This is a genomic window from Caldimonas hydrothermalis, from assembly GCF_056746695.1.
The window spans coordinates 445787-501602 of the sequence record NZ_JBWQXA010000001.1; the positions used below are offsets into that span (position 1 = coordinate 445787).

General features: G+C 69.2%; 53 protein-coding genes (2 of these 53 cut by a window edge). 17 read left to right on the forward strand and 36 right to left on the reverse strand.

What is annotated here, in order from left to right:
* The 5 genes from AC1ECW_RS02200 to AC1ECW_RS02220 all read right to left on the reverse strand — a co-directional run.
* Positions 1–208 carry the start of a GH1 family beta-glucosidase gene (locus tag AC1ECW_RS02200; RefSeq protein WP_481201086.1) on the reverse strand. It extends 1103 nt beyond the left edge of the window, so only the first 208 of its 1311 coding nucleotides appear in the window; it begins with the start codon at positions 206–208; the stop codon falls past the left edge of the window.
* Positions 209–245: 37 nt separating this feature from the next.
* Positions 246–1091 carry a carbohydrate ABC transporter permease gene (locus AC1ECW_RS02205; protein ID WP_409708856.1) on the reverse strand — a complete coding sequence of 282 codons (846 nt, stop codon included), beginning with the start codon at positions 1089–1091 and terminating at the stop codon, positions 246–248.
* Positions 1092–1103: 12 nt separating this feature from the next.
* Complete coding sequence (locus tag AC1ECW_RS02210) at positions 1104–2099, reverse strand: carbohydrate ABC transporter permease (RefSeq protein ID WP_409708853.1); 996 nt, start codon at positions 2097–2099, stop codon at positions 1104–1106.
* A gap of 40 nt (positions 2100–2139) precedes the next feature.
* Complete coding sequence (locus tag AC1ECW_RS02215) at positions 2140–3387, reverse strand: ABC transporter substrate-binding protein (protein WP_409708850.1); 1248 nt, start codon at positions 3385–3387, stop codon at positions 2140–2142.
* Between the two features lie 233 nt (positions 3388–3620).
* A complete protein-coding gene (locus AC1ECW_RS02220; RefSeq protein ID WP_481201087.1) occupies positions 3621–4721 on the reverse strand; it encodes a glycoside hydrolase family 5 protein in 1101 nt (366 codons plus the stop codon).
* Positions 4722–4840: 119 nt separating this feature from the next.
* Here AC1ECW_RS02220 and AC1ECW_RS02225 point away from each other — a divergent pair, with 119 nt between their 5' ends.
* Both AC1ECW_RS02225 and pcp read left to right on the forward strand, forming a co-directional pair.
* The gene (locus AC1ECW_RS02225) at positions 4841–5857 is read left to right on the forward strand and encodes a LacI family DNA-binding transcriptional regulator (RefSeq protein ID WP_409708701.1); all 1017 of its coding nucleotides are present in this window, start codon (positions 4841–4843) and stop codon (positions 5855–5857) included.
* 17 nt (positions 5858–5874) lie between these two features.
* Positions 5875–6528 carry a pyroglutamyl-peptidase I gene (gene pcp / locus AC1ECW_RS02230; RefSeq protein ID WP_409708704.1) on the forward strand — a complete coding sequence of 218 codons (654 nt, stop codon included), beginning with the start codon at positions 5875–5877 and terminating at the stop codon, positions 6526–6528.
* A 538-nt stretch (positions 6529–7066) separates the two neighbouring features.
* Here pcp and AC1ECW_RS02235 read toward each other — a convergent pair.
* Together AC1ECW_RS02235 and AC1ECW_RS02240 are read right to left on the reverse strand one after the other, a co-directional pair.
* Complete coding sequence (locus tag AC1ECW_RS02235; protein WP_409708707.1) at positions 7067–7354, reverse strand: hypothetical protein; 288 nt, start codon at positions 7352–7354, stop codon at positions 7067–7069.
* Between the two features lie 83 nt (positions 7355–7437).
* On the reverse strand, positions 7438–8040 hold the full coding sequence (locus tag AC1ECW_RS02240) for a peptidoglycan recognition protein family protein (protein WP_409708710.1): 603 nt from the start codon (positions 8038–8040) through the stop codon (positions 7438–7440).
* Between the two features lie 188 nt (positions 8041–8228).
* On the opposite strand from AC1ECW_RS02240, the gene AC1ECW_RS02245 reads away from it, so the two are divergent.
* The gene (locus AC1ECW_RS02245) at positions 8229–9359 is read left to right on the forward strand and encodes a patatin-like phospholipase family protein (RefSeq protein ID WP_409708713.1); all 1131 of its coding nucleotides are present in this window, start codon (positions 8229–8231) and stop codon (positions 9357–9359) included.
* Positions 9360–9365: 6 nt separating this feature from the next.
* On the opposite strand, the gene gatB is transcribed toward AC1ECW_RS02245, so the two are convergent.
* The 3 genes from gatB to gatC are packed head-to-tail and all read right to left on the reverse strand — an operon-like array spanning position 9366 to position 12619.
* Entirely contained in the window at positions 9366–10823 is a 1458-nt protein-coding gene (gene gatB / locus AC1ECW_RS02250; RefSeq protein ID WP_409708716.1) for an Asp-tRNA(Asn)/Glu-tRNA(Gln) amidotransferase subunit GatB, read from the reverse strand.
* 1 nt (position 10824) lies between these two features.
* The gene (gene gatA, locus AC1ECW_RS02255; protein ID WP_481201088.1) at positions 10825–12312 is read right to left on the reverse strand and encodes an Asp-tRNA(Asn)/Glu-tRNA(Gln) amidotransferase subunit GatA; all 1488 of its coding nucleotides are present in this window, start codon (positions 12310–12312) and stop codon (positions 10825–10827) included.
* Positions 12313–12319: 7 nt separating this feature from the next.
* On the reverse strand, positions 12320–12619 hold the full coding sequence (gatC, locus tag AC1ECW_RS02260) for an Asp-tRNA(Asn)/Glu-tRNA(Gln) amidotransferase subunit GatC (RefSeq protein ID WP_409707632.1): 300 nt from the start codon (positions 12617–12619) through the stop codon (positions 12320–12322).
* 244 nt (positions 12620–12863) lie between these two features.
* Here gatC and AC1ECW_RS02265 point away from each other — a divergent pair, with 244 nt between their 5' ends.
* The 5 genes from AC1ECW_RS02265 to rodA all read left to right on the forward strand — a co-directional run bounded on the left by AC1ECW_RS02265 (position 12864) and on the right by rodA (position 18643).
* Positions 12864–13907, forward strand: coding sequence for a rod shape-determining protein (locus AC1ECW_RS02265; protein ID WP_019561076.1), 1044 nt, complete (start codon positions 12864–12866; stop codon positions 13905–13907).
* Positions 13908–13970: 63 nt separating this feature from the next.
* Positions 13971–14888: a rod shape-determining protein MreC gene (gene mreC / locus AC1ECW_RS02270; RefSeq protein WP_481201089.1), complete on the forward strand. Its 918-nt coding sequence runs from the start codon at positions 13971–13973 to the stop codon at positions 14886–14888.
* A 16-nt stretch (positions 14889–14904) separates the two neighbouring features.
* Entirely contained in the window at positions 14905–15423 is a 519-nt protein-coding gene (gene mreD, locus AC1ECW_RS02275) for a rod shape-determining protein MreD (RefSeq protein ID WP_409707626.1), read from the forward strand.
* Positions 15424–15428: 5 nt separating this feature from the next.
* Positions 15429–17489: a penicillin-binding protein 2 gene (gene mrdA, locus AC1ECW_RS02280; RefSeq protein ID WP_481201090.1), complete on the forward strand. Its 2061-nt coding sequence runs from the start codon at positions 15429–15431 to the stop codon at positions 17487–17489.
* Positions 17486–18643 carry a rod shape-determining protein RodA gene (gene rodA / locus AC1ECW_RS02285; protein WP_409707620.1) on the forward strand — a complete coding sequence of 386 codons (1158 nt, stop codon included), beginning with the start codon at positions 17486–17488 and terminating at the stop codon, positions 18641–18643. The genes mrdA and rodA overlap by 4 nt, the downstream gene beginning before the upstream one ends.
* On the opposite strand, the gene AC1ECW_RS02290 is transcribed toward rodA, so the two are convergent.
* From AC1ECW_RS02290 to AC1ECW_RS02355, 14 genes are all read right to left on the reverse strand, one after another.
* Positions 18630–19676 (reverse strand): asparaginase, encoded by a 1047-nt coding sequence (locus AC1ECW_RS02290; RefSeq protein WP_481201091.1) that lies wholly within the window; start codon positions 19674–19676, stop codon positions 18630–18632. The two genes, rodA and AC1ECW_RS02290, sit on opposite strands and share 14 nt — an antisense overlap.
* Before the next feature lie 2 nt (positions 19677–19678).
* Positions 19679–20344: a glutathione S-transferase family protein gene (locus tag AC1ECW_RS02295; protein WP_409707614.1), complete on the reverse strand. Its 666-nt coding sequence runs from the start codon at positions 20342–20344 to the stop codon at positions 19679–19681.
* A gap of 94 nt (positions 20345–20438) precedes the next feature.
* On the reverse strand, positions 20439–21494 hold the full coding sequence (locus tag AC1ECW_RS02300; RefSeq protein ID WP_481201092.1) for a DUF1513 domain-containing protein: 1056 nt from the start codon (positions 21492–21494) through the stop codon (positions 20439–20441).
* A complete protein-coding gene (locus AC1ECW_RS02305) occupies positions 21484–22521 on the reverse strand; it encodes an imelysin family protein (RefSeq protein ID WP_481201093.1) in 1038 nt (345 codons plus the stop codon). Before AC1ECW_RS02305 ends, AC1ECW_RS02300 begins: the two co-directional genes overlap by 11 nt.
* On the reverse strand, positions 22518–23945 hold the full coding sequence (locus AC1ECW_RS02310) for a di-heme oxidoreductase family protein (RefSeq protein WP_481201094.1): 1428 nt from the start codon (positions 23943–23945) through the stop codon (positions 22518–22520). Before AC1ECW_RS02310 ends, AC1ECW_RS02305 begins: the two co-directional genes overlap by 4 nt.
* A complete protein-coding gene (locus tag AC1ECW_RS02315; protein WP_481201095.1) occupies positions 23942–25120 on the reverse strand; it encodes an imelysin family protein in 1179 nt (392 codons plus the stop codon). Before AC1ECW_RS02315 ends, AC1ECW_RS02310 begins: the two co-directional genes overlap by 4 nt.
* Positions 25121–25197: 77 nt before the next feature.
* Positions 25198–26373 (reverse strand): thiolase family protein, encoded by a 1176-nt coding sequence (locus AC1ECW_RS02320; protein WP_409710103.1) that lies wholly within the window; start codon positions 26371–26373, stop codon positions 25198–25200.
* A gap of 164 nt (positions 26374–26537) precedes the next feature.
* On the reverse strand, positions 26538–27311 hold the full coding sequence (locus AC1ECW_RS02325) for a ferredoxin--NADP reductase (protein WP_409708844.1): 774 nt from the start codon (positions 27309–27311) through the stop codon (positions 26538–26540).
* A 212-nt stretch (positions 27312–27523) separates the two neighbouring features.
* Positions 27524–29677 carry a TonB-dependent siderophore receptor gene (locus AC1ECW_RS02330; RefSeq protein ID WP_409708841.1) on the reverse strand — a complete coding sequence of 718 codons (2154 nt, stop codon included), beginning with the start codon at positions 29675–29677 and terminating at the stop codon, positions 27524–27526.
* Between the two features lie 35 nt (positions 29678–29712).
* A complete protein-coding gene (locus tag AC1ECW_RS02335; RefSeq protein WP_409708838.1) occupies positions 29713–30963 on the reverse strand; it encodes a PepSY-associated TM helix domain-containing protein in 1251 nt (416 codons plus the stop codon).
* A 40-nt stretch (positions 30964–31003) separates the two neighbouring features.
* Positions 31004–33118, reverse strand: coding sequence for a TonB-dependent siderophore receptor (locus AC1ECW_RS02340; RefSeq protein WP_481201096.1), 2115 nt, complete (start codon positions 33116–33118; stop codon positions 31004–31006).
* A gap of 114 nt (positions 33119–33232) precedes the next feature.
* On the reverse strand, positions 33233–33655 hold the full coding sequence (locus tag AC1ECW_RS02345; protein ID WP_409710763.1) for an ExbD/TolR family protein: 423 nt from the start codon (positions 33653–33655) through the stop codon (positions 33233–33235).
* Positions 33656–33673: 18 nt separating this feature from the next.
* Entirely contained in the window at positions 33674–34417 is a 744-nt protein-coding gene (locus AC1ECW_RS02350; RefSeq protein ID WP_409710760.1) for a MotA/TolQ/ExbB proton channel family protein, read from the reverse strand.
* A 2-nt stretch (positions 34418–34419) separates the two neighbouring features.
* Positions 34420–35085, reverse strand: a complete 666-nt coding sequence (locus AC1ECW_RS02355; protein WP_481201097.1) for an energy transducer TonB — start codon at positions 35083–35085, stop codon at positions 34420–34422.
* Positions 35086–35352: 267 nt separating this feature from the next.
* Here AC1ECW_RS02355 and AC1ECW_RS02360 point away from each other — a divergent pair, with 267 nt between their 5' ends.
* A complete protein-coding gene (locus tag AC1ECW_RS02360) occupies positions 35353–36423 on the forward strand; it encodes an AbrB family transcriptional regulator (RefSeq protein ID WP_409709088.1) in 1071 nt (356 codons plus the stop codon).
* Positions 36424–36429: 6 nt separating this feature from the next.
* Here the strand turns inward: AC1ECW_RS02360 and AC1ECW_RS02365 are convergent, their stop codons facing one another.
* Both AC1ECW_RS02365 and AC1ECW_RS02370 read right to left on the reverse strand, forming a co-directional pair.
* A complete protein-coding gene (locus tag AC1ECW_RS02365; RefSeq protein WP_409709082.1) occupies positions 36430–37008 on the reverse strand; it encodes an MOSC domain-containing protein in 579 nt (192 codons plus the stop codon).
* 9 nt (positions 37009–37017) lie between these two features.
* On the reverse strand, positions 37018–37896 hold the full coding sequence (locus AC1ECW_RS02370; RefSeq protein ID WP_481201098.1) for an ABC transporter substrate-binding protein: 879 nt from the start codon (positions 37894–37896) through the stop codon (positions 37018–37020).
* Positions 37897–38325: 429 nt separating this feature from the next.
* On the opposite strand from AC1ECW_RS02370, the gene AC1ECW_RS02375 reads away from it, so the two are divergent.
* On the forward strand, positions 38326–40188 hold the full coding sequence (locus tag AC1ECW_RS02375; protein ID WP_481201099.1) for a phosphoenolpyruvate carboxykinase (GTP): 1863 nt from the start codon (positions 38326–38328) through the stop codon (positions 40186–40188).
* Between the two features lie 85 nt (positions 40189–40273).
* Here the strand turns inward: AC1ECW_RS02375 and AC1ECW_RS02380 are convergent, their stop codons facing one another.
* Entirely contained in the window at positions 40274–40543 is a 270-nt protein-coding gene (locus tag AC1ECW_RS02380; protein ID WP_409709073.1) for a hypothetical protein, read from the reverse strand.
* Positions 40544–40669: 126 nt separating this feature from the next.
* Here AC1ECW_RS02380 and AC1ECW_RS02385 point away from each other — a divergent pair, with 126 nt between their 5' ends.
* A complete protein-coding gene (locus AC1ECW_RS02385) occupies positions 40670–41626 on the forward strand; it encodes a LysR family transcriptional regulator (RefSeq protein WP_481201100.1) in 957 nt (318 codons plus the stop codon).
* On the opposite strand, the gene AC1ECW_RS02390 is transcribed toward AC1ECW_RS02385, so the two are convergent.
* Complete coding sequence (locus tag AC1ECW_RS02390) at positions 41627–42943, reverse strand: D-amino acid dehydrogenase (RefSeq protein WP_409710147.1); 1317 nt, start codon at positions 42941–42943, stop codon at positions 41627–41629.
* Positions 42944–42979: 36 nt separating this feature from the next.
* Entirely contained in the window at positions 42980–43657 is a 678-nt protein-coding gene (locus AC1ECW_RS02395; RefSeq protein WP_409710144.1) for a LysE/ArgO family amino acid transporter, read from the reverse strand.
* Positions 43658–43730: 73 nt separating this feature from the next.
* Here AC1ECW_RS02395 and AC1ECW_RS02400 point away from each other — a divergent pair, with 73 nt between their 5' ends.
* The 3 genes from AC1ECW_RS02400 to AC1ECW_RS02410 all read left to right on the forward strand — a co-directional run bounded on the left by AC1ECW_RS02400 (position 43731) and on the right by AC1ECW_RS02410 (position 46660).
* Positions 43731–44651: a LysR family transcriptional regulator ArgP gene (locus AC1ECW_RS02400; protein WP_481201101.1), complete on the forward strand. Its 921-nt coding sequence runs from the start codon at positions 43731–43733 to the stop codon at positions 44649–44651.
* Between the two features lie 40 nt (positions 44652–44691).
* Positions 44692–46290, forward strand: coding sequence for an alkaline phosphatase D family protein (locus tag AC1ECW_RS02405; protein ID WP_409705090.1), 1599 nt, complete (start codon positions 44692–44694; stop codon positions 46288–46290).
* Between the two features lie 163 nt (positions 46291–46453).
* Positions 46454–46660 carry a hypothetical protein gene (locus AC1ECW_RS02410; protein WP_409705087.1) on the forward strand — a complete coding sequence of 69 codons (207 nt, stop codon included), beginning with the start codon at positions 46454–46456 and terminating at the stop codon, positions 46658–46660.
* 73 nt (positions 46661–46733) lie between these two features.
* Here the strand turns inward: AC1ECW_RS02410 and AC1ECW_RS02415 are convergent, their stop codons facing one another.
* Positions 46734–47189 (reverse strand): fasciclin domain-containing protein, encoded by a 456-nt coding sequence (locus AC1ECW_RS02415; RefSeq protein ID WP_409705084.1) that lies wholly within the window; start codon positions 47187–47189, stop codon positions 46734–46736.
* 34 nt (positions 47190–47223) lie between these two features.
* Complete coding sequence (locus tag AC1ECW_RS02420) at positions 47224–48204, reverse strand: fasciclin domain-containing protein (protein ID WP_409705081.1); 981 nt, start codon at positions 48202–48204, stop codon at positions 47224–47226.
* A gap of 193 nt (positions 48205–48397) precedes the next feature.
* On the opposite strand from AC1ECW_RS02420, the gene AC1ECW_RS02425 reads away from it, so the two are divergent.
* Entirely contained in the window at positions 48398–49030 is a 633-nt protein-coding gene (locus tag AC1ECW_RS02425; protein ID WP_409705078.1) for a TetR/AcrR family transcriptional regulator, read from the forward strand.
* Positions 49031–49050: 20 nt separating this feature from the next.
* Here AC1ECW_RS02425 and AC1ECW_RS02430 read toward each other — a convergent pair whose 3' ends face one another.
* Entirely contained in the window at positions 49051–49473 is a 423-nt protein-coding gene (locus AC1ECW_RS02430) for a universal stress protein (RefSeq protein ID WP_409705075.1), read from the reverse strand.
* 337 nt (positions 49474–49810) lie between these two features.
* Entirely contained in the window at positions 49811–50737 is a 927-nt protein-coding gene (locus AC1ECW_RS02435) for a LysR family transcriptional regulator (RefSeq protein ID WP_409705096.1), read from the reverse strand.
* A gap of 125 nt (positions 50738–50862) precedes the next feature.
* Here AC1ECW_RS02435 and AC1ECW_RS02440 point away from each other — a divergent pair, with 125 nt between their 5' ends.
* Entirely contained in the window at positions 50863–52380 is a 1518-nt protein-coding gene (locus AC1ECW_RS02440) for a CoA-acylating methylmalonate-semialdehyde dehydrogenase (RefSeq protein ID WP_481201102.1), read from the forward strand.
* On the opposite strand, the gene AC1ECW_RS02445 is transcribed toward AC1ECW_RS02440, so the two are convergent.
* Positions 52377–53348 carry a LysR family transcriptional regulator gene (locus AC1ECW_RS02445; protein WP_481201103.1) on the reverse strand — a complete coding sequence of 324 codons (972 nt, stop codon included), beginning with the start codon at positions 53346–53348 and terminating at the stop codon, positions 52377–52379. The genes AC1ECW_RS02440 and AC1ECW_RS02445 overlap by 4 nt on opposite strands.
* 123 nt (positions 53349–53471) lie before the next feature.
* Here AC1ECW_RS02445 and AC1ECW_RS02450 point away from each other — a divergent pair, with 123 nt between their 5' ends.
* Positions 53472–54914 (forward strand): NADP-dependent isocitrate dehydrogenase, encoded by a 1443-nt coding sequence (locus AC1ECW_RS02450; protein WP_481201104.1) that lies wholly within the window; start codon positions 53472–53474, stop codon positions 54912–54914.
* Positions 54915–54935: 21 nt separating this feature from the next.
* On the opposite strand, the gene AC1ECW_RS02455 is transcribed toward AC1ECW_RS02450, so the two are convergent.
* Positions 54936–55325 carry a nuclear transport factor 2 family protein gene (locus AC1ECW_RS02455; protein ID WP_409705064.1) on the reverse strand — a complete coding sequence of 130 codons (390 nt, stop codon included), beginning with the start codon at positions 55323–55325 and terminating at the stop codon, positions 54936–54938.
* A 157-nt stretch (positions 55326–55482) separates the two neighbouring features.
* Positions 55483–55816 carry the end of a PhoX family protein gene (locus tag AC1ECW_RS02460; RefSeq protein WP_481201105.1) on the reverse strand. The gene runs 1550 nt beyond the window's last position, so only the last 334 of its 1884 coding nucleotides appear in the window; the start codon falls outside the window, past its right edge; the stop codon is at positions 55483–55485.

Below are 55816 nucleotides of genomic sequence, written 5' to 3' on the forward strand. Positions count from 1 at the left end.
CGGCCATCAGGTCCACGTCGATCTCGTAGCGGTGGTAGTGATCGCAGGCCACGTCGCCGGTGTGGCCCTGGAAGGTGGTGCCCGCCTGATGGGAGAAGTGGTCCCAGATGGAGGGGCCACGCCCGTCCTCGCGGACGGCGCCTTCGATCTGGTAGGCGCTGGTGGCAGCCCCCCAGACGAAACCGGGTGGAAAAGACAGTGAGGTCACGAATGAGTCCTTGTGGGTCTGGAAACGACAGCGGCGCTCAGGATTTCACGGCACCGGCCGTGAGGCCGTCGATGAGCCGCCGCGAGGCCACCATGAAGAGCGCCAGCAACGGCAGCACCGCAATGGCCGAGCCGGCCGAGATGGCCCCCCAGGGGATCTGGCCCGTGCCCTGCAGCGAGCGCAGGGCCAGCGGGATGGTGTACATCTCCATGTCGCGGATCACGATCAGCGGCCCGATGAAGTTGTTCCACGAGCCGATGAAGGTGATGAGGCCGAGCGTGCCCAGCGCGGGCCCGATGAGCGGCAGCACGATGCGCCAGTAGATCGCGAACTCGCCGCAGCCATCGATGCGCGCGGCGTCGATCAGCTCGCGCGGGATGGCCGACTCGATGTACTGGCGCATCAGGAAGATGCCCAGGGCCCCGCAGGCGCCGGGGATGTAGAGCGCGCGCGGCTGATCCATCCAGCCCAGCCAGCTCATGATCAGCGCCGTGGGGATCATGCCCACGAAGGCCGGCAGCAGCATCGTGGCCATCACCGCACCGAAGAGCCATTCGCGCCCCGGGAAGCGGTACATCGCAAACCCGTAGCCGGCCAGCGAGCAGAAGAAGAGGTTCAGCGCCGTGGAGGCCAGCGCGATATAGACGCTCCAGCCCACGTTCTTCCAGAAGTGCGGCAGGCTGGTGAGCAACTGGCGCAGGTTGTCCAGCAGCGCATCGCCGAACCACAAGGGTGGAGGCATCGAGAGGATCTCTCGGTTGCCATGGGTGGCGAACACGAGCATGAAATAGAAGGGCCCGAGCATCATGGCCGCGCCGATGGTGACGACGACATAGGCCAGCAGGCGCTGCGGCGAAAGGGCGAAAGTGCGCGTGGAGGTCATGGGATCGGCTCCTCAGTCGCGCCGGCCGCCCAGCAGGCGGTGGTTGGCCCAGGTGGCCGCGGCGATGATCAGAAAGAGCAGCCAGGCCACGGCCGAGGCGGTGCCGAAGTCGCCATCCACGAAGGCGGTGGCGTACATGTGCATCGCCGCGGTCTTGCCGGCCTGGTCGATGCCGCCGGTGCCGCCGGTCAGGATGAAGGGCTCCTCGAAGAGCTGCAGGTTGCCGATCAGCGTGAGCGTGACGGCAAAGAAGATCATCGGGCGCAGCAGCGGCAGCGTGATGTGGCGGAACTGCTGCCAGGGCCCGGCGCCGTCCATCTCGGCCGCTTCGTACAGGTCGCGCGGGATGGTCTGCATGGCCGACAGATACAGCACCGCATTCCAGCCCACATAGCGCCACCACACCACGAAGGCGATCATCCATTTCGTGTAGCCGGGCTGGCCCCAGTCGATGTTCTGCTCGGGGAAGAGCGAGCCGATCAGCGGCGCGTCGTGCAGCGAGGTGAGCACGGCATTGACCACGCCGAAGTCGCGCGAGAACAGCGACGAGAACACCAGCGACACCGCCACGGTGGAGGTGATGAACGGCAGGAAGTACAGCCCCACGACGAAGTTGCGCGAGCGCCTGAGCACGCGATGGAAGAAGAAGGCCAGCGGCAGGGCCACCAGGTGCTGCGGCAGGCCCGACACCAGGGCCAGCCACAGCGTGTTGTAGAGCGACTTGTGGAACCAGTCGTCATCGCGCAGGCTGTAGACGTAGTTCTCCAGCCCCACCCAGCGCATCGCTTCCAGGCCGGCGGCCGGGTCCCAGCGGTGGAAGGACAGGTAGACCGAAAACAGCAGCGGAAAGAGCCCGAACACCGCAAACAGGAGGAAGAAGGGGCTGATGAAGACATAAGGCGCACTGCGGCGCGACAGCCAGGGGCGGCGCCACCAGGCGGGCCGCGGGGTCGCGGCAGGCGCAGGCTCGGTCGCCGGCGCGGGGCCTGCCAGGGTGTTCGGGTTCATGGGGTCCAGAGCCAAGTCGAAAGAGCCAGGAAGGGGTTGCTCAACGACGCACGCGGCGCTGCACCTGGGCTTGGGCATCGGCCAGGGCCTGGCCGATGTCCTTGTTCTGCTCCAGCACCTTCTCGAGTTCGGCATTCACCACCTCGGCCGCCACCGGGTCGAACTTGTCCACACTCATCGCGGGGATGCGGTCGGCCGCCTCTTTCCACAGCCGGCGCGCCTTCTGCCCACCCAGGTACTCGATGGGCTGGTCGAGGAAGGGGTCGTTCTGCGCGGCCAGCAGCGAGGGGAAGGCGTCATAGCCTCGGAAGGCCTCGATCTGCATGTCCTTGTGGGTGGTGAGGAACTTGATGAAGTCCCAGGCCGCCTGCTTGTTCTGCGCCTTCTTCGGGATGCCGTAGAACGAGCCGCCCCAGGAGGCATAGGCCCCGCCCGGCAGATGGGCCGAACGCCACTTGCCCTTCGATTCCGGCGCCAGCCAATTGCTGAGATGGCCGGCCAGCCAGGCGCCCATCATCTGCGAGGCGATGCGGTCTCGCTTGAAGCCCTCGCTCCATTCGTTGGACCAGGCGCTGATCTTGCCGTCGATGCCGGCCGTGCGCGCCGCCTTGGCCAGCTCGAAGGCCTTGCGGAAGCGCTCGTTGTTGATGGTGGGCTGGCCCTGCTTGTTGAAGTAGATGCCCTCGCCGTCCTTCAGGTTGGAGCGGATGTAGATGTCCTTGATGTCCACCGCACTGGCCAGCAGCCAGGCGCCCGTGGCGGCCTTGAGCTTCTTGCCCGACTCGATGTAGGACTCCCAGCTCTTGGTGAGCTCGGCCTCGCTCACGCCGGCCCGGTCGAGCAGGTCCTTGCGATAGAAAAGCGCGCCGGGGCCGATGTCCACCGGCATGCCCACCATCACGCCCTGGCCGCTCATGGCCAGCGGGTAGGTGAAGCGCGCCACCTGGTCGCGGAACTGGCCGGCGTTGTAGGGCGGCTTGCTCAGGTCTTCCATGCCGCCGCTTTCAGCAAACTTGCCGATGAAGCCCATGTCGATGGCCATCACGTCGGGCAGGCCGGCGCCGGTGGCCAGGGCCGTGGTCATCGCGGTATGGTGGTCGGCGTAGGCCAGGCTGGTGAGCTTGATCTCCACGTTCGGATGGATCTTCTTGTACAGCGGGATGGCCAGCTTGATGCCCCGGTCCAGGTCCGGGAAGGAGGCCACCGTCAGCGTCACCGTCTGCGCCGATGCCGTTGCGCCCCAGCCCATGGCCGCTGCCAGCAGCAGCGGCGTCCACAGCGTCTTCATCGTCTCGTCTCCTCGCCCCTTGGGCCCGATGATGCCAGGATGGCATCGTTTTCATTAACAACACCTGTACATCCACGGGGACCGCCTCGGAGGACACCCGCCAGACGCCCCTTCGCAGCCGCCCTGACCCGCACCGTCCTTCGGGGCGTGGGGAACACCGGGGGTGCACGCCTCGAAGAAGATATGAAACCGTTTTCAGAGCGGATGCATTTCAGCAGTCACTGAAAACGTTGTCAACGCTGCCCCGTGGTTTCATCCCGGTAACCAGGGAAAGTCCCAGTCCCCCCGTCGCCGCCCGGGCGCGGCAAGAGCGCGTCCAGCAGGGGGCGCCGCCAGGTCAGCGTGAGCGGCTCCAGGATGCCGAAGCTCGAGGCCAGTTCCCAATAGGCCCAGGAGAAGCCCCGGGCTTCGGCCTCGCGGCGCACGGCCGCGGTCCAGGCGATGCGGGTGGCCTCGTCGGCACGCGAATAGACCCCGAATTCGCCCAGGAAGACGGGCCGGCGATGCGTCCTCGCCCAGGCTTGCACGCGGTCGAAGTCGGCGCGCAGCCTGGCCATCTGCCCGGGCGTGCCGCGCCAGGTGGTGCCCACCCAGGCACCCGCCCCGCTGACCCATTCGGCGCCCTGGTGGGTCACGGCCATGGGCTCGTAGTAGTGAAAGGTGGCGATGATGTTGCGGTCGTCGGCCGGCAGCTCCAGGTCGGCCAAGGCGTCGGCGGCGTTCCAGTCGCCCCCGCCGATGATCAGCGTGCGATGGGGATTGCTCTCGCGCACCACCGGCAGCACGGCGGCCAGGGCCTCGTTCCAGCGCGCGCGGGTCAGCTCCCGGTGCGGCTCGTTGAGCAGCTCGAACATCACCGTGGCCGGTGCGTCGCGGTAGTGCTCGGCCACCTGACGCCACAGGGCGAGGAAGCGCCCGCGCTCGGCCTGCGGCTCCAGCATCATGGCCGCGTAATGGTGCATGTCTAGGACCACCGCCAGGCCGTGCGACTGGGCCAGGCGGATCACGCCATCGACGCGCTCGAAGAACGCCGGCGCGATCGCATAGGGAGGCTGGTGGCTGGCCCGCGCGTCCCAGCGGATGGGCAGGCGGATCGCCGTGAAGCCGGCCTGCGCACTGAGGGTGACGAATTCGTCGCGCAGCATCGGCCCCGCCAGGCCCTCGCGGGCGTGTTCGAGCATGTTGCCGAAATTGATACTGCGCGCCAGCAGGCGGTTGCAGCTCTCGGCGCGCGCCTGCGGCGCTTGGTCGAAGGAGCAGGCCCGGGCCGGCGGTGCGGCCAGGGCCCACCCCAGGGCCGCCAGTGCGGCGGCCCGGAACAGGAAGGGTTTCATGAAGGCATGTCTCCGTTGTCAGACCGGGTGGCCGACGGGGTTCCACGGGGGGGGCTGCCCGTTCGGACTGAAAACGTTATCATGAACCGTTGCCGCAACCCATCCGCCCCATCCCGCCCGTGAGCTCCGACACCGACACCCCCCCACCCGTGACCGTGCTCGACGTGGCCCGCGCCGCCGGCGTGTCGCCCAGCACCGTCTCGCGCATCCTCAATGGCACGGCCCGGGTGGCCGCCGACAAGCGCGCCGCGGTCGAAGCCGCCATCGCCCGGCTCAACTTCCGGCCCAATCTGTTCGCGCGCAGCCTCAAGACCGGCACCACGATGACGGTCGGCATCGTCACGCAGGACGTCGAGAGCCCCTTCTACGGCCGGGCGATGAAAGGCATCGAGGCGGGGCTGAACGGCAGCGGCTACGCGCCCATCATCGTCAGCGGCCACTGGAACGCCGAGGAAGAGGCCGAGCGCATCGAACTGCTGATGGCTCGGCGCATCGACGGCCTGATCATCCTCACCGGCCACCTGTCCGACGAGCAGGTGCAGGCCTTTGCGCTGCACCAGCCGGTGGTGGCCACCGGCCGCGAGGTGACCGGCCCGCAACTGCGCAGTTGCCAGCTCGACCAGGAAACCGGCGGCTACCTCGCCACGCGCCATCTCATCCACCTCGGCCACCGCCGCATCGCGCACATCGCCGGCCCGCAGGACCATGACGACGCCCGCCGGCGCCTGACCGGCTACCGCCGTGCCCTGCAGGAGGCCGGGCTGATGGCCGACCCGGCGCTGATCGTGCAGGGCGACTTCATGGAAAGCGGTGGCCTGATGGCCATGAACCGCCTGATCGACAGCGGCGAGTCCTTCACCGCCGTGTTCGCCGCCAACGACCAGAGCGCCTACGGCGCGCGCATGGCCCTGTACCGCCGCGGCGTGCGTGTGCCCGACGATGTCTCGCTCGTGGGCTTCGACGACCTGCCCGCCTCGGCCTACCTCACCCCCCCGCTGACCACCGTGCGTCAGCCCATCTACGAGGTGGGCCTGTACGCCGCGCGCACCCTGCTCTCGCTGATGGGGCACCCGGCCGAACCCATCACGCTGCCGCCGATCGAACTCATCGTGCGCGAGACGACGCGCCGGCTCTGAGGCACCACAATGCGCGCATGACTCTGCGCATCCTGCTCACCGGCTTCGAGCCCTTCGGCGGCGACATCATGAATCCCTCGCAGGCCCTGGCCGAGGCGCTGCACGGCCAGTGTGTGGACGGAGCCCCGGTCACCGGTCTGGTGCTGCCCTGCGTCTTCGACGCGGCGTTGGACATGCTCCACCAGGCGCTCGAAGTGCACCGCCCCACCCTCGTGCTCGCCCTGGGCCAAGCCGGCGGTCGGGCCGATCTCAGCCTCGAGCGCGTCGCGATCAACGTCAACGACGCCCGCATCCCCGACAATGCCGGCCGCCAGCCCATCGACACGCCGGTCGTGCCCGGCGGCCCGGCCGCCTACTTCAGCACCCTGCCGATCAAGGCCATCGTCGCCGAGCTGCATGCCGCGGGCCTGCCCGCCTCGGTGTCGCAGACCGCCGGCACCTTCGTGTGCAACCATGTCTTCTACGGCTTGATGCACGCGCTGGCCACACGGCATCCGCGCGCTCGCGGCGGGTTCATGCATGTGCCGCTGCTGCCCGGGCAGGCCGCATGCCTGGCGCAGCCCACGGCCAGCATGGCACTGCAGACGATGCGCGATGGCGTGCTGGTGGCCCTGCGGACGGCACTGCGCGAGCGGGTCGATCGGGTGGTGGGCGGGGGTGCGTTGGATTGAACCGCACCAGCCCTGCGCTCAAAGCGTCAAGACGCGGGTGACGGGGGGCAGGTCAAACACACACCGCAATGCACGCCACCCGAAACCAGGCAGGCACAAACAAACCAGGCTGTGCCGCGGCATCTGTTCAGGGTTGATCGTCATGGGCTCGGATGCCAGCGCAAGGCCATCATGACCGACACAAACACCACAGGCACTGCGCAGCCCATCGCCAGCACCGCGCGTGCCGCCCATCTGTACCAGCCTGGAGCCATCGTGTGAGCTTCCTGTGCGTTGCGTTTCCGGCCCAACCGGGGAAGCCGATCAGGCTCCGCAGCATCACCGTCTTCATCAGACCCATCACGAGGCCTGAATAGACCGCTACCTCTGACTCCCTGGAGCAAGGCGGCCCCCCAATACCGTCGGACCCAAGCCTTAGGCATCAACAACTGCTTGAGCCACAAAGAGAGGGGAGCTGCGATCAGGTAGTACGCGGCCACGTAAATCATGGCTCCGCGTGTCGACAACTCTGTCGAGAGTGATGTCTTCCGTGTGTATTTCAGCGTCGGATCAGGTCTTCGCAATCGTTGCAGACGAGCAGCCACTCGTGCCCATCGCATCGCACCGTACCCGTCCAGGCCGCCGTGATGCGCCAGCTGCAGGTTTGTCCCTGGTACTGCAGCACCCCGAGTGCGGCGCAGGGCGCTTGCTCGTAGTGGTCATGCAGCGTCTTGGCGTCTACGGGCTTCGCTCGGCGGAAGAAGGCTGCCGCATCGGCGTGGCGGCCCGGCACGTCGGCTGGGGTACAGCGCTGGGGTTCGGTGGATTCGAAGTCGGAGAGGTACACGTCTCGTACGGCATCGGGCCTGAACGCTGGCAGTCCCGTTACGCAAGCACTGACGAGAACCATCCCAGCCAGGGCGACCAACCTCATCGCCATACGGCACTCCCCGCTTCATCAGGGTGCTTGTACGACACCTGCGGATGACGGAAGACATCAGCAGACGTGAGAGAGAAGTGACGGTAGATCTCGTCGATCAACCATTGCAACCGGTGATTCTGCTCGGTCGTCACCGCCTCATAGCGCCTTTCATCGATGTGCCTGCCGACCAGCTCGATGCCGATGGAGTCGCTGTTTACCGGGAAGCGCTCAGGGTAGGGCTTACGGCGTTCGATGTCGTTGATCGCGGCAATCTGCGCCGACCACCCCAAGGCAAGTGCCTTGGCGATTTCCGGATCGCGACAGTTGGCCTTCAACAATTCCAGGCAGCGCGACTTGATGCGCGCACCCACGTGAAAGCAACGCTTAAACAGGCTCGCCGTCTGGTACAGAGTCCCGTTTTTTGCGATGAGGAAATGCGCGCCATGACCACCTCGGGCGTAGGCATTGAACGTGGACTGTTCGTCATCCGCATCCGTCTGATGGATGACGATCGCGCGGGCGGCCTCGAGGGCCCCCTGCTCGATCTGGGGATACCGCCGATGTTGCACTTGGACGTGCACAAGCATGCCTTCCTTGTCGATGTTCGACATCGGAACCTCCTTGAATATTGCAGGAATGACGGCGCATCAGTCTAGGCAGCCGCCATCCCAAGACAAGGCTCATTTCGTGAGCGAGTGTGACAACCGCATTTCGGGAGTTGCAACAGCTGCGCGATCAGCGCATCCCCGCCACGCCCGATCCAGCCCATCGTCCTACACTCGGGCAAACCCTGATCTCTATGTCCTCCGTTTCTTCCGCGCTCCCCCTCGACCTCGCCTTGCAAGGCGGGGGCTCGCATGGCGCTTTCACCTGGGGCGTGCTCGACCGCTTGCTGGAAGACGAGGGCCTGTCGGTGCAGGGCATCTCGGGCACCAGTGCGGGGGCGTTGAACGGCGCGGTCTTGGTGACGGGGCTGGTGCGCGGCGGGCGTGAGGCGGCGCGTGCGGCCTTGCGGGCGTTCTGGGAGGACGTGGGGCGCAGCGCTCAGGTGTTCTCGCCGTTTTCGCTGACGCAGGCGGCTGCCGCGCAGCACCACAGCTTCAACTTCGACCGGCTGCCCAGTTACCAGTGGGTGACGAGCTTCTGGCGCAGCTTCAGCCCCTATGAGTTCAACCCGCTGAACCTGAACCCGCTGCGCGACGTGGCGCGCCGGCATGTGGATGAAGCGGCACTGCGCGAGTCGCACACGCATGTGCCGGGCTTGAGCCTGTTCGTGACGGCCACCTCGGTACACACCGGCCAGGCGCGGGTGTTCACGGGCACCGATCTCAGCATCGACGCGCTGCTGGCCTCGGCCTGCCTGCCCTTCCTGTTCCAGGCCGTGGAGATCGACGGCGAGCCCTACTGGGACGGTGGCTACACCGGCAACCCGGCACTCTACCCGCTGATCTACCGCACGAACACCTTGGACATCCTGCTGGTGAAGATCAACCCGCTGCGACGCGAAGGCACACCCATGCGCAGTGTGGAGATCATGGACCGCATGAGCGAGATCACTTTCAACGCAAGCCTGATCGCCGAGCTGCGCGCGATTGCCTTCGTGTCGCGGCTGCTGCGCGAACACAAGCTCGATCCGCGCCGGTACAAGGACCTGCGCCTGCACATGGTGGCCGACGACGAGGGGCTCGCACCCTTCAATGCGTCGAGCAAGCTCAACACCGACCCGGCCTTCCTGGAGCAGCTCTTCACGCTGGGCCGCGCGGCGGCCGAACGCTGGCTGGCGGCGCACCGCCGCGACCTGGGCCGGCGCTCGTCGCTGGACATCGAAGCGCAGTTCCTGGGCCGCACCGACGCCACCCGCGCCCAGCCCGTCCCGCTGCAAGCCAGGCCGCCGCGCCGCCCGTGGTGGCGGCGCTGGCTCGGGCGTTGAATCGCCTCAGACGCCGAGCTTCTTCTTCAGCAGCTCGTTCACCTGGGCCGGGTTCGCCTTGCCCTTGGTGGCCTTCATGGCCTGGCCCACCAGGGCGTTGAAGGCCTTGTCCTTGCCGGCGCGGAATTCCTCCACCGACTTGGCATTGGCGGCCAGCACCTCGTCGAGGATGGCTTCCAGCGCGCCGGTGTCGTTCATCTGCTTGAGGCCCTTGGCGTCAATCAGCGCATCCACATCACTGCCTTGGCCGCTCCACAGGGCTTCGAACACCTGCTTGGCGCCATTGTTCGAAATGGTGCCGTCGTTGATGCGGCCGATCAGCGCGGCCAGCGTGGCGGCCTGCACGGGGGCCTGCGCAATGTCCTTGCCTTCGGCATTGAGCCGGCGCGACACCTCGCCCATCAACCAGTTCGCCACCAGCTTGGGCTGCTGGCAGGCATTGCGTGCGGCCTCGTAGTAGCGCGCAAACGCGAGGCTTTGCGTCATCATCATGGCGTCATAGGCCGGCAGGCCGTCCTCGCGCTGGAAGCGTTCGGCCATCACGCTGGGCAGCTCGGGCATCTCGCCCTTCACCCGTTCGATCCACTCGGGGGCGATCACCAGCGGGGGCAGGTCGGGGTCGGGGAAGTAGCGGTAGTCGTGCGCGTCTTCCTTGCTGCGCATGGCCCGCGTCTCGCCGGTGTCGGGGTTGAAGAGCACGGTGGCCTGCTCGACCTGGCCGCCGTCCTCGATCAGGTCGATCTGCCAGTTCACCTCGTAGTCGATGGCCTGCTGCAGGAAGCGGAAGCTGTTGAGGTTTTTGATCTCGCGGCGCGTGCCGAAGGGCTGGCCGGGCTTGCGCACCGAGACGTTCGCATCGCAGCGGAAGCTGCCCTCCTGCATGTTGCCGTCGCAGATGCCCAGCCACACCACCAGCGCATGCAGGGCCTTGGCATAGGCCACCGCCTGCGCCGACGAGCGCATCTCGGGCTCGGAGACGATCTCCAGCAGCGGCGTGCCGGCGCGGTTGAGATCGATGCCCGTCTGGCCGTGGTAGTCCTCGTGCAGCGACTTGCCGGCGTCTTCTTCCAGGTGAGCGCGGGTGAGGTGCACCACGTGCTTCTCGTCGCCCACGTAGAACTCGACCTGCCCGCCCTGCACCACCGGGATCTCGTACTGGCTGATCTGGTAGCCCTTGGGCAGGTCGGGGTAGAAGTAGTTCTTGCGCGCAAAGATGGACCGCGGCGCCACGGTGCCCTTGACCGCCAGGCCGAAGCGGATGGCCAGCTCGACCGCAGCCCGGTTCAGAACCGGCAGTGTGCCGGGCAGGGCCAGGTCCACCGCGCAAGCCTGGGTGTTGGGTGCGGCACCGAAGGCCGTGCTGGCCCCTGAGAAGATCTTCGATCGTGTGGACAGTTGTGCGTGCGTCTCGAGGCCGATCACCACCTCGTAGCCGCGCACGAGTTTCGATGCGATTGGGGTCATCTCAATAGCCCTGGGGGATGCGCAGGTGGAAGTCGGTGGCTTGCTGGAAGGCATGCGCCGCATGCAGCAGCTCGCCTTCCTTCCAGTAGTTGCCGATCAATTGCAGGCCCACGGGCAAGCCGCCCTCGCCAAAGCCCGCCGGCACGCTCATGCCGGGCAGGCCGGCCAGGCTGGCCGGCAGGGTGAAGATGTCGGCGAGGTATTCCTGCACCGGGTCGGTCTGGCTGCCCAGCACGCGCGCCACCGTGGGGGCAACCGGGCCGGCGATCAGGTCGCACCGGGCGAAGGCGGCCTGGAAGTCGTCGGCGATCATGCGGCGCAGCTTCTGGGCCTGCAGGTAATAGGCGTCGTAGTAGCCGTGGCTGAGCACGTAGGTGCCGATCATGATGCGGCGCTGGACCTCGGCACCGAAGCCTTCGGACCGGCTCTTCTTGTACATGTCGAGCAGGTCGGCATAGTCCTTCGCGCGGTGGCCGTAGCGCACGCCGTCATAGCGGCTCAGGTTGGAGCTGGCCTCGGCCGGGGCGATGATGTAGTAGACGGGGATGGACAGCTCGGTGCGCGGCAGGCTCACGTCCACCAGCGTGGCGCCGAGCGCCTCGAACTCGGCCAGCGCGGCGCGCACCGCAGCGCGCACGCCTGCAGCCACGCCCTCGCCGAAGAACTCCCGGGGCAGGCCGATGCGCAGGCCCTTCAGGGGCCGCTCAGCGCTGGCCCCTTCGCGCGGCGTGCGGATGGCAGCGGCGTAGTCCTCCACGGGCTGCTGCGCCGAGGTCGCATCGCGCTCGTCGAAGCCGCTCATTGCAGTCAACAGCAGCGCGCAGTCCTCGGCGCTGCGTGCCAGCGGGCCGGCCTGATCGAGACTGGAGGCAAAGGCAATCATCCCGTAGCGCGAGCAGCGGCCGTAGGTGGGCTTGATACCGGTGATGCCGGTCAGCGCCGCCGGCTGGCGCACCGAGCCGCCGGTGTCGGTGCCGGTGGCCGCCGGGATCAGGCGCGCAGCCACTGCCGCGGCCGAGCCGCCCGAGGAGCCGCCGGGGATGCACTGCGGGTTCCAGGGGTTGCGGGCCGGGCCGAACGCCGAGTTCTCGTTGCTGCCACCCATCGCGAACTCGTCGCAGTTGAGCTTGCCCAGCGTGACGGCGCCGGCGGCGCGCAGCTTGGCGACGACGGTGGCATCGAAGGGGCTGCGGTAGCCCTCGAGCATCTTCGAGGCCGCCGTGCTGGGAAAGTCGGTGGTGACGAAGATGTCCTTGTGCGCCAGCGGCACGCCCAGCAGCGGGCCTGCCTCGCCCTTGGCACGCCGTGCGTCGGCGGCCTGGGCCTGGGCCAGCGCCACCGCCTCGTCGGTGCACAGGAAGGCCCCGAGTTGTTGATGAGCGGCAACGCGCGCAAGCAGATGTTTCGTGACTTCGACGCTGGAGACGGCCCTCGCGTCGAGCAGGCGGGCCAGTTCGGCCACGCCCAGGTGGTGCAGTTCGGTGCTCATTGCGCCCTCACTCAATGACCTTGGGCACGAGGAAGAGCCCGTCTTCCACCGCTGGGGCGCTGCGCTGGAGGGCCTCGCGCTGGCCGGTCTCGCTCACCACGTCCTCACGCAGGCGCAAGGCCACGTCCTGCACGGCCGACAGCGGGGTGTACAGGGGTTCGACGCCGGTGGTGTCCACCGCGCGCATCTGTTCGACGATCGCAAAGAAGCCGTTGAGCTGTTCGAGCATCCGGGCCTGCTCGTCCTCGCTCAGCGCCAGCCGGGCGAGGTGGGCGATGCGGCCCACATCCTGGGGTGTCAGAGCCATGGGAAATTGTTTGCTGTTGGGGCTTCCCGTACACATCGGTGCAGGGGCATTGGGGTATTATCTTCGGTTATCCACAACCGGCCCGGACGCGGCGGTTTCATCGGGGTGGCAGCCCCGGATGGGGCGCGATCCGGAGCCGGTTTTGTGCAAGAAGCCGGGCTCACCGCTGCACCGGGCGGCCCGAAACAAAACCAGCGCGCGGCCGCACGGGTCCGCCCGGTCGGCCGCCCGGGAATCCTGACACATGTTCGAATCCATTCGTCGCTATTTTTCGACGGACCTCGCCATCGACCTGGGCACGGCCAACACCCTGATCTACGTGCGCGGCAAGGGCATCGTCCTGGACGAGCCCTCGGTGGTGGCCATCCGCCATGAGGGCGGCCCCAACGGCAAGAAGACCATCCAGGCCGTGGGCGCCGAGGCCAAGGCCATGCTGGGCAAGGTGCCCGGCAACATCGAGGCGATCCGCCCGATGAAGGACGGCGTGATCGCCGACTTCACCGTCACCGAGCAGATGCTCAAGCAGTTCATCAAGATGGTCCATCCGCGCTCGATGATGAAGCCCAGTCCGCGCATCATCATCTGCGTGCCCTGCGGCTCCACCCAGGTCGAGCGCCGCGCCATCCGCGAGTCGGCCCTGGGCGCCGGCGCCTCCGAGGTCTACCTGATCGAAGAACCCATGGCCGCGGCCATCGGCGCGGGCCTGCCGGTGTCGGAAGCCTCGGGCTCGATGGTGGTGGACATCGGCGGCGGCACCACCGAGGTGGGCGTGATCAGCCTGGGCGGCATGGTCTACAAGGGCAGCGTGCGCGTGGGCGGCGACAAGTTCGACGAGGCCATCATCAACTACATCCGTCGCAACTACGGCATGCTGATCGGCGAGCCCACCGCCGAAGCCATCAAGAAAGAGATCGGCTCGGCCTTCCCCGGCTCCGAGGTCAAGGAGATGGAGGTCAAGGGCCGCAACCTCTCCGAAGGCGTGCCGCGCAGCTTCACGATCAGCTCCAACGAGATCCTCGAAGCCCTGACCGACCCGCTCAACCAGATCGTCTCGTCGGTGAAGAACGCGCTGGAGCAAACACCGCCCGAGCTCGGCGCCGACATCGCCGAGCGCGGCATGATGCTCACCGGCGGCGGCGCCCTGCTGCGCGACCTGGACCGCCTGCTGGCCGAGGAAACCGGCCTGCCGGTGCTGGTGGCCGAGGACCCGCTGACCTGCGTGGTGCGCGGCTGCGGCACGGCCCTGGAACGCATGGAGCGCCTGGGTTCGATCTTCACCTCGGAATAAGCCTGCCTGAGAATGTGCCGGCCGGCCCAGCCCCCGCCCCCGAGTTCCTGACTGCGTCGCGCCATGCCCCTGGGTACGCTGGACCGCACCCCGCCCCCCTTCTTCCGGCAAGGCCCCTCGGCCTTCACGCGGCTGGTCGTGTTTTCGGCACTGGCCCTGTTCCTGATGGTGGCCGACCGCCGGTTGGGCGTCGTCGAGCCGCTGCGCGCCGTGATCGCCACGGTGCTGCACCCGGTGCAGCAGGCGCTGCGAGTGCCGGTGCAGGCAGTGCGCACCGGCGGCGAGTACCTCCAGGGCCTGGCCGCAGCGCGCGCCTCGGAGGCGCAGGCGCGCCGTCTGCTGGCCGACAAGGCCGAGCGCCTGGGCTGCCTGGAAATGCTCGAGCAGGAAAACGCCCGTCTGCGCGAGATGCTGAACCTGCGCGCCGCATTGAGCGCCCGCACCCAGGCCGCCGAGGTGCTCTACGACCGGCCCGATCCCTACACCCGCAAGGTGGTGATCGACCGCGGGCTCACCCAGGGCGTGGTGCTCGGCTCGCCAGTGATCGATCACACCGGCGTCATCGGCCAGGTCACACGAGTGTACCCACTCACTTCCGAGGTGACGCTGCTGGTGGACAAGGATGCGGTGATCCCGGTGCTCAACACCCGCACGCAGGTGCGCGGCGTGGCCTATGGCGACCCCCAGCGCGGCGGGCTGGAGCTGCGCTTCATGCCCACCAACGCCGACGTGCGCGAAGGCGATGCATTGGCCACCTCGGGCATGGACGGCGTCTACCCGAGCGGGCTGCCGGTGGCGGTGGTCAGCCGGGTCGAGCGCCGCGCCGACAGCGCCTTCGCCCGCATCCTGCTGGAGCCGGTGGGCCAGCTTGCCAGCGCCCGCCACGTGCTGGTGGTCGAACCGGTGGGCCGCGAACTGCCCCCGCCGCCCGACCCTGAGCCCGAGACGGCCGCCCCGCGCCGCGGCGCAGGCCGCCGCTGACCGACAGGCCCCTGCCATGATGCCGCGCGGATCCGACCAGCTCCTGCTACCTGCCAACCCCGTCTTCATCTGGGTGTCGCTCGCCGTCGCCCTGGCCATCAACATGCTGCCGCTGGGCCGCACACCGGCCATGCCCGACCTGCTGGCGCTCACGTTGGTGTTCTGGAACGTACACCAGCCGCGGCGCATCGGCATCGGCGCGGCCTTCGTCTTCGGACTGCTGATGGACGTGCACGACGGTGCGCTGCTGGGCCAGCACGCGCTGGCCTACACGCTGCTGAGCTATTTCGCGATCACCATCCACCGCCGGCTGCTGTGGTTTTCGGTGCTGGAGCAGGCCGTGCAGATCCTGCCGCTGTTCTTCGCGGCCCATGCCTCGCTCGTCTTGATCCGGCTGGCCGCCGGTGGCATCTTCCCCGGGTGGGAGCTGCTGCTGGCCCCGGTGTTCGAGGCGCTGCTGTGGCCTCTGGCGAGCTGGGTGCTGCTGGCTCCGCAGCGCCGCGCGCCCGATCCGGACGAGAACCGTCCGCTGTGACCGCGATGACCGAGTTGAAGGATGTCGAGCTTGAGCTGTCGCGCTTTCGAGCGAGGCTGCTGTTCGCCGCTGCCTTGGTGCTGGTGTGCTTCGCTCTGGTGGCTGCGCGGCTGGTGTATCTGCAGGTGCTACGGCACGAGGAGCTGAGCGCGCGCGCCGAGAACAACCGCATCGCGGTGCTGCCCATCCCGCCCAACCGCGGGCTCATCCTGGACCGCAACGGCATCGTCGTGGCGCGCAACTATGCGGCCTACACGCTGGAGATCACGCCGTCGAAGGTGGACGACCTGGACGCCACGATCGATGCGCTGGCCGAGCTGGTGGACATCGGCCCGTCCGACCGCCGGCGCTTCAAGCGCCTGATGGAAGAGACCAAGGGGCTGGACTCGCTGCCGGTGCGCACCCGGCTCAGCGACGAGGAGGTGGCGCGCTTTGCCGCGCAACGCTACCGCTTCCCGGGCGTGGACGTGAAGGCGCGGCTGTTCCGCCACTACCCGCTCGGTGACGTGGGCAGCCACGTGGTGGGCTACATCGGCCGCATCAACCAGGCCGAGAAGAAGGCCATGGAGGACTGGCCCGAGGAGGAGCTGGCCAACTACCGTGGCACCGAGTACATCGGCAAGCTGGGTGTGGAGCAGGCCTACGAGCGCGAGCTGCACGGCACCACCGGCTTCGAGGAGGTCGAGACCAGCGCCGGCGGGCGCGCCGTGCGACGGCTGCGCTCCAGCCCGGCCACACCCGGCCACACCGTGGTGCTGTCGATCGACATCAAGCTGCAGGCCCTGGTCGAGCAGCTCTTCGGCGAGCGGCGCGGCGCGCTGGTGGCCATCGACCCGCGTTCCGGCGAGGTGCTGGCCTTCGTGAGCAAGCCCACCTTCGACCCCAACCTCTTCGTCGAAGGCATCGATGTGGAGAACTGGCGCGCACTGAACGAATCGATCGATCGGCCGCTGCTCAACCGCGCGCTGCGCGGCACCTATCCGCCGGGCTCCACCTACAAGCCCTTCATGGCGCTGGCCGCGCTGAACACCGGCACGCGCTCGGCCAGCCAGGCCATCTTGGACACCGGCGTGTTCGTCTTTGGCAACCACCGCTTCCGCAGCCATGGCGACACCGGGCTGGGCATGGTGGATCTGCGCCGCTCGATCGTGAAGTCGAGCAACGTCTACTACTACACCCTGGCCAACGAGATGGGCGTGGATCTCATCCACGACCAGATGGCGCCTTTCGGCTTCGGCCAGCTCACCGGCATCGACCTGCTGGGCGAGGCCCGCGGCGTGCTGCCATCCACCGCCTGGAAGCGCAACACCTACCGCCGGCCCGAGCAGCAGCGCTGGTATGCGGGCGAGACCATCTCGCTGGGCATCGGCCAGGGCTACAACAGTTTCACGATGCTGCAACTGGCCCATGCGATGGCCACGCTGGCCTCGGGCGGCCAGCGCTACAAGCCCCATGTGGTGCGCGAGATCCGCGATGCGGTCACGCATGAGGCCCGCGCAGTGAACCACGAGCCGCTGAGCCCGCTGGCGCTCAAGCCCGAGCATGTGAAAGTGGTGCTCGAGGCCATGTACGCGGTCACGCAGGAAGGCACCTCCACGCGCAGCTTCGTCGGCGCGCCCTACCGCAGCGGCGGCAAGACCGGCACGGCGCAGGCCGTCTCGATCCGCCAGAACGAGCGCTACAACGCCGCCAAGCTGGCCGAGTACTTGCGCGACCACGCTCTGTACGTGGCCTTTGCGCCGGTGGAAGCGCCGCGCATCGCGGTGGCGGTGATCGTCGAGAACGCCGGCTTCGGTGCGCAGTCGGCCGCGCCCATCACCCGGCGGGTGTTCGACTACTGGCTCGAGGGCCTGTACCCCAGCGAGCAGGACATTGCCGCGGTGCAGCGCGGCGAGGCGGCCGCCCCCGTGGGCACCCCGCGCCTGGCCGCCAGTGTGCCGGTACAACCCGTCTCCTCGGCCTTGGACGGCAGCCGCATCAGCGCCCCGGCCCTTGCCCTGCCCGCCGACGACCCGGCCTCGGCCACCCCCGTCTCGACCGCGCCCGGCGCGGCGCGTGCGCCATGAAGGTCACCTTCGAACGCCCCTCGCTGTGGCAGCGGCTCAAGCCCGTGCTCTTCGGCTTCGACCCGGCCCTCACCGCCGCGGTGCTGCTGCTGTGCGGCGCCGGGCTGCTCATCATGTACTCGGCCGGCTACGACCATGGCAGCCGCTTCGCCGACCATGCCCGCAACATGCTGGTCGCCGCCGGCGTGGTCTTCGTGGTGGCGCAGGTGCCGCCGCACAAGATCATGCGGGTGGCCGTGCCGCTGTATGTCGTGGGTGTGGCCCTGCTGCTGGGCGTGGAGTTCTTTGGCATCACGCGCAAGGGCGCCACACGCTGGCTGCACGTGGGTGTCACCGTGATCCAGCCCAGCGAGATCATGAAGATCGCGCTGCCCTTGATGCTGGCCTGGTGGTTCCAGCGCCGCGAGGGGCAGTTGCGGGTGCCGGACTTCCTGGTGGCCGCGGTGATCCTGGCCGTGCCGGTGGGCCTGATCCTGCGCCAGCCTGACCTGGGCACCTCGCTGCTGGTGCTCGCGGCCGGCCTGGCAGTGATCTTCTTCGCCGGCTTGTCGTGGAAGCTGGTGATCCCGGTGCTGGCCGCCGGGGCCATCGGCATCGTGGCGCTGGTGAGCCTGGAAGAGCGCCTGTGCGCCCCCGGGGTGGACCTGAAGGTGCTGCACGAATACCAGCGCCAGCGCGTGTGCACCCTGCTCGACCCCACGAAGGACCCGTTGGGCAAGGGTTTCCACATCATCCAGGGCACGATCGCCATCGGCTCGGGGGGTCTGACCGGCAAGGGCTTCATGAACGGCACCCAGACCCATCTGGAATTCATCCCCGAGCGCACCACCGACTTCATCTTCGCGGCCTACGCCGAGGAGTTCGGCCTCGTGGGCAACCTGGTCCTGATCCTGGGCTTCCTCTTCCTGATCTTCCGCGGCCTGATGATCGCCAGCGAGGCGCCCACGCTGTTCGCCCGCCTGATGGCCGGCGCGGTGACGCTGATCTTCTTCACCTATGCCTTCGTCAACATGGGCATGGTCAGCGGCATCCTGCCCGTGGTGGGGGTGCCCCTGCCCTTCATCAGTTACGGCGGCACGGCGATGGTCACGCTCGGCCTGGGCCTGGGCATCCTGATGTCGATCGCACGCAGCAAGCGCTTCATGCCAAGCTGAAGGCACGCAAACTGGGGCTCGCACGCAACGCGCCCACCTCGATGCCGCGCCAGTTGCGCAAGACCCCCTCGCTGAGGCCGCGCATGAAACACCGGTCGTCCTCGGACAGCGGCAGCAAAGCCTCGATCACCGCGGCCATCACCACCTCGGCCGCACGCGCGGTGTTGCCGTCGTCCATCTTCAGCGCCACGCCCAGGCCCAGCTCGGGCAGCGCGGCACCGTAGACCCCTTCGGCCCCGACCTTGCAGAAGACACGCTCGCCCAGGCGCTCCATCACGCGCGTGTCGAAGCGGCCGGTACCGGCCACGTGAAAGGGCGAGCGGGCCACCGCCTGACGCAAGCGCTGCGCGGCACGGGCATGGTCCTCGCTCAGGCCTTGCCCGGTGGCCACACGGGCAAAGGCCAGCGCCCAGGCTTTGAGCGGCAAGGCGTAGGTGGGGATGGAGCAGCCGTCGATGCCCATGGGGGCGTTGTCCAGGCGTTCACCGGTGGCGGCCTCGATGGCGGCACCCACCTCGCGCATCACCGGGTGGTCGGGCTGCACATAGCCGCGCACGAAGCGCTGCAGGTCGGGGCCCTTCGCGCCGCCCTGCATCGCACAGGCCAGGCACAGGAAGCCCGCATGCTTGCCCGAGCAGTTGTTGTGCAAGGCGGTGGGCTCGCGCCCCGCGGCCGCCAGGGCGCGGCCGGCGGCCTCCAGGCCGGGCCAGTGGGCGCCGCATTCCAGGGCCGCCTCGTCCAGGCCCAGACGGCGCAGCATGCCGGCGGCGGTGTCGGCATGGCCGGGCTCACCGTTGTGCGAGGCGCAGGCCAGGGCCAGTTCGGCGTCCGTCAGCCCCAGGGCCTCGGCCGCGCCGCTGGCCACCAGCGGCAGGGCCTGCAGCACCTTGATGGCCGAGCGCGGGAAGACGGGCCGCTGCACATCGCCCAGCGAGCCCACCACGCGGCCGTCGGGATCGACCACCACCAGCGAGCCACGGTGAAAGGACTCCACCGCCCGCCCGCGCCAAGCCTCGACGAGCACCGGGTTCATGCTCAGCCGAGCCGGTAGGGCCCGCCCTTGGCCAGCGCGCGCTGGTAGGCCGGGCGGGCCTGCATGCGCTGCAGCAGGTGGGTGAGCAGCGGGTAGCGCGCATCCAGGCCGCCCCGCGCGGCCGAGGCCTCCAGCGGGAAGCTCATCTGGATGTCGGCGGCGGTGAACTCGTCCCCCGCAAACCAGGGGCGCTCGGCGAGTTCGGACTCCATGTACTCGAGGTGGCGTCGGATGTTGGGCGTCACGATCAGGTCCTTGACCTTGCGCGCGATGCCCGCGGCGATGGGACGCACGAGCCGCGGCGACTTCTTCTCCACCGAATCGAACACCAGCTTCATCAGCAGCGGCGGCATCGCCGAGCCTTCGGCAAAGTGCATCCAGTAGGTGTAGCGCAGGGCCTCGGGGGTGCCGGGCTGGGGCTTGAAGCGGCCCTCTCCGTAGCGATCGACCAGGTATTCGAGGATGGCGCCGGACTCGGCCAGCACCAGCTCGCCATCGGTGATCACCGGCGACTTGCCCAGCGGATGCACCTGGCGCAGCTCGGGCGGGGCCAGCATGGTCTTGGGGTCGCGCTGGTAGTGGCGGATCTCGTAGGGCAGTTGCAGCTCTTCGAGCATCCACAGCACACGCTGTGAGCGGGAGTTGTTGAGGTGGTGGACGGTGATCATCGGGACCGGTGCGGAAACGGAAAGACTGAGCTTAACCGCAAGACGCAGACGGCGCCCTCGTGGGATGCCAGAAGGGCGGCGGTGGTCACCTGGCTCAGACCCGCCAGTGATTGTCCAGGCGCAAATCGGGCAGCGCCAGCCGCTCGGCGTCGGTGCCGGCGCCGGGATGGCCGCCCATCCACAGCCGGCCCTGCGCATCGGTGGCCAGCGCACAGGCCTCGGGCCACGCGACCCAGCCGCACGGCCGGCCGTCGCGGTGGTACAGCGCCACGCCGCCCGCGCGCGGGCAGCCCACCGCAAAGCCCTCGGGCGTGCCGGCGATGTCGCCACCGTAGCCGGCCAAGGGTCGATCGAACGGCACGGCGCGCAGCCCTTGGGGCCCCAGCAGCGCCAGCAAGGGGGCGGCCTGGCGACGGGCCTCGTCGTCATGCTCGGCCTGCAGCGCCACGCCCAGGCGGTCACCGCTCCAGGCCAGGTGCCGCAGGCTCAGACGGGTGTCCTCCAGCCGCCATTGGCCGCGCAGCTCGCCGCGGCGCGTGTCCAGGCAGACGAGCGAGGCGTCCATCGCCTCGAGCGCGAGCTTCTGCCGCCCCGTCTCGGGCCGCGTCTCGATGCCGCCGTTGGCCACGAACAGGCGGTCGGGGTGATGACGGTCCCACAGCAGTTGGTGCGGATCGCGGCCGCGGGTGGGCCAGGCGTGCAGCGGCTCCAGCGTGTCGGCCGCGCGCACGGCCACCCAGCCCATGCCGGTGTCCAGATCGGTTTCGGTGGTCAGCAGCACGCGGCCCTCGGGATGCAGCAGCACATGGCCGTTGAGCGTGCGCTCGGGCGGCATCCAGGCCCACCGGGGCTCGCGGCCGGGCACCCACCGCAGCAGCCAGTCGCCCGGGCGGCGGGCCGCCGCATAGAGTTCGCCCGCAGGGCCGATCCACACGCCATGCGCCCGGGTGGGCACCTCCAGGGCCGCTTCCACCTGCCACTGGCCGCGGGACGGATCGGGGCGCAGCCAGCCCACCTGGTGCTGGTGGTCGCTGCGGCGCCAACTGGCGGCCAGGCGGGGCGCAGCCGCCGCCCAGGCGGGCGCGGCCACCGCCAGCAGGCTGGCCCCGGCCCAGCCCACGAGTTGGCGCCGCGTCAGCTCAGTCGCCATCGGCATCCGAGAAGCCCAGGCGAACCTCCAGCGCCGGCGCCAGTTCGGCCTCGGCCAGTCGTTTCAGGTCTGCCAGGGCCTGGGCTGCGTTCAGCGCCGTGGAGGGAGTCTTCGGGTCGGCGGCCTTCACGCGGGTGTCGGCGGCGTCGACCGCCGCGGCCCAGCGGTCGGCCAGGTCGTTGAGGCCTCGCCCGCGCAGGTAGAGCTCGAAGGACACCGGCCCCTCGAGCGGCAGTGGCACCTCGGCCCCGGCGCGCGCCAGGGTCGCCACAGCCGCCCAGTGGGTCTGCCAGCTCTGTGCAGTGGTGCCGCTGGCCTGCCGCGGCAGCGCCTGCGGCGTGCCGGCGCGCAAGGGCTTTTCCATCTGGGCCCAGCGCAGGCGCTCGACACCGCCCACCCATTGGTTGACCAGCTCCCCCACGGCCGCCACGGCCTCGTCCTCGGGCCAGTCGTCGCGGCCGCGCCGGGCCAGGGCGGCAAAGCCTTCGCTCAAGGCCTGGGTCTCGCGCAACAGGTCGTGCGCCACCTCCCGGGCATAGGTGCACGCCGGTGTCGCGGGAGCGGCCGGCTGGGTCCACAGCAGCCACTCCAGCGCAGGCAGGCCCTTGGCGGGGGTGCCGATGCGCTCCATCGCCGCCGCGCCGCGCGGCTGGGTGCGGATGGCCCGCTCGATCAGGTGGGGACGCGTGGGCGCAAAGTCGATCTGGCGCAGGCTGCGACGCGTGATGAGCGGCCCGGTGGCCACCGCCGACAGGCGCTCCCAGGCGGTGGTGGTGTCGCGCCACTGCCCGCGCACACGCTCCAGAGGCAGGCGGCCCTGGCAGTGGTCGTCCACGGCGCCGGCCAGGGCCTGGGCCTGCTCGTGCAGCGCGCGCGCCTGAGGCGCCGTGATGAAGCGATGCCAGCCCACGAGCAGGTCCACCGGCGTGTAGAAGGGCACGGCCACCCGCGTCCATGGGGCTTGGGCGCAAGCGGTGCCCACGCAGGCCACGGCGCCGCACAGCCACAGCAGGGCTCGTCGTTTCACAACGACTCCACGAATTTCACCAGGGCCTCGCGGTCTTCGCGGCTCATGCGCAGCACCTGGTTCTTGCTCTCTTCGGCCTCACCACCATGCCACAAGATGGCTTCGAGTACGCCATCGGCCCGCCCATCGTGCAACAGGCGCTGGTGGCCGTTCACGTCCTTGATGAGCCCAATGCCCCACAGCGGCGGCGTGCGCCACTGGCGGCCATTGGCACGGAAGTCCGGCCGACCGTCCGCCAGGGCCTCGCCCATGTCGTGCAGCAGCAAGTCGGTGTAAGGCCAGATGGTCTGGCCCTTCAGCGCCGGGCTGCTCAGGTGCGGGAAGGGGCCTTCGCCGGTGACGTAGCTCGGCCGGTGGCACACCGCACACTGGGCCCGGGCAAAGAGCTGCTGGCCGCGCAGCACCTGCGCGTCGCGCGCGTTGCGGCGCGCCGGCGGGGCGAGCGTGGCCTGGTAGAAGATGACGTCGTTGAGCGTCTTGTCGTCGATCTCGGGGGCCTGGCCCCGCGCGCCGCGGGGTGCGGCGCGGCAGTCCGTCTGCTTCGGCGTGCAGGCTTCCTCAGGGAAGAAGGACGAGGTGATGCCGATGTCGCCCAGGAAGGCGCCGGCCGTCTGGTGCGCCACGGTGGCCACATTGGCCTTCCAGCCGAAGCGGCCGATCATCTCGCGCTGCGCCACCACGTCCCACACGCGGTTGGGCTGGCCTTTGATGGGCCCGGGCATCGCCGCCTGCTCGGCGGCATTGCGTTCGATCTCGGCCTCGGGAATGGCTTCGAGCAGGCCGATGCCGATGACTTGCGGCGCGATGCGCGGGCTGACCCTCACGTCCTTGGCCATCGGCCCGTAGCCGAGCTGGGCAAAGCCGTAGAGCGGCTGCTGCAGGGTGTAGGGCGTGCCATCGGCGAAGCGGCCGTGGATCGGCTTCCAGCGCATCGTGATCTGGCCTTCGGGCTTCACACCCGGCACGGCGGCGTTGGTGAACTGGTCGCCGTACACCGGCTCGGGCCTGGGCCCGCCGTGGGCGTCGGTGCCGGGCACCGACAGGCGCAGCAGCAGGGCCAGGGGCTGTTCGTCGGCCAGGCCTTTGCGCAAGTCAGGCGGGGCTCCACGGCCGTCCAGCGCGTGGCAGGCACCACAGGAGCGGGCAATGAAATGCGGGCCCAGGCCGTCGCGCGCGGTGGTGGAGGCCGGCGCGATGACCCAGTTGCGCTTGAAGAAGGAGTTGCCGATCACGAAGCGCGTGCGCTCGGCATCGCTCAGGTTGGCCGCCGGGAAGGAGAAGGCGTTCTTGCCGGTGGCCCACACGGTGGTGGCGCCGCCGGTGCGCTCGCCCAGGGGGTCGGCCTCGGCCGGGGCCGTGTCGGACCGGGCCAGCGGGCTGGCCACGAGGGCCAGCGCCAGGCACACGAAGCCGCGGGCTGTCACGGCTGCACGAGCGTGAGCTGGGTGATGCCGATGGCCGCCGCCGCCTCCACCAGGTCCTTGCTCTGCTGCGTGAGGCTGTCGATGGCCGCCTGCACGCGCTGGCGGCCGGGCGCATCGGGCCCGCCCAGGATCTCGCGGTCGAAGGGGGCCTGGATGGCCTCGGTGGCCCGCACCGAGCGGCGGATCTGCGCGGTGGTGCGCTCGGCCAGGGCCGCATCCTTCGCGGCCACGAGCTCGCGCAGGCTGGGGCCCTGCAGCATGCGGCCGTCGGCGCGCTGGTAGCGGCCCAGCCAGACGTTCTCGATGCCCTTGGCATTGGCCACCGCATCGCGGTGGGTGTTGTCGGAGAAGCAGGAGTGCTCGTCTTCCTGGTCCTGGCTGGCCAGGGCCACCTCCAGGCGCTCGCCGGCCAGCTCGCCGCGCGACAACGAGCCCAGGCCCACCAGCATCTTGCGCAAGGACTCGTTGCCACCGCGCTCGAACGCCGCGCGGTAGTTGTTCTTCACGCCCGGCGCCCAGGCGCGCACCAGGGCGGTCAGGTCATCGATGAGGATCTCGGTGACGAGGCGCAGGTAGGTGCGGCGGCGGTCGGCGTTGGGGCGCTTGCCGTCGATGAAGTCCTCGAAGCTGCGATTGCCCGGGCCGGTCTCGGACAGGTCCTGGCCCCAGAGCATGAACTCGATGGCGTGCCAGCCGGTGGCGATGTTCTCCTCGCCACCGCGCTCGTTCAGGCCGATCAGCGCCTGTTTGGTCAGGGGCTGGCGCCGGTCGTTGATCAGGCCGGCCTTCGGCTGGCCTTCGACATAGTCGACGTAGGACTCGTCCATCGGCCAGGCATTGAGCCGGCCCTCGGGGCCGTCATCGTCGTCGATGGGGCCGCCGTAGAAGCGGTAGGCCTCGGTCTGACCGTAGAACTCACGGGCATCGAGCCAGGCCCGGCGTGCGGCGGCCAGGGTCTGCTGCGACGGTGCCGCCAGGAAGGCGGCGATGGCCTTTTGCATCGCCCGGGCCGCAGCCAGAGTGTCCTCGTAGCTCGCATGCACGAGGGCGGCGTGGTGGCGGACCACCGCCGAGGCCGTGACGGCCGCGGCAGCCGCAGGTGCGGCGGCCGACGGGGCCTGGGCCGCCACCGGAAAGGCGGCCAGCACGGCCAGGCTCAGGACCAAGTGTTTCATGACGGACTCCTTGGGTCGGGCCCGCCATTGTATTTAGGAATTATTCGTATTCACAATCTTGACTGGATCCGGCAGGTTCAAACCCGCTCGATCACGGTGGCCGTGGCCATGCCGTGGCCGATGCACATGACCTGCAGACCCAGGGTGCCGCCGGTGGCTTCCAGGCCGTGCAGCATCTTGGCCAGCAGCGCGCCGCCGGTGCCGCCCAGCGGGTGGCCGTGGGCGATCGCGCCGCCCCAGGGGTTGAGCTTGGCCAGGTCGGGCCGGAACTCGCGCGCCCAGCACAGGGCGACGCTGGCGAAGGCCTCGTTGACCTCGATCCAGTCCAAATCGGCCACGCCGATGCCGGCGCGCCGGAGGGCTTCGTGGGTGGCGGGGATCACCCCGCTGAGCTGCATCACCGGGTCGGAGCCCACCACCACGCGCGCTCGAAAGCGCGCCTTGGGCGTGAGGCCGTCGGCGCGGGCGGTGGCTTCGTCGGCCAGCAGCACGGCGCTCGCGCCGTCGGAGATCTGGCTGGCGTTGGCCGCCGTCACCACCCCTTGCCCCGGCGGGCGCATCACCGGGGCCATCGCAGCGATGCGGGCCTCGTCGAGCACGGCGCGGATGCCTTCGTCGCGCACCAGCGTGATCGGCCGGCCGTCGGCATCCAGTCCCGGTGTGGGCAGCACTTCGCGATGGCGGCCGGCCTCGGCCGCGGCATGGGCGCGGCGATGGCTTTCCTTCGCGAACGCGTCGCAGTCGGCACGCGACAGGCCCCAGTGCTCGGCGATGCGCTCGGCGCTCTCGATCTGATGCACCAGGGCATGGCGCTGCCGCAGCGCCGGGTTCAGCGCCTCGAAACCGGTGAACTCGAAGCGGCCGAGCGTCACGTCCAGGAACATGGGCACGCGGCTCATGCTTTCCACGCCGCCGGCGATCACGTAGCGCGCATCGCCGGCCGCAATGGCCTGGGCCGCGAAGTGCACGGCCTGCTGGCTGGAGCCGCACATGCGGTTGAGCGACACGCCCGCCACGCGCGTGGGCAGGCCCGACAGCAGCACCGCCAGCCGCCCGATGTTGGCGCCCTGCTCGCCCGCCTGGCTCACGCAGCCGGCGATGAGGTCGTCGATCTGCTCTGGCATCACCCCGCTGCGCTCGACCAGGCCGCGCACGGCAAAAGCCAGCAGGTCGTCCGGACGGGTCTCACGCAAGGCCCCCTGGCGGCGGCCGAAGGCGGTGCGCACGGCATCGACGATCACGGGCTGGGACATGGAGGCTCCGTTGCGGCGTGGTGGCCGTGATTGTGGTCGCCGATCACGCGGCGGGCAAGCCGGATGGCAGCGCTTGGGCTGGGCGCGCCCGACACGCTGGGCCCAAGCGCTGCGGCCCCTGCCGGGGGCAGGGGCCGCAGGGGGCGGGTGCGCCGAAGGGCGGTTTACTGATCGGCGAAGGCGCGCTCGATCACGTAGTCGCCAGGCCGGGAGGTGTTGCCCTCATGGAAGCCGCGCGCATCGAGCAGGCCCTTGAGGTCCTTGAGCATGGCCGGGCTGCCGCAGATCATCACGCGGTCGTGCTCGCGGTCGAGCGTGGGCAGGCCGAGGTCGTCGAAGAGCTTGCCGTTCTCGATCAGCGTGGTGATGCGGCCCTGGTGGCGGAAGGGCTCGCGCGTGACCGTGGGGTAGTACAGCAACTTCTCGGAGGCCAGCTCGCCCAGGAACTCGTGCTTGGGCAGCTCTTCGGTGATGAGATCCTGATAGGCCAGCTCAGCCACTTGGCGGCAGCCGTGCACCAGCACCACCTGTTCGAAGCGCTCGTAGGTGTGCGGGTCGCGGATCACGCTGAGGAAAGGCGCCAGCCCGGTGCCAGTGGCCAGCAGGTACAGGCGCTTGCCGGGCAGCAGATAGTCCAGCAGCAAGGTGCCGGTGGGCTTGCGGCCCACGAGGATGGTGTCGCCTTCCTTGAGGTGCTGCAACCGCGAGGTCAGCGGGCCGTCGGGCACCTTGATGCTGAAGAACTCGAGGTGATCCTCGTAGTTCGCGCTGGCCACGCTGTAGGCGCGCAGCAGCGGCTTGCCCTCGACCTTCAGGCCGATCATCGTGAAATGGCCGTTCTGGAAGCGGAAAGCCTGGTCGCGGGTGGTCTTGAAGCTGAACAGACGGTCGGTCCAGTGACGCACGCTCAGCACACGTTCTTCGTTGAAGGCACTCATGGTCGAGCAACAGGCAGGGTGGAACAGAAACTTCGAGCGAGCGCCAGGCAAGCGGCTGACGCGGGCCGCGTGCTGCTGCAGTGCAGCAGCACGCGGCCGGATCATACATTCGCTCAGGCTATGAGTCACCCATACGCTAATAACATCCTGATCTAACGCAAGGGTGTTGCGAACCTCGGGGGCTGGTCGGGCAGGGCCCGACCCTGGGGCGCTCAATACGCCCAGTTCAGGCTGGCGCTCACGTGGCGGGGCGCCCCCGCGTAGTTCTGCGACCAATACAGGCTGCTGAGGTAGCGCTCGTTGGTGACGTTGCGCAGGTTCAGGCCGGCGCTCAGGTGCTTGCTGATCTCGTAGCGGGCCATCAGGTCGACCAGGGCGTAGCCGTCCTGCAGCACCCGCGTGGTGCCGCCGCCGGCCAGCGCCTCGTCGCGGTAGCTGCGGCTTTGCCAGTTCACCGACGCACCCAGTTTCAGGCCCGGCAGGGCCGGCACACGGTAGCTCGCGGCCAGGCGAAACATGCGGCGCGGCACGAAGGTGCGCGCGGCGTTGCCGTCGTCGTCTTCCAGCCGCAGCTGGGTGTAGCTGCCGGCGAGCTCCCAGTCGCGGCCGATGCGGCCGGCCAGGTCCAGCTCGAAGCCGGTGGAGGTGGCGTCGATGCCTTCGTAGTAGCTGCCGTTGGGGCCGAAGCCGGCATAGACCGGGTCGTTCTCCTGCGTCACGCGGAAGACGGCCAAGCCGCCCTGGAGGCGGCCGTCCAGCCATTCGCCCTTCACGCCCGCCTCGACGCTGCGGCCCTCCAGGGGATCGAGCACGCGGTTGTCCACGTCGATCTTGAACTGCGGGTTATAGATCTTCGTGTAGCTCGCATAGACGGTGTGATGGGCGTCCAGGTCGACCAGCGCGCCGAGGTAGGGCGTGGTCTTGCGCTTGCGGTAGCGGTGGGTCTCCCCGTACTGGATGCCGTCGCTGCGGGCCTGCGTCAGGTTGGCGCCGGTGATGAGCTTGAAGTCATCGCTCAGGTTGAAGCGCACCACGCCATACAGGGTGCGACGGTAGTCGGCGAAGTCGGCGAACCCGTCGACCCGCTCTTTGTCGAAACCAGGGCGCGGGGTGCTGCCGTCGAGCATGGCCTCCTCGCTCAGGGACTCGCCCACGCCGGCGTAGCTCGAGCGCAGCGCGTTGACGCTGCGCGACCAGCTCAGGCCCACCCGCGCCTCGTGCGCGCGTCCGGCCAGGGTGAAGGGGCCGCCGAGGTTCATATCGGCCACCCATTGGCGTTCACGGTGGCGATAGGCCGAGGGGTAGGTGCTCAGGCCCGAGCCATCGGGGTTGAGGGTGCCGGCCACGTAGAACAGTTCGGCGTCCGACGCCAGCTCACGGTGCAGCACCGTGGCGCGGCTGCGCCAGCCGCCGCCCCAACCGTGATCGAGCTCCACGAAAGCCTGAGTGTCGTCGGTGTGCCAGTAGGTCCACCCGGGCGCGCTGCTGGCCGAGCGCGGGTAGTTCGTCAGGCTGCCGTCGCTTCGATGCAGCGGCAGGCCGCCCCACATGACGCCCTCGGGCCGGTTGCGCTGCTGGCTCAGCCCGCCGGTGAGCACGGTGTCGGGGCCGAGGTCGGCCTCGAGCACGGTGCCCAGCACGGTTTTGCGCAGGTGGTAGCGATCCAGATAGGAATCCCTGTCCTCCACCGCGGCGATCACGCGGGCGCGCAGGCTGTGGGCTGCGTTGAGCGCGCCGCCCACATCGGCGTCGAGGCGGCGCTGGTTCCACGACCCCAGCGTGAGGCCGGCCGAGGCCTGCAAGCCCGGCGTGGGCCGCTTGCGCACGAAGTTGACGGTGGCCGAGGGGTTGCCGGTGGACGAGCTCAGGCCGTTGGCGCCCTTGACCACCTCGACACGGTCGTACAGCGCAGTGTCGATGTCGCCGAGCTGGTCGCCGGTGGCAAAGGGTAGGCCCAGGCCATCGACCTGAAAGTTGATGATGTCGAAACCGCGGGCGCTGTAGTAGGTGCGGTCGGTCTCGACCCGTTCGACGCGCACGCCGCCGGTGGCCGACAGCAGATCGCGCACGTCGCGCAACGCGAAGTCGTCGATCTGCGAGCGCGTGACCACGCTGATGGACTGCGGTGTCTCGCGCGGCGAGAGTCTCAGGCCGGTGGCGGTGTGGGTGGCGCGGGTGGTGTAGCTGTCGCGGCCTTCGGTGGCGGTGCGTTCGGACTGACCGGTGACGGTGATGGCCGGCAGGGCCTCGCCCGCCGCGACGGCGGGCTCGTCGGCCGCCCAGGCGGCGGTGGTGGCGCCCAGCCACAAGGCGAGGGCGTGCAGGAGGGGATGAGGGCGCGGGGGCTGCGGCCGGGACACGGGCATGACAACTCCGGAAAGGTCGAGGAAGGGAATGCGATTCAGGCCAGGTCTTCGCGCATGTGCGGCGCCGCCGTCGCGGGGGCCGCGGCCTCGGACGGCACGGCCCGGCGGCCGCGGCGCTTGCGCCACCAGATCACGACACCGGTGACGCTGAGCAGCACGATCACCAGCCCCATCACGCACACGAGCACCCGGTAAGGCAGGCCGAAGACCTTGCCCATGTGCAAGGCGGCCAGCCAGCTCGTGAAGGTGTTGCCAGGCGCGATCTTGGGGTGCTCGAAGGCGAGTTCGGCGCCGTGCTCGTCCTGGGCCGAGAAGTAGACGGCGGTGTGGCCGTGGTCGTCGGCGAAGTCCTGGTCGCTCATCACCGAGTAGTACCAGGCGCCATGCTCGCGCGCGAACATGATGGCGTCTTCCTGCTCGATCACGAAGCCGTGGCGTGCCGCGCGCTCGGCCATGAGCTCGCGTCCACGCTCGCGGGCCTGCTCCCAGCTCATGTTGGCCTGCATCAGCGGGGCGTGGTGCAAGTCGGGCAGGGCCTCGTGGGCATCCACCGTGGGCACGATGCGCTTGAGCACGGGCAGGTAGAGCTCGTCTTTGAGGTTGAGGCTCACGCTGGACACCGCGAACAGGATGAGCATGCCCCACAGCCACAGGCTGAGCGCGCGGTGCAGGTCGAAGTTGATGCGGTAAGCGCTGCCGGACCACTTCACGAGCCAGGCCAGCTTCCAGCCCTTCCAGAAGCCCTCGCGGCGGCGTGGCAGCGTGAGGTAGAAGCCCACGAAGCTGTCGAACAGCCAGACGAAGGAGATCACGCCGAAGAGCCACATGCCCCAGGGGTAGGGAATGGTGAGCGCATAGTGCAGCTGGTACATCAGCGGCATGAAGTGGGCGCGGTCGAAGACCCAGGCGCCGCGCTCGCGCTCGCCCAACACCTCGGCGGTGTACGGGTCGGCGAACACTTCATAGAAGCGCAGCGTCTGCGCACCCTCGGGGCCCACCAGGCGCCAGGCGTAGAGCTTGTGTGAGCGGCCCGGCTCGCGGTGCAGCGGGTGGTAGTCGAGATGGGCGTTGCCGGGCAGCGCTTTTTCGACACGCTCGCGCAGCACGAGCGGATCGAGCAGCGGCATGTCGCTGCGGTCCTCCACCAGCATCAGCTCGGGGTTCAGCGCGGTGTCGATCTCGTCGTAGAAGGCAAGCAGGCTGCCGGTGAGTCCGGCGATCACGAGGAACCCCGCGATCGCCAGGCCGGCATAGCGGTGGGCAAGCACCCAGAAGTGGCGGGTCATGGCTGGCTCTCTTTCTTTCTGTAAGGCTGGCGATGACGGGTCAGAAACGGTAGGTAACGGTGGCATTGACGGTGCGGCGCGCGCCGTACCAGCAGTCGCCGCGGCCCAGGCAGGTGGCCACGTAGGTCTTGTCGGTCAGGTTGGTGACGTTCAGCGCGGCCCGCCAGGTCGGGTTCTCCCAGGCCAGCAGCGCATCGAGCAGCGTGACGCTCGGCGTGGTTGGCGCCGGGGCGTTGCGGAAGGCGTCGAGCCAGCGCAGGCCCAGGCCGGCCGAGAAGCCGGGGGTGCCGCCCAGAGCAAAGCGGTATTTCGCCCAGACCGAGGCCTGGTTTTCGGGCACGGCCTCGAGGGTTTCGTCGAGGTCGGTGTAGTTGTAGCTGGCCACCACATCCACCACGCGCGCCACAGTGGCCTTGGCTTCGAGTTCGACCCCTCGCGTCTGGGTCTCACCCACCTGCTGCACGCAGTTCGGGCCGGTGCCGGACACCGAGCGGCTCTTCTCGCGCAAGTCGTAGATCGCCAACCCCAGGGCGATCTGCCGCTCCGACGGCAGGTACTTCACGCCCGCTTCCCACTGCTTGCCACGCTGGGGCTCGAGCAGGTCCCCGGAACAGTCCAGGCCGGTCACCGGTGTAAAGGCCTCGCTGTAGCTCAGGTAGGGCGACAAGCCATTGTCGGCCTCGTAGAGCAGGCCCAGTCGGCGGGTCGTGGCGGACGTCTTGGCATCGTCGGCCCCCGCCACCTCGTTGTTCACCCGGTCGTGCCGCAGGCCTGCGACCACCACCCAGTGGTCGGCGAGCCGCAACTGGTCCTGCAGATAGACGCCCGTTTGCGACACGGTGTTCTTCGGCAGCGCGGTGAGGTCGGGCACGGTGAAGCCCGTGTAGACCGGATCGTAGACGTCAATGTCGGGGATGGCTGTACCCGCAGGTATGTAGGCCTGTGAGGTCCGTGCCGTGGCACGCGAGACATCCAATCCAGCCAGCAACCTGTGGCGCACGCCTGCCGTTGCGAACTGCCCTTCCACATGCTGATCCGCCGCGATCTGGTTCAGCTTGTTGTGCTGGAACCAGCCGATGCGGCCCAGCACACGCTGGTTCACCGGGTCGGCCGGCCAGCCGCCGGGCGAGGAGAAGGAATCACCGTAGATGGTGTGGTAGACGACCTTGTTCTCGGAGTAGCGCAGGTTCTGACGCACCGCCCAGGCCTCGCTGAAGCGGTGTTCGAACTGCCACCCGATGCTGCGCCGCTTGGAGTCGTAGCGGTCCACCCCGGGCTCGCCGATGAAGGTGTCGGTGGGGATGCGTCCGTTGGGGTTGTCGGACACCATGCCCGCCCAGGGAAAGAACTGCGCGGTGGAGCCGGTCTTGTCCTCCTGCCACAAGGCCTGCAGCGTGAGCGAGGTGCTGGCGCTGGGACGCCAGGTCAGTGACGGCGCAATGAGCTTGCGGTCGTCGCGCACGTGGTCCACCTGGGTGTCGCTGTCGCGACCCACGGCCACCAGGCGATAGAGCCATTGGCCATCGTCGGTGAGCGGGCCGGTCAGGTCGGCCTGCAGCTGCTTGCGGTTGAAGCTGCCGAACTGCACGCCCACTTCGCGCTGCGCCTCGGCCAGCGGGCGCTTGCTGACCATGTTGATGAGCCCGCCAACGCTGCCTTGCCCAAACAGCATGGCCGAAGGACCACGCAGCACCTCGATGCGTTCGAGCGTGTAGGGGTCGGTGCGTGTATTGCTGGTGTAGTAGCCGCTCAGGTGCTTGCGCAGGCCGTCCAGATACTCAGCGGCATCGGTGCCTCGGATGCGGGCCGAGTCCGTGCGCGAATCCAGGCCGTAGGCGTCGGAGCGCACCCCGGCAGCGTAGTTGAGCGCATCCTGCAAGCCGGTGGCGCCGGTGTCGGTGATGAGGTCGCGTGTGACGAGGGTGATCGACTGAGGCGTCTCCGACAGGGCCGTGTCGGTCTTGGTGGCACTGGCCGCACGACGCGGGGTGTAGCCGGGTACCGGGCCGGTGGCCGTCTCGCGATCGCGCTCGGCGCTGACGGTGACCTCGGGCAGGGCCTCGGCCGCAGGGGTCTGGGCAGCCACGGGCAGGGCCACAGCGAGCAGGCTGGCCCAAGGCACGGCGCGCAAAACGGGACGGAAAGACACAGGCACGGCAAAACTCCAACAAGGCTGTTGTTCTGGTGTTTTGCCTGGGTCCGCCACGGGCGTGACGGGGCCTGGGTACGACGAAGAAGGCGGAGGGCGAGCCTCTGCCGGATCTATGGCCTATTGCTCGGGTTCACTGATGAAACCGATCTTGCTCAGGCCGGCCTTGGAGGCATCGGCCAGGGTTTCGGCGACGAAACGGTAGGGCACCGATTGGTCGGCGCGCAGGTGCACCTCGGGGCGCTGGGCCTGGGGCCGGGCGCCTTCGGCCTGGAAGCGCTCGATGGCCTGCTCGCGGGTGACCACCTCGCCGTTCCAGTAGCGCGTGCCGGCCGCGTCGATCGCGAACTCGATTTTCTCGGGCTTGAGCTGGTTTTCATGGGCGCTGACCTGCGGCAGGTCGAGCTTGACCGAATGCGTGAGCAGCGGCGCGGTGACGATGAAGATCACCAACAGCACCAGCATCACGTCGATGAGCGGCACCATGTTGATCTCGGCCATCGGAGCGCCCGAGGACTTGTTGTCGAAACTGCCAAAGGCCATCGCGGTTCTCCTGGGCGCTCAGGCCTTGGTGGCCGGCTTGATCGGCCGAACGTTTTCCGTGCGCGCGCCACCGCCCAAAGCCTGGCCGGTGGACAGGAAGGCAAACAGGTCGAAGGCAAAGGAATCGAGCTTGGCGGTGAGCACGCGATTGCTGCGGGTGAGCCAGTTGTAGCCCATCACCGCCGGAATGGCCACGGCCAGACCCAGGCCGGTCATGATGAGGGCCTCACCCACCGGGCCGGCGACCTTGTCCAGCGTGCCCGCACCGCTCATGCCGATGGCCACGAGCGCGTGGTACACGCCCCAGACCGTGCCGAACAGGCCCACGAAGGGCGCGGTGGCCCCGATGGTGGCCAGCACCGTCAAGCCGTTTTCCAGGCGGGTGTGCTCCTCGTCGAGCACCTTCTTCATCGTGCGCGTGAGGAAATCCTGTGCGCTGCCCGCCTCCTCCAGCTTGGCCGCGCCGTACTTGGCATGGTGGGCCTGGGCGTGCATCGCGTGGGCCGTCAGATGCGAGAAGGGGTCGCGCACGCCATGCGTGGCGATCTCGTTTTGCACCTGTTCGAGCGAGCTGGCGTTCCAGAAGAAGGTCAGGAAGGCTTCGCTGCGACGCCGGCGCAGAAAGGCCGTGATGCCCTTCATCACGATCAGGTACCAGGAGATCGCCGACATCAGCAGCAACACGACGAGCAGGGCCTTGCCTACTGCGTCGGCCTGGGCAATGAAGTGGGCAAAGCCCAGAGCAGGGGTTTCGGGATTCATGTTCAGTTCTCCAGATCAAAGACGATGGGGGCCGGCACCCAGACGGCCTGGGGCACCCCGTTTTCGGTGTAGGGGCGGAAACGCGCGCTGCGCATTGCATGGACGGCCGCATCGTCCAGGCGCTGGAAACCCGAGGAGGTCTGCACCCGGGCCTGCACCGGCCGGCCTTGTTCGTCGACGAGCACCAGCAGGACCACACGCCCCTTCTCACCCAGACGGCGTGACAGCGGCGGGTACTGGACCCGCGGCGGGCTGAGGTACTGCACCGCGCTGGCCGACACGGTCTTGGGTTGGGGGGCCGGCGGAGCCGGCGGCGCGGGCGGGGCCGGTGGCGTGAGCGACACGGCCGGCTCCGGCGGCGGTGCGGGCTCGGACGGCGGAGGCGGCGCCACGAAAGGCGCGGGCGCCGGCTCGGGCGGAGCCGGCGCCGCGATCACCGGGGCCGGCGGCGGAGGCTTGCGCACCACAGGGCGCGGCGGGGGCGGGGGCGGAGGCGGCGGCACCACCGCCGGCGGGGGCGGCGGCGCGGCCGTCAAGAACTCCACGAAGATGGGGGCGGCCTCGCCCACCGCGCTGCGCACGGCCTCGATTTGCAACAGGCCCCAGCCAGCGCCGACGTGAGCGGCCACCACGGCCGCCAGAGCCAGCACCCGCTCGCGGCGACCCAAGCCCGGCTCACCCGCACCCGGCCATCCACGCAAATCCAGATCGGCCCAAGCCGGCGTCGGCGCCGATGAAGAGGCAGAGGTCACTTTATCCACTAGTAATGAGAACGATTCGCATTATAGGGAGAACCCGGACGGCTTCGGCCTCCAGAGTGCGAGCACCGCGCACATTGTCCTGCCGGCAGGCTGCGCCCGTCACCGGCCGCTGTGTGCGATGACGGTCATCGTCTAGCATCTCGGGCCTGTGTCCCCGAGGGCCTGCACTTGTCCATGGCGAGCGCCTTGTCTTCCCTGCCCCGTCCTGTGCGCATCGTGGCCACCCTGGTGCTGGCCGGGCTGGCCGGCTGGGCCTGCGAGCGGCTGGGCACGCCCTTGCCCTGGATGATCGGGCCCCTGCTCGTCACGGCCGCCGGCTGCGTGGCCGGGCTGCCGCTGGCCGGCAGCACGGTGTTGCGCAGCGCCGGGCACTGGGCCATCGGCACGGCCTTGGGTCTGTATTTCACCCCCCAAGTGGTGGGCGTGGTCCTGCATCATGCGGCCGGCATCGTGGCGGGCATCGTGTGGGCGCTGGCGCTGGGGCTGGCCTTTGGCCTGGTGCTGGCGCGGCTGCACCGTGGCCGGCCGGGCCTGAATGCCGCCACCACCTATTTCGCCAGCGCGATCGGCGGCGCCTCGGAAATGGCGATGCTGGCCGAGCGCCACGGCGGCCGGGTGGACCTGGTGGCCTCGGCCCACAGCGTGCGCATTCTGCTGGTGGTGATCCTCCTGCCGTTCGGCTTCCAGGCGTTGGGCCTGCGCGGTCTGGACCCCTTCGTGCCCGGCCCTGCCGTGGTGCACGGCGCCGGGCTGGCGCTGCTGATCGCGCTGACCTGCGCGGGCTCGCTGCTGCTGCAGCACCTGGGCAAGCCCACACCGTGGGTGCTGGGCTCGCTGGCCGTGGCGGCCACGCTCACTGCCAGCGGCGTCGAGCTGTCGGCCCTGCCGACGTGGATGACCCACCTCGGCCAGGTCTTCATCGGCGTGGCCCTGGGCACGCGCTTTTCGCCGGATTTCGTCCGCACCGCCCCGCGCTGGCTGGCCAGCGTGGCCGTCGGCACTTTGGCGATGATCGTGCTGTGCGCGGGCTTTGCCTGGGTGCTGGCCCGCTGGGTGGGCCTGCATCCGGCCACGGTGATGTTGGGCACCTCGCCCGGCGGCATCGCCGAGATGTGCATCACCGCCAAGGTGCTGCAACTGGGCGTGCCCATCGTGACGGCCTTCCACGTCACGCGCATGGCCGCCGTGGTGCTGCTGTCCGGGCCGCTGTTCGGGTGGCTGAGTCGACGCGGCTGGCTGGGCTGAAGGAGATCAGCGCCGCATCCGCGCGGCGAACAGCTCGGCGATGCTCACCTCGCGCGGGCCCGGCACCAGCTCGAAGGCATCGCCGGCACGCACGGTGCCTTCCTCGCGCACGGCCAGGTAGAAGCCGCAGTAGCCCGATTGCGCCATCAGCCGGGCCGACTGGCGAAAGCCCATCGCATGCTCGAACTTGAAGCAGGGATAGCGCGGCTCGCTGATCGCCAGCGCGCAGTCCGGGAACTTCAGCACATCACCGATCCAGGCCTGGGACTCGGTCAAGCCGGTCAGCGTCAGGTTCTCGCCCAAGGCGCCGGGTGGCAGCGCCTCGTCCCACGGCGCCACACGGGCCTGGGCGCGCACGGTGCGCCAAAAGGCATAGTGCTCGAAGGGGTAGGCGTAAACCGCCTTGGACAGCCCCCCGTGCACGCTGGGGTCGGCCTGCTCGTCACCTTCCAAGCCCAAGCAGCCGACGCTCACACCCCCTGGCACCGGCTGTTTCCCATAGGCGCTGAGCACCTCACGGCCCTGGATCCTCAGCAGGCGGGCGGCCCCGACCTGGACGGACAGCACGCGGCCCACGACAGGCATATCCGTGACTCAACCGCGCGGCATGGTGGCCGAGTAGCCGCCAGGCGCCAAGGCGACGGCACGGCGCCCGGTGGGGCCGGTCAACCAGTCCAGGAAGAGCTTGCCGGCCGGGTGGTTGACCCGGAAGGACCGCATCGCATGGTAGAAGTCGGCCAGCCGAGCATCGCCCTCCACGACGACCCCCAGCCGGTCGCGCTGGCGCGAGGTGAGCCAGACGCCGCGGTCCACCAGCACATAAGCACCCCGTTCGTTGGCCTGGGCAAGGGTCTCGGCCATGCCGCCGACGGCCCGCTGGTACCAGGGCCCCTGCGGCTCCAGGCCCGCGGCCTGCCACAGCGAGCGCTCCTTGGCCCGTGCGCCGGTGCGCTCGGCAGGGGCCACGAACAAGGCCTGCCCCTGGGTCCCGGCCTGCGCCAGCCGCACCAGTGCCGCGGCCACGTCCGCGCCACCGGCCAGGCCCAGCGGATCGCGCGGCGGCGGGGCCTTGCGGCCCTTGACCGGCGCCGCCGGGCGCTCCATCGGCCCGGCCAGGAGAAAACGGTTGGACGCCACGAAGCGCCGGTCGTGCACCAGACCCTGCCGCAGCAAGGCCTCCTCGGCCTGCGGCGCATGGGTGATGGCCACATCGACCTCCCCCTGCTCCAGCAAGGCCAACATGCGCTCGCTGGGCCCCGGGGTGGTGTCCACGGCCAAGCCCGTGTCGCGTGCGATGGCACGACGGATGTGCAGCGCAAAGCCGCTGTCGTGCAAGGAGGTGGCCACCCCCACCAGCAAGGCCTGTGTCTGGGGGCGGCGCTGCTGGGCACGGACCGCCCCGCACCAGGCAGCCAGCGGCGCCGCGCCGGCGGCGCGCAGCAGGTCGCGGCGCGAAACGAGGAGACAGGCCATGGGCAACGCGCGGATCGGGCAACGGGACGCACATCTTACTGAACGCCGGCTTCGGCCCGGCCCCAGCCCTCCCCCCGCTCGGCGCCGCCGCCGGCGTTCTCGCGCACAACGACCGATGCGCCGGGCATGCCCCCATACCGAAACTGCATAAACCCATGTCACCCTCGAGTTACCACCGGATTACACTGGACAGACGGCCTGTCAGCGGGGGCCAGCGGCCCACATCCCGGTGTTCCCGCGTTCGACGCCCCCGGCCTGCGCACGACGCAGTCCCAAGGGGCCGAAGCAGTGCGGCCGTGCGCTTGGTGGCGTGCGGCCTTGCGGCATTTGGCGAGCCCCGAGCACCAGCCCCAGCGCCCTGCCCCTTGCGGCGGGTCGGTCCGAGGCTCTCCAAATCCCGCTTTCGGTTTTTCAACGATTGGAGTGACCATGAACCAACCTGCCATGCAGGGCCTGAGGCTGCAGGCCCCGGCCTATGTGAAAAACGCCAAGGTGCTGGCCTGGGTGGCCGAGATCGCCGCCCTGACCGAGCCCGACGCGATCCACTGGTGCGACGGCAGCCAAGCCGAGTACGACCGCCTGTGCGAGCAGCTCGTGCAAGCAGGCACCTTCCGGCGGCTCAACCCTGCCAAGCGCCCGGGCAGCTATCTGGCCTGGAGCGATCCCAGCGACGTGGCCCGCGTGGAAGACCGCACCTTCATCTGCACGGCCAAGCAAGAAGACGCCGGCCCGACGAACAACTGGATGGCGCCCGAGCAGATGCGCGCCCTGTTGCAAACCGGGCCCAACGCGCTGTTCAAAGGCTGCATGCGCGGTCGCACGATGTACGTGGTGCCCTTCTCGATGGGCCCGCTGGGTTCGCCCATCGCCCACATCGGCATCGAACTCTCCGACAGCCCCTATGTGGCCGTGAACATGCGCATCATGACCCGCATGGGCCGGGCCGTGTTCGACGTGCTGGGCACCGACGGCGATTTCGTGCCCTGCGTGCACAGCGTGGGCGCGCCGCTTTCACCCGGCCAGAAAGATGTCGCCTGGCCATGCAACCAGACCAAGTACATCGTCCACTACCCCGAGACCCGCGAGATCTGGAGCTACGGCTCGGGCTACGGCGGCAATGCCCTGCTGGGCAAGAAGTGCTTCGCGCTGCGCATCGCCTCCACGATGGGCCGTGAGCAGGGCTGGCTGGCCGAGCACATGCTCATCCTGGGCGTGACCAACCCGCAAGGCAAGAAGTACCACATCGCCGCCGCCTTCCCCAGCGCGTGCGGCAAGACCAACTTCGCGATGCTCATTCCGCCCAAGGGCTTCGAGGGCTGGAAGGTCACGACCATCGGCGATGACATCGCCTGGATCAAACCCGGCCGGGACGGCCGCCTGTACGCGATCAACCCCGAAGCAGGCTACTTCGGCGTGGCCCCGGGCACGAACGAGAAGACCAACCCCAACTGCATGGCCTCGCTGCGCGAGAACGTGATCTTCACCAACGTGGCGCTCACCGACGACGGCGATGTGTGGTGGGAGGGCATGGGCCCGGCGCCCGAGCATGCCATCGACTGGCAGGGCCAGGACTGGACGCCGCAGATTGCCAAGGACACCGGCCGCAAGGCGGCGCACCCCAACGCGCGCTTCACCGTGGCGGCCACGAACAACCCTGCACTCGACCCCGCCTGGGACGACCCGGCCGGCGTGCCCATTGACGCCTTCATCTTCGGTGGGCGCCGCAGCACCACCGTGCCGCTGGTGACCGAGGCGCGCAACTGGGTCGAAGGCGTCTACATGGCCGCCACGATGGGCTCAGAGACCACCGCCGCGGCCTTCGGCCAGCAAGGCGTGGTGCGCCGTGACCCCTTCGCGATGCTGCCCTTTGCCGGCTATAACATGGCCGAGTACTTCCAACACTGGCTCGATCTGGGCCGCAAGCTGCAAGCCAGTGGCGCACAGCTGCCGCGCATCTACACCGTCAACTGGTTCCGCAAGGATGAGGCCGGCCACTTCGTGTGGCCGGGCTTCGGCGAGAACATGCGCGTGATGAAGTGGATGATCGACCGTATCGAAGGCCACGGCCGCGGCGAGGAGCACATCTTCGGCGTGACCCCGCGCTACGAGGACCTGCACTGGGACGGCCTGGACTTCAGCGCCCAGCAGTACGGCCTGGTGACCCACCTCGACCTCGCCGCATGGCAGCAGGAACTGCGGCTGCACGACGAACTCTTCGAGCAGCTTTCGCACCGCCTGCCCCGCGAGCTGGTCGAGACCAAGGAACGGCTGGCCCGGCGCCTGACGGCCTGAGCGGGCCCTCAGCAGGCCAAAGCCGCCCTCGGGCGGCTTTTTCACACGCCCACGTTGGCGGCGCGGGCGTCTTGCAGGTAAGCGCTCACTCGTCTCGCGAGGATTGCAGACGCGTCGCTGCCGCCCGCAGCTCGGCAGCAAAACCGGGCTGGCTGATGCTGTAGGTGTCGGCCAAGCGCAGCATCTCCTGGATAGCGCGCCTCTCGGCCCACAGGCGGCGCTGCTCGATCAGGTTGTGGCCGACGGCACGCAGGCCCTGCAGGAGGCTGGCGAACAGGTTGGCTGCCCAAGCCGCACCGCGCGGGGCGGCGGTAATGACCGGGGCCGACGGGAGCTTGATGGTGGTGGCAGACATGGTGTTTTCCTTTCAATGCACGCCATCCTTGACGTGTTGACAGGAAGTCTAGGGTAAACCCTAGGTATATCGCCAATGGATTGTTGGAATCACAGACATTCACATTGGTTATGACATGATGGCGGAATGAGTTTCCGCACCCTCGACCTCAACCTGCTGCGTGTGTTCGACCAGGTGATGGCCGAGCAGAACCTGACGCGCGCGGCGCAGCGCCTGGCGATGACCCAGCCGGCCGTCAGCAACGCGCTGCGCCGGCTGCGCCAGGCGCTGGGTGACGAGCTCGTCACCCGCACCGCCTTCGGTGTGAAACCCACGCCGAAGGCCGAGGCCCTGTGGCCCGAGGTGCGCGCCGCGCTCGACCGTCTGCGCGAGGCCATCGAGCCGCGCGGTTTCGATCCGCGCACCCAGGAAGCCACCTTCCGTCTGGCCATGGCCGACGCCACGGCCGCCACCTTGCTGCCGGCGTTGGTGCAGGCCATCGAATCGATCCAGGCCCTGACCCAGGTGCGCGTGCTGCCGCTGACCACACGCGACCCGCGCCCCTGGCTGGAGCGCGGCGAAGCCGATTTCGCGATCGGCTACTTCCCCCAGGCTGTCGCAGCCTTGGAAGCCGAGGGCGGCCAGGCCACCATCCACCACCAGCGGCTGTACGACGGGCACTATGTGTGCGTGATGCGCAAAGGCCATCCGCTGGCGCAGGGCGAGCTCACGCTGGAGCGCTTCTGCGAGGCTCACCATCTGCTGGTGAGCTTTTCGGGGCGCGCGCATGGCTTCGTCGACGAAGCCCTGGCCGCGCTGGGCCGCACCCGGCGCGTGGTGCTCACGGTCAACCAGTTCTTCACCGCCGGGCGGGTGGTCACGGGCTCGGACCTGCTGACGGTGCTGCCTTACGAGTTCCTCAGCGCCACCGGCTTCGAGGACGAGCTGGCGATCCAGCCCATCCCGCTGGCCCTGCAGGGCGTGCACGTGGAGGTGCTGTGGCACCAGCGGCACGACCGGCATCCGGCCCATGTCTGGATGCGCGAGCGCATCGTCGCGGCCGGACAGGCGCATCAGCGCCGGCGCTCGGCCCGGGGCGGCTGATCAGGCGGCCACACGGCGCAGGCCGGATGCCCCCGCCAGGGCGGCCTGGGGCCCGCAGAAGCAGAAGTCCAGCGCCGGCCGCTTGCCGCTCATCAGCTCGGCCAGCGCGCGGCCCGAGCCGGCGCCGTGCGTCCAGCCCAGCGTGCCGTGGCCGGCGTTCACCCACAGCCGGCCCACGCGGGTGCGGCCGATGTAGGGGATGTTCGAAGGCGTGCTGGGGCGCAGCCCAGTCCAGAAGTTCGGCTCGCTCAAATCGGCCACCCCGGGAAAGAGCTCTTCGTAGCGCTTGAGCAAGGCCTGGCAGCGCACCCGCGCGGTGGACGTGTCCAGGCGGGTGTCGTAGCCGGCCAGCTCGGCCGTGCCGGCGATGCGCACGAACTCGCCCAGGCGCGAGATCGCAATCTTGCGGCTGTCGTCGAGCAGGCTTACGACACTGGCCTTGTCGGGATGCTTCAGCCGCAGCGTGGCCGAATAGCCCTTGGCCGGGTAGATGGCCAGCGACACGCCCAACGGGCGCAGCAACGGGGCGGTGTACGAGCCCATCGCCGCCACGTAGGCGTCGGCCACGAGGGTGTGCTGGCGGCCGCTGCGCATGTCGCCCACACGCACGCCGCGCACCTCACCGCCACCGGCCTCGAAGCCCAGGACGTCGTGCTCGTAGAGCAAGCGCGCCCCCCGCTGCGCGCACAGGCGCGCCAGTTGCTGGGTGAAGACGCGCGCGTCGCCCGACTCGTCGCTGGGGGTGTAGGTGCCGCCGGCGATGTGGGGCCCGTAGGCGGCCAGCGCGGGCTCCACCTTCAGCACCTCCTCGCGGCTGAGCACGCGGCGGTCCACGCCGTACTTGCGCATCAGCTCGGCCCCGGCCGCGCCGTCCTCGAAATCCTTCGGCGTCGAGAAGAAGTGCAAGATGCCGCGCTCCAGGCGCTGGTAGTCGATGCCGGTGCGCGCCACCAGGGCCTTGAGCGACTCATGGCTGTAGCGGCCCAGGGCCACGAGCTGGCGCACATTGCGCTCGAAGGCCGCGTCGTTGCATTGGGTGAGGAAACGCAGCCCCCACAGCCACTGCTGCGGGTCGAGCCGGGGACGGAACAGCAGCGGCGAGTCGTCGCGGGCCAGCCACTTCAAGACCTTCAGCGGTGCGCCGGCGCTGGCCCAGGGTTCGCAGAAGCTCACCGAGATCTGCGCGCCGTTGGCAAAGCTGGTCTCCAGCGCGGCATCGGGCTGGCGGTCGACCACGGTGACCTCGTGGCCCTCTTCGAGCAGGTACCAGGCCGTGCTGATGCCCACGATGCCGGCGCCCAGAACGATGACTCGCATGATCGACTCCTCGAAGGAACGGGGGCATCCCGAGGTTCAGACCCCGGAGGCCCCCAGGGGTTGCAGCAGCAATTGCGCCGCGATCCAGAACATCACCGCGGCGATCACCGCGTCCAGGCCACGCCACACCTCGGGGCGGCGCAGCCAGCCCGAGGCCAGACGCGCCCCGTAGCCCAGCAGGCCGAACCAGGCGGCCGAAGCCGCGCCCGCACCGGCCAGGAAGGCCCAGCGCGCCGCCGGCGGATGCTGCGCGCCCAGCGCTCCCATCAGCACCACGGTGTCCAGGTAGACATGGGGGTTGAGATAGGTCATCGCCAGCGTCGCCGCCAACGTGGGCGCCAGGCCCCGGTCGCCGCCTCGGGCCACCAGGCCGGCCGAGGCGCCCGCCCAGGCGCGCCGGGCCGCCATCGCCCCATAGGCGATCAGGAAAGCCGCCCCGCCGTAGCGCATCGCCTCCATCCACAGCGGCGAGGTGGCCAGCCAGCGGCCCAGGCCCATCACGCCCACCGCAGTGAGTGCCCAGTCGGACAGGATGCACACGGCCACCACCGCGCCCACATGCCGGCGGGCCAGGCCCTGACGCAGCACCAGGGCGTTTTGCGCCCCGATGGCCACGATCAGCCCGGCCATCGCGACCAGGCCCTGCAGCCCCGCCGCCACGAGGGCGGGCGAGCTCAGGACGAAGGCGTCACGGGTCGGGTCCAGGGCCAGCATCCGGGCATTGTGGGCAGGGCGCCGCTTCCAGTGAAGCGAGATGAATATTGTTCCGATTACATTAGCGTCACTTATGAACGACCTGGACCCTGCCGCCCTGGAATGCCTGGCCGCCCTCGTGGACGAGGGCAGCTTCGAGCGGGCCGCCACGCGGCTGGCCATCACGCAGTCGGCCGTCTCGCAGCGCCTGCGGGCTCTGGAGGCCCGGCTCGGCCAGCCCGTGGTGGTGCGTGCGCGGCCCCTGCGTCTGACCGAGCCGGGCAAGGTGCTGCTGCGCTTTGCGCGCCAGTGGCAGGCGCTGCGCGCCGACGTGGCCCGCGAGCTCGATGCGGCCGGCGGCGGGGGCGACCGGCTGCCGATTGCCGTGAACGCCGACAGCCTGGCCACCTGGGTGCCGCCGGCGCTGGATGCGCTGGTGCACGAGGGCGTCTCGCTGGAGCTGGTGGTGGACGACCAGGACTTCACCCACGACTGGTTGCGCCAGGGCGCGGTGCTGGGCTGCGTGAGCACGGTGCGCCGGGCCTTGCAGGGCTGCCGTGTCACCCCCCTGGGCGTGATGCCCTATGTGGCGGTGGCCAGCCCGGCCTTCATCGCGCGCGAACTGCCGCAGGGCCTGCACCGGCGCAACTTCGCGCACGTGCCCTTCCTGGTCTTCAACCGCAAGGACGACATGCAGGCGCAGTGGGTGAGCCGTGCCTTCGGGGTGCGCGCGCCCCGCTTGCGCGAACGCTTCGTGCCCTCGTCCGACGCCTATGTACGCGCGGCCGTGATGGGCTGGGGCGTGGGCGTGGCCCCGGAACTGCAGGTGCGCGCCCATCTGGAACGCGGCGAGCTGCAGGTGCTGCACCCCGAGGTGCGCCTGCCGGTGGCCCTGCACTGGCACCAATGGAAGCTGGGCGACGAACGCCAACCCGGCGCGCGCGCCAGCCTGCTCGATCGCGTCGGTCTGGCCTTGGCGGCCGGGGCACGCCGGGTGCTGGAGCCCGCGCCCTGAACCCCGATCCAGGGGCCCGGGCGCGACAATGCAGGGCACCATGCACCCCCTCTCCAGCCGCCGCCACACCCTCGCGCAGCTTGCGCGTGCCGGCGCCGCTTTGGCGCTGGCCCGCTTGGCCGCGCCGGTGCAAGCGCGAGCCGAAACGCCGCGCTTCACCAACGACCCGTTCACGCTGGGCGTGGCCAGCGGCATGCCGCGGCCCGATGGCGTGGTGCTGTGGACCCGGCTGGCTCCGCAGCCGCTGGAGCCCGACGGCGGCCTGCCCCCGGTGGCGTTGAAGCTGCAGTGGGAGCTTGCCGACGATGAACACTTCCGGCAGGTGCGCCAGCGCGGCGAGGTGTGGACCGGGCCCGAGCGCTCGCATGCCGTCCATGTCGACGTGAGGGGCCTGCCCAGCGCTCGCACCTACCACTACCGCTTTCATTGCGGCGGGGCCACCAGCCCCGTCGGGCGCACACGCACCGCGCCGGCCGAGGATGCCGAGGTGGGCCTGCTGCGCCTGGCCCTGGCCTCCTGCCAGCATTACGAGCAGGGCCATTTCGTGGCGCACCGCGAGATTGCCCGGCAGGATCTGGACTTCGTGCTGTTCGTGGGCGACTACCTCTACGAGACCAGCCACCCGAATTTCCAGCTGCGCCGTCACGGCCCGCGCCCGACCACCCTGGCGGGCTTTCGACGCCACCATGCCCAGTACAAGCTCGACCCCGACTTGCGCGCCGCCCATGCCGCCCACCCCTGGGTGCTGACCTGGGATGACCACGAGGTCGAGAACGATTACGCCGGCGAGCGCAGCCCGCGGCATCCGGATCCGGCCGCCTTCCTGGCCCTGCGCGCGGCAGCCTACCAGGCTTATTTCGAGCATCTGCCGCTGGCGCCGTGGATGGCGCCCCAGGGGCCGCGGATGCGGCTGCATCACCGCTATGCCTGGGGTCGATTGGCCGAGCTGTGGACGCTCGATGGCCGGCAGTACCGCTCCCCCCAGGCCTGCGCCAGCGCCGAGCGGCCTGTGGGCGGGCGCCTGGCCGCGCCCTGCCCGGAGCTGTCGGACCCGCAGCGCACGATGCTGGGCTTCGAGCAGGAGCGCTGGCTGCAGCACGGCCTGGCCCACAGCCCCCGGCAGTGGAAGCTGCTTGGCCAGGCCAGCCAGATCAGCCCCTGGGGCGTGGGCACACCGGTGGGCCGTCGCCTGTACACCGACGCCTGGGACGGCTATCCGGCCGCGCGCGAGCGGCTGCTGTCGGGCCTGGCCGAGGCGCAGGTGCGCAACGTCGTGGCCCTGGGCGGCGACGTGCATCGCCATGTCGCGGCGGACCTGCGCGTGATCCCCAACGACCCCCGGTCGCCCGTGGTGGCCAGCGAGTTCGTCACCAGCTCGATCACCACCCGCGGCCTGCCCGACTATGCCCAGGGTCTGGTGCGCTCGAGCAACCCGGATCTGCGGCATGCGCGCTCCGACGAGCGCGGCTACGTGCTGCTGAGCCTGGATGCGCACCGCTCGCGCGCCGAGTTCCGCGCCACGCGCTTCCCGGTGCACGCCGACGCCCGGCTGGGCACGCAGGCGGTTTATGTCGTGGAGTCGGGTCATGCTGGCGTGCAGCCCGAGCATGCGGGCGAGCCCGGCCCCTGGGGGTCATGACGAGCCAGCGCGAGCCCCCTCGGCTGAGGGCCCGGGCTGTTCAAATGTCGCCACATCCCCCTCCAATTCGGGATATCGCGGGCTTCAGCCCCGGCGCACACTGCCGAAACATGAGATGAGACAAGGCACCGCCCGTTGGCCGTGCCCGCAAGGAAGGTGCACCATGGCCCGCTTCTCGCTGCCCCCGTGGAACCGCGCTCCCGCCCCGCAGGAGCCGGTCTATGAACCCGACCCCGCCGACCTGGGCACCGAGCTCGGGCTGGAGGTCTGCCTGGGCGGCACCGTGCCCGCCCCGGCCCACCATGGCCGCAGCGACGAGGACCCGCTGGGGCGTCGCGTCGAAGATCTGTTCAGCCACTACGGCGTCTGACACACCCCGGGCCCGCCCTCGGCGGGCCCCCAGCCGGGGCGGGGTGTGCCCGCCCCAGGAGATGCCCGTCGGTTCACTGGGGCATCACCACCGTGTCGATCACATGGATCACCCCATTGCTCGCGGTCACGTCCGTGGCCGTCACGCGGGCATTGTTCACCGTCACACCGCCGGTCGTACCGAGAGTCAGTTCCTGGCCCTGCACGGTCTTGACCTTGCCGGCCTTGACGTCCGCGGCCATGACTCTGCCGGGCACGACGTGGTAGGTCAGCACCGCGGTCAGCTTGGCCTTGTCGGCCAGCAGCGCATCGAGCTGGGCTTTGGGGATCTTCGCGAAGGCCTCGTCGGTGGGGGCGAACACCGTGAACGGCCCCGGGCCCTTGAGCGTCTCGACCAGGCCAGCGGCCTGCACGGCGGCCACCAGGGTCTTGAACGAGCCGGCCGCAATCGCGGTGTCGACGATGTCCTTGGCCCAGGCCGAGGCGCTCAGACCCAAGCCCAGGGCGGTGGCGATCAGCAGCTTCTTCATGGCAATACTCCTTGGAGGGATGAGGGTTGGAGATTCAGGGCGCCACCGGCGGCAGCAGCACGCGGTCGATGACATGGATCACCCCGTTGCTCGCCACCACGTCGGTGGCCACGAGGTTGGCGGTGCGCGAGCGGCCGTCGGTGATGAGAAGGTCGGTGCCCACGCGGAAGGTGTCGCCCTGGAGCGTCACCACATCGGCCGGCCCGCTGCTCACGAGGGCCGCCACCTCGGCCGCGCGCACCTCGTCGCCCACCACGTGATAGGTCAGGATGGCCGCCAGATCGGGCGAGGCCAGCAGCTCGTCCTTCGTGAGGTCGAGTTCGTCGAGGGCCGCCGTGAAGGCATCGTTCGTGGGAGCGAACACCGTGAAGGGCCCGGCGCCCGACAGCGTGTCCACCAGGCCGGCTTCCACCACGGCTTCCACCAGCACCGAGAAAGCCGGGTTGAGCTGGGCCATCTGCACGAGGTTCAGCACGCCGGGGGGCACCAACACCTTGTCGATGACGTGCACCACACCATTGCGGGCGTCGAGGTCGGCGGTGGTGACGGTGGCCGTGGTCCCGAGTTCGTCGGTGAGCCTCACGCCGCCGGTGAGGCTCAGGTCCAGCGCGGCGGGACTGCCTTCGAAGGTGTAGAGCGTGTTCAAAGAGCCGGCCGTCAGGGCGGTGGACGGGTTGTCCCCGGCCACCACGTGGTAGGTGAGGATCTTCACCAGGGCATCGGCCGGCAGGGCGTTCACCAGCGCCGCACCGTCGGCCAGGCCGATGGCGCGGGCCGCCGCGTCGAAGGCCGCATTGGTGGGCGCAAAGACGGTGAGCTGGGTGTCGCCCGAGAGTGTGCCCACCAAGTCGGCCTTGACCACCGCGGCCACCAGGGTGCTGAAATTCGCATCGCTCTGGGCGACCTCGACAATGCTGGGCGCCGCCGTGGTGTCCTCGTCATCGTCACCGCCTCCGCAGGCGGCAAGGAAGGCGACCGACGCGGCCGCCACCAGGTACTTGAGCCATCGAGTCATGGGGTTCTCCTGAAAGGAATCCAGAAACGCCCCTCCCGCCGGGTCCGAAGTCATCGGGCACACGCTTCGGTCGCCGAGCAGGAAATATAACTCGTCAGTTCATAATTTCAACTTCTTAGTTTGTCATACGACCGATCAGTTAAAGTTTGACGATCGGGTATGTCTCGTCGCCGGGAGGTCTACAATGCAGCCTATGGCCCGCATGTCGTTCAAGGAACAGGTGCTTCGCGCTCGCGAGGACGCCATCGTCTCGTCGGTCAACCGTCTGCTGGCGGAAAAGGGCTTCGAGGTGATGACGGTGGACGAGGTCGCCGCCGATGTGGGCATCGCCAAGGCGAGCCTGTACAAGCACTTCACCTCCAAGGAAGAACTGGCGGCCGCGGCGATGATCCGCGTGCTGCAACGGGCGCTGGACTTCACCGCGCCGCTGGATGCGGACGCGGGGCTTGCGCCCATCGACAAGCTGCGCGCCACCGCCCGCTGGACGATGGAGGTGCAACTGGCCGGCGAGATGCCTTCGCTGCCCTCGCAGAACTCCAGCCTGCGCCAAGCCCTGATCGCCCACCGTGGCTACATGGACCGGCTGATCGCGCTGAGCGACCGGCTGGGGGCCTGGATCGTCGCGGCGCAGGCCGATGGCCAGATCAACCCGGCCCTGCCGCCCGAGGTGGTGCTCTACACCCTGTTTGCGCGTGCCTGCGATCCGGTGCTGGGCTTCCTGAAGGCCGGCGGCCAGCACAGCGACGCGCAAATCATCGACTACCTGCTGTCGACCTGCTTCGACGGTCTGCGCGGACCGGCGCCGGCCAACGCCGCGGAGCACTGAACCCGGCCGGGCGCTGGGCCTCAGCGCACCAGCATCACCGGCGTCTTGCAATGGGCGATCACGTAGGTCGCCACCGAGCCCATCACGAGGTTGCCCAGCGTGCCGTGGCCGTGCGAGCCCATGACCACCAGGTCGAACTTGCCAGCGCCCGCCATCTTGGCGATGACCTCACCGGGATGGCCGACCTTGTGCAGGGTCTTGGCCTTCAGGCCCTGCTTGTCGAAGAAGGTGCGCACCGGCTTGAGCACCTTCTCGGCCTCGTCGGCGTAGTACTCGGCCAGCGTCTCCTTGTCGATCACCGCTGCCGCGCGCGGGGGCACGGCCGGCACGGCGGTCAGCACGGTGTAATCGTGCCCGCCGCCGAACAGTTCGTCGTGCGCAGCCAGATAGCCCAGCATGCGCTTGGTGTAGGCACTGCCGTCGACGGCAACGAGGATCTTCATCGAAACGCTCCTGAGAGGGAATGTTGCAAGCTTCTCATCACCGCGACGGGGCGGACTTGATGGGCATCAAGATCATACGCAGCTTGCCGTTGCCCCCCTGCTTCCCCCTTCTGAGGGATGGGGGCCTCACGACAGAGGCGGTACAGTGGCTGGGTGCTGTCACACGGGGCTGACACCAAGAAGTCGCCGCCGCCGCACAGGCGCCCTCGAGGTGTCGCACGGCGGGCCAGTATCACAGTCTCCCAACGACGTCCTTCACAGGACTTCCTCGCCCACCCTCGCGGTGGGCGTTTTTTTCGCCAAGCTCCGCCCGGGCCGCGGCCGGCCTTGGCGATGGTCAAGGCGCAAAGCCTGCGGCCAGGGTGTCGCGCAGGTAGGCCACCAGGGCCTGCACGGCGCGCGGCACCACCGGGCTGTAAGGACGGATCGCATAGAGCCGCTCGCCAAAGGCCCCCACCGGCCGCCAGCGCGGCAGCACGGCCACGAGGCGGCCACCGCGCAGCGCAGCCTGGGCGCTGAAGTCGGGCAGCACCGCCAGGCCCAACCCGCCCAGCACCGCCTCGCGCAGCACCTCGCTGTTGTTGGCCGCGAAGGCCCCCCGCACCGGCACAGTCACGCGCTGGCCGTCGGCCGATTCGAACGACCAGGTGGTCGTCTCGCCCGGGCGGGGATAGGCCAGGCAGTCGTGCGCGACCAGGTCCTGCGGATGAGCGGGTGTGCCGCGCCGGCGCAGGTAGGCCCGGCTGGCCACCAGCCAGGAGCGTGTCTCGCACAGGGTCCAGGCCACATGGGTGTCGGGGGGAGCGGCGGTGTGGCGCACCGCCAGGTCGAAGCCTTCCTGAGCCAGCGAGACCAGGCGGTCGGAGAGGTCCATCTCGATGCGCACCTGCGGATGGCGGCGCAGGAACTCGGGCAGCCGCGGCACGATCTGCTGGCGCCCCAGCGCCACCGGCGCACTCAGGCGCACCAGGCCGCGCGGGGCACCGGCCAGGTCGCGCACGTTGGCAAAGCCGCGCTCGATCTGCGCATAGGCCTCGCGCGTGGCATCCACGAGCTGCTGGCCCGCCTCGGTCAGGCGCACCGAGCGCGTGGTGCGCTGCACCAGCGGCACGCCGGCGGCCCGCTCGAGTTCGGCAATGCGCTGGCTCATCGCCGCCTTGGAGATGCCCAGGCGGCGCGCAGCCGCGGTGTAGCTGCCCTGCTCGGCCAGTTCGCCCAGGGCATGGACATGGCCCCACAGGGCCTCGATGCGCTCGCCCAGCATGATTGATCTCACGGTGTTGGTGGTGATTGTTCATGCTAATGAACAATGTGGTCAGCCGCCAGCGCTTGGAAGGCCCGCAGTGGCGGCCTAGACTGGGTGCATCGCCGACCCTTCAGGAGAACGACATGGGCGCCCCCGACCTGCAACTTTCCACCACCGTGGCCCACTGGATCGCCGGCCGTCTCACGCCCGGCACGAGCGGCCGCACCCAGAGCGTCTACCACCCGGCCTCGGGCACGGTGGCGCGCGAGGTGGTGCTGGCCGGCCCCGAGGACGTGAACGCCGCGGTGGCCGCAGCGCAGGCGGCCTTCCCCGGCTGGGCGGCCACCCCGCCGATCCGCCGTGCGCGCGTGCTGTTCAAGTTCCTCGAACTGCTCAACCAGCACCGCGACACGCTGGCCGCGATGATCACCGCCGAGCACGGCAAGGTGTTCACCGACGCGCAGGGCGAGGTCACGCGCGGCATCGAGATCGTCGAATTCGCCTGCGGCATCCCGCAACTGCTCAAGGGCGATTACACCGAGCAGGTGTCCACCGGCATCGACAACTGGACCATGCGCCAGCCCCTGGGCGTGGTGGCGGGCATCACGCCGTTCAACTTCCCCTGCATGGTGCCGTGCTGGATGTTCCCGGTGGCGATCGCCTGCGGCAACAGCTTCGTGCTCAAGCCCAGCGAGCGCGACCCCTCGCCCTCGCTCTTCATGGCCGAACTGCTCCGGCAGGCCGGTCTGCCCGACGGCGTGTTCAACGTGGTGCAAGGCGACAAGGTGGCGGTCGATGCGCTGCTGGCGCATCCGGACGTGAAGGCACTGAGCTTCGTGGGCTCCACGCCCATTGCGCAGTACATCTACGAGACATGCGCCCGCCACGGCAAGCGCGTGCAGGCGCTGGGCGGCGCCAAGAACCACATGGTGGTGATGCCCGACGCGGACCTCGACCAGGCGGTGGACGCCCTGATCGGCGCGGCTTACGGCTCGGCGGGCGAGCGCTGCATGGCGATTTCGGTGGCGGTGCTGGTCGGCGAGGTGGGCGACCGGATCGTGCCCCGGCTGGCCGAGCGCACGAAGCAACTCAAGATCAAGAACGGCATGGAGCTCGATGCCGAGATGGGCCCCATCGTCACGAAGCAGGCGCTCGAGCGCATCGAGGGTTACATCGCCCACGGCGTGCGCGAGGGCGCGCAGCTCGTGGTGGATGGCCGCGGCTACACGGTGAGTGGCCACGAAAACGGCTTCTGGCTGGGCGGCACGCTGTTCGACCGGGTGACCCCGCAGATGAAGATCTACCGCGAGGAGATCTTCGGCCCGGTGCTGTGCTGCGTGCGCGTGAAGGACTTCGCGCAGGCGGTGGCCCTGGTCAATGCCCATGAATACGGCAACGGTGTGGCCTGCTTCACCCGCGATGGCCATGTCGCCCGCGAGTTCGCCCAACGCATCGAGGTGGGCATGGTGGGCATCAACGTGCCGATCCCCGTGCCGATGGCCTGGCATGGCTTCGGGGGCTGGAAGCGCTCGCTCTTTGGCGACATGCATGCGTACGGCGAGGAGGGCGTGCGCTTCTACACCCGGCAGAAGTCGGTGATGCAGCGCTGGCCCGAGAGCACGCCCAAGGGGGCCGAATTCGTGATGCCCACGGCACGCTAAACCCGCCGGCTGGGCCTCGTGCACCTTTCTTCGGCGCTCAGCGACGAGCGCCCGGCAGGCTTGGGCGCAAGCGCGCTCAGCAAATGCTCGCGGAAGGCCAGCGCGATCGGCGACGACTGCTTGCCCCTGGGGGTGACCAAGTACCAACTGTTCGGGATCGGAAAACCCTGGACCGGCAGCTCCACCAGGTTGCCCGGTGCCATGTGGGTGAGCGCGTGCCGGCTCAGGATGGCCAGGCCCAGGCCCGAGAGCACGGCTTCCTTGATCGCTTCGTTGCTGGCGATCGTGAGCGTGCGGCCCAGCGTCCAGCCTTGCTGGGCCAGATGCCTTTCGATGGCATGGCGCGTGCCCGAACCGGGTTCGCGCATCAGCAGCCGCTCGCCAGCGAGATCCGTCCAGCGCAGCCGGCGACGGCGGGCCAGCGGGTGGTCCTGCGGGGCGATCACCACCAGCGGGTTGTCGGTGAGCCACTGCGCCTCGATGTCCAGTTCACGGGGCGGATGGCTGAACACGTAGAGGTCGTCGAGGTTGGCCTGCAAGCGCTGGCGGATGTCGGCCCGGTTGCCCACCTGCAACTCCACCTCCACCTGCGGATGCGCCTTGCAGAACGGGCCCAGCAAGGCCGGCACCAGGTACTTGGCCGTCGTGACCACGCCCAGCCGCAAGCGGCCGATGGACAGCCCGGCGCGCTGGGCCAGGCGCATCTCCAGCCGGTCGAGCACATCGAAGAGCTCGCGCGTGCTGGCCAGCAATTCCTCGCCCACGTCGGTGAGGTACAGGCGCTTGCCGATCTGCTCGAAAGGCTGCACGCCCAGAGCCTCTGAGAGCTTGGCCAGTTGCGTGGACACCGTGGGCTGGGCCAGGTGCAACGCGTGCGCCGCCTCGGTCACGCTCAGGCGCTCGGCCACCGTCTTGAAGATCTCCAGTTGCCGGAACGTGGTCTGGCGGGTGTGCAGGCGGGTCTTCATGGCAGGCTCTCGATCATTTAAGAACATCAATGTTGCACACAAAGATAATCTATTTTTAAAAATCTTTGAGTTCTCCAAAAATCCAGACGCTGCCCACCCGGCACAACGAACGGAGATCACGCCATGAGCCCATCCCTGCCCCTTGTCACCGTCGCACCTGGCGACGGCATCGGCCCGTCCTTGATGGAGGCCACCTTGCGCATCCTCGACGCCGCCGGTGCGCGTCTGGACATCCGCACGCTCGAACTGGGCGAACAGGTCTATCGCGCCGGCCACGCCTCGGGCATCGCCCCCGAATCCTGGGATGTCCTGCGTGAAAGCCGTGTGCTGCTCAAGGGCCCCATCACCACACCGCAGGGCGGGGGCTACAAGAGCCTGAACGTGAGCCTGCGCAAGGCGCTGGGCCTGTATGCCAACGTGCGGCCCTGCGTGGCTTATCACCCGGTGGTGCCCACCCGGCACCCCGGCATGGACGTGGTGATCGTGCGCGAGAACGAGGAAGACCTCTACGCCGGCATCGAGCACCGCCAGACCGACGAGGTCTATCAATGCCTCAAGCTGGTCACGCGTCCGGGCTGCGAGCGCATCGTGCGCTACGCCTTCGAGTACGCACGCCGCCACGGGCGGCGTCGCGTCACCTGCTTCATCAAGGACAACATCATGAAGATGACGGATGGGCTCTTCCACCGCGTCTTCGAGGAGATCGGCGCACAGTACCCCGAACTGCAACGCGACAGCCTCATCGTCGATATCGGTGCCGCGCGCCTGGCCGATGCGCCGCAGGACTTCGACGTCATCGTCACGCCCAACCTCTACGGCGACATCCTCTCGGACGTGGCCGCGCAGATCGCCGGCTCGGTCGGCATGGCCGGCTCGGCCAACATCGGCGAGCACTGCGCGATGTTCGAAGCCATCCATGGTTCGGCCCCCCAGCTGGCAGGTCGCGATGTGGCCAATCCCTCGGGCCTGCTCAATGCCGCCGTGCAGATGCTGCTGCATCTTGGCCAGGCCGAGGTGGCCGAGCGGGTGCACAACGCCTGGCTGCGCACACTGGAGGAGGGCCTGCACACGGCCGACATCCACCGCGAGGGCCACAGCCGCCGGCTGCTGGGCACGCAGGCGTTTGCGCAGGCGGTGGTCCAACGCCTGGGGCGCCAGCCCGAGATCCTGCGCCCGGTGCGCTTCGATGCGAACGGCCCGCTGCAACTGCCCGCCCCGGCGCGACGCGACCCGGCCCCCAAGCAACTCGTGGGCGTCGATGTGTTCCTGCAGTGGCGCGGGGCGGCACCCGAGCAGCTCGGCCAGGCGCTGCAGCGCTTCGGGCAGGGCTCGCTGGTGCTGCAGCTCATCACCAACCGCGGCGTGAAGGTCTGGCCGCACGGTCTGCCGCAAACCTTCTGTGTGGACCATTGGCGCTGCCGCTTCAAGGCCACGGACGACCAGGCCGACTTCGGCGAGGTCCTGGCCTTGCAGGCCCGGCTGCACGAAGCCGGCTATGAGGTCGTGAAGACCGAGAACCTCTACCACTTCGCCGGCGAGCCCGGCTATGCCGGGGTGCACGGCTGAATCGACGCCTGGCGGCGGTGTTCAGCGCCCCGCCTGCAGCATTGCCGCCATGCGCTCGTGGATCAGGTGGACGGCCTTCAACGGGCGCAGCATGACCTTGAAGTCGCTGATCTGCCCGGCCTCGTTCCAGCGCAGGATGTCCACGCCATTGATGGCGATGCCGTCCAGTTCGAGTTCGAACTCCAGCATCGCCTCCGATGGGCCGACGATTTCGCGCACGTAGCGGAAGCTCGGGTGGGAGAACACCCGGAAGGCCGCCGCAAGGTAAGCCGCCGTCAGCCCGCGCCCGCGCTGCGGGGTATGCACCACGGGCGAGTGAAAGACGGCATCCTCGGCCAGCAGCGCCGGCAGGCCCGAGGCGTCCTGCTCGCGGACGAGCCGGTGCCAGGTGTCGAGAGGGTGTGGGGACATGCTCTGCTCCGTATCAGCCACCAGCGCGCTTGCCGCCCCACCGGGGGCCCGAGGCGGGCGTCTCGACGCCGTGCAGGGGGCATGGTGAAAGTATGCCGCGGCCCGCCGACCTCAGCCCCGCACGCCGCCTCCCAAGCCCGGCCTGCTTCATCGCGCCTCACGCCCCCACCAGCCCTCCGTCCCGGCGCCTCACCGCCACGGTGGCCGAGCGGGGCCGGCCGCCGTCGGGCCAGCGGGAGTGTTTCGTGGGCTCGGCCGGGTCGGTCCGGTCGTTCTCGGGCTCGCCCGGGTGTTGGATGTTGACGAACATCGTGGTGCCGTCGGGCGTCATGGTGGCACCGGTGATCTCGGCGCCGCGCGGGCCGGTGAGGAAGCGGCGCACTTCGCCGGTGGCGGGGTCGCAGGCGAGCATCTGGTTGTGGCCGAGCCGCGCGAATTCGCCGCGACCCATCACGCTGGCGCTCATGTCGGTCTGGATCCACAGCACGCCG

Bases quoted from the DNA above. Each gene is read 5' to 3' on its own strand.
- AC1ECW_RS02205 (WP_409708856.1), bottom strand. From the start codon at position 1,091: ATGACCTCCACGCGCACTTTCGCCCTTTCGCCGCAGCGCCTGCTGGCC.
- AC1ECW_RS02210 (WP_409708853.1), bottom strand. From the start codon at position 2,099: ATGAACCCGAACACCCTGGCAGGCCCCGCGCCGGCGACCGAGCCTGCG.
- AC1ECW_RS02215 (WP_409708850.1), bottom strand. From the start codon at position 3,387: ATGAAGACGCTGTGGACGCCGCTGCTGCTGGCAGCGGCCATGGGCTGG.
- AC1ECW_RS02220 (WP_481201087.1), bottom strand. From the start codon at position 4,721: ATGAAACCCTTCCTGTTCCGGGCCGCCGCACTGGCGGCCCTGGGGTGG.
- pcp (WP_409708704.1), top strand. From the start codon at position 5,875: ATGACTCTGCGCATCCTGCTCACCGGCTTCGAGCCCTTCGGCGGCGAC.
- AC1ECW_RS02240 (WP_409708710.1), bottom strand. From the start codon at position 8,040: ATGTCGAACATCGACAAGGAAGGCATGCTTGTGCACGTCCAAGTGCAA.
- AC1ECW_RS02245 (WP_409708713.1), top strand. From the start codon at position 8,229: ATGTCCTCCGTTTCTTCCGCGCTCCCCCTCGACCTCGCCTTGCAAGGC.
- gatB (WP_409708716.1), bottom strand. From the start codon at position 10,823: ATGACCCCAATCGCATCGAAACTCGTGCGCGGCTACGAGGTGGTGATC.
- gatA (WP_481201088.1), bottom strand. From the start codon at position 12,312: ATGAGCACCGAACTGCACCACCTGGGCGTGGCCGAACTGGCCCGCCTG.
- gatC (WP_409707632.1), bottom strand. From the start codon at position 12,619: ATGGCTCTGACACCCCAGGATGTGGGCCGCATCGCCCACCTCGCCCGG.
- AC1ECW_RS02265 (WP_019561076.1), top strand. From the start codon at position 12,864: ATGTTCGAATCCATTCGTCGCTATTTTTCGACGGACCTCGCCATCGAC.
- mreC (WP_481201089.1), top strand. From the start codon at position 13,971: ATGCCCCTGGGTACGCTGGACCGCACCCCGCCCCCCTTCTTCCGGCAA.
- mreD (WP_409707626.1), top strand. From the start codon at position 14,905: ATGATGCCGCGCGGATCCGACCAGCTCCTGCTACCTGCCAACCCCGTC.
- mrdA (WP_481201090.1), top strand. From the start codon at position 15,429: ATGACCGAGTTGAAGGATGTCGAGCTTGAGCTGTCGCGCTTTCGAGCG.
- rodA (WP_409707620.1), top strand. From the start codon at position 17,486: ATGAAGGTCACCTTCGAACGCCCCTCGCTGTGGCAGCGGCTCAAGCCC.
- AC1ECW_RS02290 (WP_481201091.1), bottom strand. From the start codon at position 19,676: ATGAACCCGGTGCTCGTCGAGGCTTGGCGCGGGCGGGCGGTGGAGTCC.
- AC1ECW_RS02295 (WP_409707614.1), bottom strand. From the start codon at position 20,344: ATGATCACCGTCCACCACCTCAACAACTCCCGCTCACAGCGTGTGCTG.
- AC1ECW_RS02300 (WP_481201092.1), bottom strand. From the start codon at position 21,494: ATGGCGACTGAGCTGACGCGGCGCCAACTCGTGGGCTGGGCCGGGGCC.
- AC1ECW_RS02315 (WP_481201095.1), bottom strand. From the start codon at position 25,120: ATGAAACACTTGGTCCTGAGCCTGGCCGTGCTGGCCGCCTTTCCGGTG.
- AC1ECW_RS02320 (WP_409710103.1), bottom strand. From the start codon at position 26,373: ATGTCCCAGCCCGTGATCGTCGATGCCGTGCGCACCGCCTTCGGCCGC.
- AC1ECW_RS02325 (WP_409708844.1), bottom strand. From the start codon at position 27,311: ATGAGTGCCTTCAACGAAGAACGTGTGCTGAGCGTGCGTCACTGGACC.
- AC1ECW_RS02330 (WP_409708841.1), bottom strand. From the start codon at position 29,677: ATGCCCGTGTCCCGGCCGCAGCCCCCGCGCCCTCATCCCCTCCTGCAC.
- AC1ECW_RS02335 (WP_409708838.1), bottom strand. From the start codon at position 30,963: ATGACCCGCCACTTCTGGGTGCTTGCCCACCGCTATGCCGGCCTGGCG.
- AC1ECW_RS02345 (WP_409710763.1), bottom strand. From the start codon at position 33,655: ATGGCCTTTGGCAGTTTCGACAACAAGTCCTCGGGCGCTCCGATGGCC.
- AC1ECW_RS02350 (WP_409710760.1), bottom strand. From the start codon at position 34,417: ATGAATCCCGAAACCCCTGCTCTGGGCTTTGCCCACTTCATTGCCCAG.
- AC1ECW_RS02360 (WP_409709088.1), top strand. From the start codon at position 35,353: ATGGCGAGCGCCTTGTCTTCCCTGCCCCGTCCTGTGCGCATCGTGGCC.
- AC1ECW_RS02365 (WP_409709082.1), bottom strand. From the start codon at position 37,008: ATGCCTGTCGTGGGCCGCGTGCTGTCCGTCCAGGTCGGGGCCGCCCGC.
- AC1ECW_RS02370 (WP_481201098.1), bottom strand. From the start codon at position 37,896: ATGGCCTGTCTCCTCGTTTCGCGCCGCGACCTGCTGCGCGCCGCCGGC.
- AC1ECW_RS02375 (WP_481201099.1), top strand. From the start codon at position 38,326: ATGAACCAACCTGCCATGCAGGGCCTGAGGCTGCAGGCCCCGGCCTAT.
- AC1ECW_RS02380 (WP_409709073.1), bottom strand. From the start codon at position 40,543: ATGTCTGCCACCACCATCAAGCTCCCGTCGGCCCCGGTCATTACCGCC.
- AC1ECW_RS02385 (WP_481201100.1), top strand. From the start codon at position 40,670: ATGAGTTTCCGCACCCTCGACCTCAACCTGCTGCGTGTGTTCGACCAG.
- AC1ECW_RS02390 (WP_409710147.1), bottom strand. From the start codon at position 42,943: ATGCGAGTCATCGTTCTGGGCGCCGGCATCGTGGGCATCAGCACGGCC.
- AC1ECW_RS02395 (WP_409710144.1), bottom strand. From the start codon at position 43,657: ATGCTGGCCCTGGACCCGACCCGTGACGCCTTCGTCCTGAGCTCGCCC.
- AC1ECW_RS02400 (WP_481201101.1), top strand. From the start codon at position 43,731: ATGAACGACCTGGACCCTGCCGCCCTGGAATGCCTGGCCGCCCTCGTG.
- AC1ECW_RS02405 (WP_409705090.1), top strand. From the start codon at position 44,692: ATGCACCCCCTCTCCAGCCGCCGCCACACCCTCGCGCAGCTTGCGCGT.
- AC1ECW_RS02410 (WP_409705087.1), top strand. From the start codon at position 46,454: ATGGCCCGCTTCTCGCTGCCCCCGTGGAACCGCGCTCCCGCCCCGCAG.
- AC1ECW_RS02415 (WP_409705084.1), bottom strand. From the start codon at position 47,189: ATGAAGAAGCTGCTGATCGCCACCGCCCTGGGCTTGGGTCTGAGCGCC.
- AC1ECW_RS02420 (WP_409705081.1), bottom strand. From the start codon at position 48,204: ATGACTCGATGGCTCAAGTACCTGGTGGCGGCCGCGTCGGTCGCCTTC.
- AC1ECW_RS02425 (WP_409705078.1), top strand. From the start codon at position 48,398: ATGGCCCGCATGTCGTTCAAGGAACAGGTGCTTCGCGCTCGCGAGGAC.
- AC1ECW_RS02430 (WP_409705075.1), bottom strand. From the start codon at position 49,473: ATGAAGATCCTCGTTGCCGTCGACGGCAGTGCCTACACCAAGCGCATG.
- AC1ECW_RS02435 (WP_409705096.1), bottom strand. From the start codon at position 50,737: ATGCTGGGCGAGCGCATCGAGGCCCTGTGGGGCCATGTCCATGCCCTG.
- AC1ECW_RS02440 (WP_481201102.1), top strand. From the start codon at position 50,863: ATGGGCGCCCCCGACCTGCAACTTTCCACCACCGTGGCCCACTGGATC.
- AC1ECW_RS02445 (WP_481201103.1), bottom strand. From the start codon at position 53,348: ATGAAGACCCGCCTGCACACCCGCCAGACCACGTTCCGGCAACTGGAG.
- AC1ECW_RS02450 (WP_481201104.1), top strand. From the start codon at position 53,472: ATGAGCCCATCCCTGCCCCTTGTCACCGTCGCACCTGGCGACGGCATC.
- AC1ECW_RS02455 (WP_409705064.1), bottom strand. From the start codon at position 55,325: ATGTCCCCACACCCTCTCGACACCTGGCACCGGCTCGTCCGCGAGCAG.